The 57,671-nt window shown below is 34.9% G+C and carries 49 protein-coding genes and 2 pseudogenes (1 of these 51 running past the window's edge); 46 read left to right on the top strand and 5 right to left on the bottom strand.

The annotated features are described in order from the left end of the window. The 4 genes from N7603_RS05680 to N7603_RS05665 form a co-directional block, all read left to right on the top strand. Positions 1 to 1,898 carry the 3' portion of an ATP-binding cassette domain-containing protein gene (locus N7603_RS05680; RefSeq protein WP_262096406.1) on the top strand. It extends 448 nt beyond the left edge of the window, so 1,898 of the gene's 2,346 nt are visible here — the last part of the coding sequence; its start codon lies beyond the left edge, outside the window; the stop codon is at positions 1,896 to 1,898. Further along, the gene (locus N7603_RS05675) at positions 1,891 to 4,044 is read left to right on the top strand and encodes an ATP-binding cassette domain-containing protein (RefSeq protein WP_262096405.1); all 2,154 of its coding nucleotides are present in this window, start codon (positions 1,891 to 1,893) and stop codon (positions 4,042 to 4,044) included. Before N7603_RS05680 ends, N7603_RS05675 begins: the two co-directional genes overlap by 8 nt. A 91-nt stretch (positions 4,045 to 4,135) precedes the next feature. Next, positions 4,136 to 5,023, top strand: coding sequence for a hypothetical protein (locus N7603_RS05670; protein ID WP_262096404.1), 888 nt, complete (start codon positions 4,136 to 4,138; stop codon positions 5,021 to 5,023). A 59-nt stretch (positions 5,024 to 5,082) separates the two neighbouring features. Further along, positions 5,083 to 5,973 carry a hypothetical protein gene (locus tag N7603_RS05665; protein ID WP_262096403.1) on the top strand — a complete coding sequence of 297 codons (891 nt, stop codon included), beginning with the start codon at positions 5,083 to 5,085 and terminating at the stop codon, positions 5,971 to 5,973. A gap of 453 nt (positions 5,974 to 6,426) precedes the next feature. Here N7603_RS05665 and N7603_RS05660 read toward each other — a convergent pair whose 3' ends face one another. From N7603_RS05660 to N7603_RS05645, 4 genes are read right to left on the bottom strand one after another with little or no spacing between them, the layout of a single operon-like run. After that, positions 6,427 to 6,987 carry a hypothetical protein gene (locus N7603_RS05660; RefSeq protein WP_262096402.1) on the bottom strand — a complete coding sequence of 187 codons (561 nt, stop codon included), beginning with the start codon at positions 6,985 to 6,987 and terminating at the stop codon, positions 6,427 to 6,429. Then, positions 6,980 to 7,453: a hypothetical protein gene (locus N7603_RS05655; RefSeq protein WP_262096401.1), complete on the bottom strand. Its 474-nt coding sequence runs from the start codon at positions 7,451 to 7,453 to the stop codon at positions 6,980 to 6,982. The genes N7603_RS05660 and N7603_RS05655 overlap by 8 nt, the downstream gene beginning before the upstream one ends. After that, positions 7,446 to 8,135, bottom strand: a complete 690-nt coding sequence (locus N7603_RS05650; protein ID WP_262096400.1) for an ABC transporter ATP-binding protein — start codon at positions 8,133 to 8,135, stop codon at positions 7,446 to 7,448. Before N7603_RS05650 ends, N7603_RS05655 begins: the two co-directional genes overlap by 8 nt. Further along, positions 8,128 to 9,102, bottom strand: a complete 975-nt coding sequence (locus N7603_RS05645; RefSeq protein WP_262096399.1) for a hypothetical protein — start codon at positions 9,100 to 9,102, stop codon at positions 8,128 to 8,130. Before N7603_RS05645 ends, N7603_RS05650 begins: the two co-directional genes overlap by 8 nt. A 52-nt stretch (positions 9,103 to 9,154) precedes the next feature. Between N7603_RS05645 and N7603_RS05640 the strand changes: the two genes are divergently transcribed. The 14 genes and pseudogenes from N7603_RS05640 to N7603_RS05575 all read left to right on the top strand — a co-directional run bounded on the left by N7603_RS05640 (position 9,155) and on the right by N7603_RS05575 (position 24,869). After that, the gene (locus N7603_RS05640; protein WP_262096398.1) at positions 9,155 to 10,066 is read left to right on the top strand and encodes a ribokinase; all 912 of its coding nucleotides are present in this window, start codon (positions 9,155 to 9,157) and stop codon (positions 10,064 to 10,066) included. Next, positions 10,063 to 11,085: a LacI family DNA-binding transcriptional regulator gene (locus tag N7603_RS05635; protein WP_262096397.1), complete on the top strand. Its 1,023-nt coding sequence runs from the start codon at positions 10,063 to 10,065 to the stop codon at positions 11,083 to 11,085. Before N7603_RS05640 ends, N7603_RS05635 begins: the two co-directional genes overlap by 4 nt. 10 nt (positions 11,086 to 11,095) lie before the next feature. Beyond that, complete coding sequence (locus tag N7603_RS05630) at positions 11,096 to 12,079, top strand: ABC transporter permease (RefSeq protein ID WP_262096396.1); 984 nt, start codon at positions 11,096 to 11,098, stop codon at positions 12,077 to 12,079. A 1-nt stretch (position 12,080) separates the two neighbouring features. Continuing rightward, positions 12,081 to 13,217, top strand: coding sequence for a carbohydrate ABC transporter permease (locus N7603_RS05625; protein WP_262096395.1), 1,137 nt, complete (start codon positions 12,081 to 12,083; stop codon positions 13,215 to 13,217). A 14-nt stretch (positions 13,218 to 13,231) separates the two neighbouring features. Then, complete coding sequence (locus N7603_RS05620; RefSeq protein WP_262096394.1) at positions 13,232 to 15,070, top strand: type 2 periplasmic-binding domain-containing protein; 1,839 nt, start codon at positions 13,232 to 13,234, stop codon at positions 15,068 to 15,070. Further along, the gene (locus tag N7603_RS05615) at positions 15,071 to 15,547 is read left to right on the top strand and encodes a nucleoside hydrolase (RefSeq protein ID WP_262096393.1); all 477 of its coding nucleotides are present in this window, start codon (positions 15,071 to 15,073) and stop codon (positions 15,545 to 15,547) included. 13 nt (positions 15,548 to 15,560) lie between these two features. After that, a pseudogene (locus N7603_RS05610) lies at positions 15,561 to 15,965 on the top strand (nucleoside hydrolase); the annotation flags it as partial. 36 nt (positions 15,966 to 16,001) lie between these two features. Beyond that, positions 16,002 to 19,163: a hypothetical protein gene (locus N7603_RS05605; protein WP_262096392.1), complete on the top strand. Its 3,162-nt coding sequence runs from the start codon at positions 16,002 to 16,004 to the stop codon at positions 19,161 to 19,163. A gap of 2 nt (positions 19,164 to 19,165) precedes the next feature. Next, positions 19,166 to 20,488, top strand: a complete 1,323-nt coding sequence (locus N7603_RS05600; protein ID WP_262096391.1) for a glycoside hydrolase family protein — start codon at positions 19,166 to 19,168, stop codon at positions 20,486 to 20,488. Positions 20,489 to 20,543: 55 nt separating this feature from the next. Then, positions 20,544 to 22,043 (top strand): glycoside hydrolase family protein, encoded by a 1,500-nt coding sequence (locus tag N7603_RS05595; protein WP_262096390.1) that lies wholly within the window; start codon positions 20,544 to 20,546, stop codon positions 22,041 to 22,043. A gap of 22 nt (positions 22,044 to 22,065) precedes the next feature. Next, positions 22,066 to 23,496: a glycoside hydrolase family protein gene (locus tag N7603_RS05590; protein ID WP_262096389.1), complete on the top strand. Its 1,431-nt coding sequence runs from the start codon at positions 22,066 to 22,068 to the stop codon at positions 23,494 to 23,496. Between the two features lie 107 nt (positions 23,497 to 23,603). After that, positions 23,604 to 24,026 (top strand): hypothetical protein, encoded by a 423-nt coding sequence (locus N7603_RS05585; protein ID WP_262096388.1) that lies wholly within the window; start codon positions 23,604 to 23,606, stop codon positions 24,024 to 24,026. Positions 24,027 to 24,048: 22 nt separating this feature from the next. After that, positions 24,049 to 24,333 carry a hypothetical protein gene (locus N7603_RS05580; protein ID WP_262096387.1) on the top strand — a complete coding sequence of 95 codons (285 nt, stop codon included), beginning with the start codon at positions 24,049 to 24,051 and terminating at the stop codon, positions 24,331 to 24,333. Between the two features lie 80 nt (positions 24,334 to 24,413). Further along, on the top strand, positions 24,414 to 24,869 hold the full coding sequence (locus N7603_RS05575; protein ID WP_262096386.1) for a hypothetical protein: 456 nt from the start codon (positions 24,414 to 24,416) through the stop codon (positions 24,867 to 24,869). A 141-nt stretch (positions 24,870 to 25,010) separates the two neighbouring features. Here N7603_RS05575 and N7603_RS05570 read toward each other — a convergent pair. After that, a pseudogene (locus tag N7603_RS05570) lies at positions 25,011 to 26,192 on the bottom strand (IS256 family transposase). 192 nt (positions 26,193 to 26,384) lie between these two features. Between N7603_RS05570 and N7603_RS05565 the strand changes: the two are divergent. From N7603_RS05565 to N7603_RS05430, 28 genes are all read left to right on the top strand, one after another. Further along, positions 26,385 to 27,383 carry a macro domain-containing protein gene (locus N7603_RS05565; protein WP_262096385.1) on the top strand — a complete coding sequence of 333 codons (999 nt, stop codon included), beginning with the start codon at positions 26,385 to 26,387 and terminating at the stop codon, positions 27,381 to 27,383. Beyond that, the gene (locus N7603_RS05560) at positions 27,383 to 28,180 is read left to right on the top strand and encodes a DarT ssDNA thymidine ADP-ribosyltransferase family protein (protein ID WP_262096384.1); all 798 of its coding nucleotides are present in this window, start codon (positions 27,383 to 27,385) and stop codon (positions 28,178 to 28,180) included. Before N7603_RS05565 ends, N7603_RS05560 begins: the two co-directional genes overlap by 1 nt. A gap of 131 nt (positions 28,181 to 28,311) precedes the next feature. Next, positions 28,312 to 28,551, top strand: coding sequence for a helix-turn-helix domain-containing protein (locus N7603_RS05555; protein ID WP_262096383.1), 240 nt, complete (start codon positions 28,312 to 28,314; stop codon positions 28,549 to 28,551). A 286-nt stretch (positions 28,552 to 28,837) separates the two neighbouring features. Further along, positions 28,838 to 29,227, top strand: a complete 390-nt coding sequence (locus N7603_RS05550; RefSeq protein WP_262096382.1) for a YkvA family protein — start codon at positions 28,838 to 28,840, stop codon at positions 29,225 to 29,227. Continuing rightward, the gene (locus N7603_RS05545; RefSeq protein ID WP_262096381.1) at positions 29,224 to 29,364 is read left to right on the top strand and encodes a hypothetical protein; all 141 of its coding nucleotides are present in this window, start codon (positions 29,224 to 29,226) and stop codon (positions 29,362 to 29,364) included. Before N7603_RS05550 ends, N7603_RS05545 begins: the two co-directional genes overlap by 4 nt. A 115-nt stretch (positions 29,365 to 29,479) precedes the next feature. Beyond that, positions 29,480 to 30,271 (top strand): hypothetical protein, encoded by a 792-nt coding sequence (locus N7603_RS05540; RefSeq protein WP_262096380.1) that lies wholly within the window; start codon positions 29,480 to 29,482, stop codon positions 30,269 to 30,271. Positions 30,272 to 30,648: 377 nt separating this feature from the next. After that, the gene (locus N7603_RS05535) at positions 30,649 to 31,596 is read left to right on the top strand and encodes a Hachiman antiphage defense system protein HamA (protein ID WP_262096379.1); all 948 of its coding nucleotides are present in this window, start codon (positions 30,649 to 30,651) and stop codon (positions 31,594 to 31,596) included. A 1-nt stretch (position 31,597) separates the two neighbouring features. After that, positions 31,598 to 33,661 (top strand): DEAD/DEAH box helicase, encoded by a 2,064-nt coding sequence (locus N7603_RS05530; protein WP_262096377.1) that lies wholly within the window; start codon positions 31,598 to 31,600, stop codon positions 33,659 to 33,661. Between the two features lie 335 nt (positions 33,662 to 33,996). After that, on the top strand, positions 33,997 to 34,182 hold the full coding sequence (locus N7603_RS05525; protein ID WP_262096375.1) for a helix-turn-helix domain-containing protein: 186 nt from the start codon (positions 33,997 to 33,999) through the stop codon (positions 34,180 to 34,182). 4 nt (positions 34,183 to 34,186) lie between these two features. Then, the gene (locus N7603_RS05520) at positions 34,187 to 36,754 is read left to right on the top strand and encodes a type I restriction-modification system subunit M (RefSeq protein WP_262096374.1); all 2,568 of its coding nucleotides are present in this window, start codon (positions 34,187 to 34,189) and stop codon (positions 36,752 to 36,754) included. A gap of 1 nt (position 36,755) precedes the next feature. Continuing rightward, positions 36,756 to 37,934: a restriction endonuclease subunit S gene (locus N7603_RS05515; protein WP_262096373.1), complete on the top strand. Its 1,179-nt coding sequence runs from the start codon at positions 36,756 to 36,758 to the stop codon at positions 37,932 to 37,934. Positions 37,935 to 37,949: 15 nt separating this feature from the next. Beyond that, entirely contained in the window at positions 37,950 to 41,057 is a 3,108-nt protein-coding gene (locus tag N7603_RS05510) for a type I restriction endonuclease subunit R (protein ID WP_262096372.1), read from the top strand. 683 nt (positions 41,058 to 41,740) lie between these two features. Beyond that, positions 41,741 to 42,115, top strand: coding sequence for a hypothetical protein (locus N7603_RS05505; RefSeq protein WP_262096371.1), 375 nt, complete (start codon positions 41,741 to 41,743; stop codon positions 42,113 to 42,115). Positions 42,116 to 42,298: 183 nt separating this feature from the next. Next, a complete protein-coding gene (locus N7603_RS05500) occupies positions 42,299 to 43,204 on the top strand; it encodes a DUF8370 family protein (protein ID WP_262096370.1) in 906 nt (301 codons plus the stop codon). Positions 43,205 to 43,321: 117 nt separating this feature from the next. Then, positions 43,322 to 44,926 (top strand): hypothetical protein, encoded by a 1,605-nt coding sequence (locus N7603_RS05495; protein ID WP_262096369.1) that lies wholly within the window; start codon positions 43,322 to 43,324, stop codon positions 44,924 to 44,926. Between the two features lie 54 nt (positions 44,927 to 44,980). Then, on the top strand, positions 44,981 to 45,736 hold the full coding sequence (locus tag N7603_RS05490; RefSeq protein ID WP_262096367.1) for a hypothetical protein: 756 nt from the start codon (positions 44,981 to 44,983) through the stop codon (positions 45,734 to 45,736). A gap of 736 nt (positions 45,737 to 46,472) precedes the next feature. After that, on the top strand, positions 46,473 to 49,772 hold the full coding sequence (locus tag N7603_RS05485) for a hypothetical protein (protein WP_262096366.1): 3,300 nt from the start codon (positions 46,473 to 46,475) through the stop codon (positions 49,770 to 49,772). 16 nt (positions 49,773 to 49,788) lie between these two features. Next, on the top strand, positions 49,789 to 50,031 hold the full coding sequence (locus N7603_RS05480) for a hypothetical protein (RefSeq protein WP_262096364.1): 243 nt from the start codon (positions 49,789 to 49,791) through the stop codon (positions 50,029 to 50,031). A gap of 120 nt (positions 50,032 to 50,151) precedes the next feature. Then, positions 50,152 to 50,409 carry a hypothetical protein gene (locus N7603_RS05475; RefSeq protein ID WP_262096363.1) on the top strand — a complete coding sequence of 86 codons (258 nt, stop codon included), beginning with the start codon at positions 50,152 to 50,154 and terminating at the stop codon, positions 50,407 to 50,409. Positions 50,410 to 50,494: 85 nt separating this feature from the next. Next, a complete protein-coding gene (locus N7603_RS05470) occupies positions 50,495 to 50,869 on the top strand; it encodes a hypothetical protein (protein ID WP_262096362.1) in 375 nt (124 codons plus the stop codon). A 470-nt stretch (positions 50,870 to 51,339) separates the two neighbouring features. Next, on the top strand, positions 51,340 to 52,263 hold the full coding sequence (locus N7603_RS05465; protein WP_262096361.1) for a DUF6994 family protein: 924 nt from the start codon (positions 51,340 to 51,342) through the stop codon (positions 52,261 to 52,263). Further along, a complete protein-coding gene (locus N7603_RS05460) occupies positions 52,264 to 52,407 on the top strand; it encodes an ADP-ribosylglycohydrolase family protein (RefSeq protein ID WP_262096360.1) in 144 nt (47 codons plus the stop codon). 33 nt (positions 52,408 to 52,440) lie between these two features. Then, positions 52,441 to 52,809 (top strand): ADP-ribosylglycohydrolase family protein, encoded by a 369-nt coding sequence (locus N7603_RS05455; protein WP_262096432.1) that lies wholly within the window; start codon positions 52,441 to 52,443, stop codon positions 52,807 to 52,809. Then, the gene (locus N7603_RS05450) at positions 52,806 to 53,615 is read left to right on the top strand and encodes a prephenate dehydratase (RefSeq protein WP_262096359.1); all 810 of its coding nucleotides are present in this window, start codon (positions 52,806 to 52,808) and stop codon (positions 53,613 to 53,615) included. The genes N7603_RS05455 and N7603_RS05450 overlap by 4 nt, the downstream gene beginning before the upstream one ends. Positions 53,616 to 53,721: 106 nt before the next feature. Continuing rightward, positions 53,722 to 53,934: a heavy-metal-associated domain-containing protein gene (locus N7603_RS05445; protein ID WP_262096357.1), complete on the top strand. Its 213-nt coding sequence runs from the start codon at positions 53,722 to 53,724 to the stop codon at positions 53,932 to 53,934. Further along, on the top strand, positions 53,934 to 55,817 hold the full coding sequence (locus tag N7603_RS05440) for a heavy metal translocating P-type ATPase (protein ID WP_262096356.1): 1,884 nt from the start codon (positions 53,934 to 53,936) through the stop codon (positions 55,815 to 55,817). The genes N7603_RS05445 and N7603_RS05440 overlap by 1 nt, the downstream gene beginning before the upstream one ends. After that, entirely contained in the window at positions 55,768 to 56,448 is a 681-nt protein-coding gene (locus N7603_RS05435) for a Crp/Fnr family transcriptional regulator (RefSeq protein WP_262096355.1), read from the top strand. Before N7603_RS05440 ends, N7603_RS05435 begins: the two co-directional genes overlap by 50 nt. Before the next feature lie 147 nt (positions 56,449 to 56,595). Further along, positions 56,596 to 57,327, top strand: a complete 732-nt coding sequence (locus N7603_RS05430) for a PD-(D/E)XK nuclease family protein (RefSeq protein WP_262096354.1) — start codon at positions 56,596 to 56,598, stop codon at positions 57,325 to 57,327. Positions 57,328 to 57,671 lie beyond the last annotated feature (344 nt).

The following is a 57,671-nucleotide window of genomic DNA, read 5'->3' as shown; positions in this document are numbered from 1 at the left end:
AACCCACTGCGAACCTCGATCCAAAACATGCGAGAACTGTATTCGACTGTTTGTCCAAATTGAGTAAGAACAAACTCATTCTCGTAGCCAGTCACGAATCAGACTTCGTGAAATCGTATTGTGACACCTATTACGAACTCGAACAAGGGCGAATCGTCAAGTCTGTTTTAATCAACCCAGAAAAACAGGTTTCTAATGAAACTCTCAATATAACGTATGAATCACCCAAACAAAAATCACTGATTACGAAATGGATGTTGAAACGACTCATCCATCAACAATGGATGTTATTGTTTAGTGTTGTCTCCTTTTTCTTTTTACTGTTAACGGTGTTTTCGTTTAGTCTATTGAATCAAGTCGATCCAGATTCAACCTTACAAAATAGCCTCAATCACTTGAACTATGACTATTATCTCGCTACCGATAAAAACTATACAAAGGACACAAATCCAAACACGTATCTAACCGAACATAACGCCTTAAAAACGGTTCATTTGTCACCGATTCGGGATGTAGAGATGAAAGCTTTATTTCAATCCGATCAAACAATAAGCCTATTAGGATTAAACCTCAACGATTATGTAGTGCCAACCGAATATGTAGATACGCTCACCATTAAGTATAGTCCTATCCTAGTGAGTCAAACCCTATTGGATCGGATTGCGGAAACAGGACTCTACTATCAAATCGGGGATGTTTTACCGACTCATTTTTCGTATGAAGGTACGATAGAGTACCGTTTTGTCATTGTGGATGTATTTACCATCGATACAGAGTTTAATGAGACTGGAGATACCTATTTTCCATGTATCATCGATGAAACCTTTTATGAAGACTTTATCAAAACCACGGGTATCCTTAATCAAACGTATCGTGAAGGCATAAAGACGGTACTAGAAACCTACAATGACTACCTCACATTGAACCATCCTACGGTTCCTATTTATAAAGGGATTTATACCATTGGGCAGTTTCAAGTCCGCTTGATTAAGGATACTTTGATAACAGATACCTTCTACGATGAAGAAAACGTCCCTGCATCGGGAGGGTACTATTTAAATGGTCGTCTACCTGAAAAAGCGAGTGAGATTGTGGTACCCTCCCGCTTGATATACGAACTCTTAAGTAATAATCCAAGTAGTGATGTTGTGATTGAGTCGTTTAGACAGTCCTTCAATCCCAGTGTAACCCTATCGGCAGAAAACTATTTTCCATCTTCACTTTTTCCGAGTGCAGTCGAAGTCGTCGGTTATTACGGGTATATAGGGTCTAATCCACCCAAAATAGAAGATCAAATTTTGGTGCATGAAACCTTATTCGATTCCTTACAAGAAGCTATCTTCGAAGATGGGTATTTAACCTATTCTTTAGTAGAACCCATCTATTATCCAAAAGCGTTCATTCAAGAAGCCTTTGATGACATTCAATCGAATACGATTCTGGTCCAAACCGATGAAATTGAGTCGTTAGACTTAGCTTTAGAAAACACCCAAACCCTCAGTAATTTCATTACACTCATTTCAATCGTCCTCGGACTCGTCAGTTTTACGCTTCTTTGGCTCTTCATTCAAAACTATATCCGAGGTATGCAAAAAGAGCGTTTGTTGTTATTACTTATGGGCGTGAAGAAGAAGACCCTTCTTGGGTTATCCATTCTCGTTTTATTAGGTGTTTATAGTAGCGTTTGGTTGGTGTTCATGAGTCTTTCCAGTCCACTTAAACAGTTCGTATTCAATATAGTGACGAATCCGGTGCATTTCCCGGGCGAGCTCATTTCAAACGAAGCTTATGCGTATAGTCTAGTAACCTTAACTTGGCTTTTAACAACCATCCTTTCAACACTCACCATGGTATGGCGTCAACAAAAACAAGTGCTAGAGAGTATCCAATATGAATAGAATCGAATCGATTACCTTAAAACAAGTATCGAAAACCTTTTCGAACCAAAACACCGTTTTAAATGGGTTTACCAACACCTTTCATAAGAATGACCTCATTGTTATCACAGGCGTTTCGGGTGTGGGTAAAACAACGCTCTTACAGTTAATCGGACTATTGGATCATCCAACACAAGGTGAGATTTTATACGATGGCATAGCCTGTCAAAATCAATCTGAGAATATACGACAACGTTTTATTCAAGAACACATCAGTTATCTTTTTCAAGGGACAAACCTCAATGTCGACTTGAGGCTAAGAGATAACCTCTTACTCGTCAGCAGAGATTTACAAGTGATTGAAGATATAACGGTTTCACTTCAAATTCAACACTTACTCGATCAAAAGGTATTAAAGTTATCCAAAGGTGAAAAAGCGCGGGCTGCGTTAGCACGTACCTTACTTGAAGATAAATCCATACTCCTATTGGATGAACCAGCAGCGAACTTAGATGATGTGAAAACAAAGCTCATTTACGACGTAATCAAAGCCTATACTCAAGATAAAATCGTCTTTATGGTTTCTCATAAGAAGACGTTAGAACTACCTTATTCACACCGGTTATTGGACCTAACTAAAGAAGGTTTTGTTGAGAAAAGAGTAGAACATTCTCATGAATACACACCTAAGTTATTAGCTTCCTCAAAAGGTTTAAAAAAACCCTTAATTAAAACCAGTGTTGTTTTATACAAAAAACACCCAATTAAGTTAGGTGTATTTCTCGCATTAGAAACATTATTATTTCTATTAATTATTTTACTTACAGCGAGTCTCTCTTTAAAGGAATCTCAAATCATTAAGAACCGCTTATTGGATACCCACCTTTATTACATACCCTCAAATAATTCTCACGCGAATGATGCTTACTTAAAACAACGGTTAGTGTTTACCTATGAAGGCGATGTCTTAACGGTAGATAGTTATTTTTCAAAGGATAATCACTTCCGTTTTAAAGGAGAAACCTTTCATCTTCTAGAAAATGAAATCATCATCCCTAAGTACATCGGTGAGCAGTATTCGATTGAAACCGGAGACACGATTTCCTTACTCAATCAAACCGTTACAGTTAAATCCATTTACGATGAATCTCTAGAGACATATCTCGATGAACTCAATCCCGCCCTTCAACCGTCTAAGTATGAAACAGTGATTCGAGAAACCATCCCATTGTTTGTAAGTTCAAACGTACTTAAGAACTACATAGAAGTACAAGGTACTACGCTCGATTCCAAGTGGTTTACTCAAGCCTCACAAACTTTAAAACAAGAGACCAGTCTATCTCTCGCCTTTAGAAGGCTCAATCTCAAAACCGCTCCAAGCATATTAGAAGAAGATGAAATCATTTTATCGGTAAGCAGTCTTTTAAAACCAGAGTATGAAACAACTTTGAATGGACTCATTTCGAAAACCTTAACCTTTAATGTAGACAGCCTAGAATCCAAGCTTGGAGTAAAGAATTTCCCAAATACCGTTCGTATTAAAGATGTTATTTATGAAGATGCATCCAATCCATACGAGGTTGGTTTCTACATCCAGGAAACTTATCGTTTAGCTATTCTCGATGGTCTATTTGAAAATGAAGTCATCCCGTATAAAACGTGGATGTTTCCGATTTATGAGGATTTAAAGATTGACGTAAAAAAATTAGATATCGATACTTATGAAATTTACCCTAAAGTCGAATTAGACTTATTGAGTTTGAATGCGACGTATGAACTGGCTATACTCGCTGTAACAGCGCTAGTTGTGCTATTAATCCTATTCACCTACGTGTTGGTATCGAATGGAATCTATAAGGATTATAAGTCGATCAATCAGCTTTACTTCACGATTGGGATATCGTCCTTTAAAAGAGGATTCCTATATACGATTCCGTTATATGGATTCACTCTAATAGCCATTTTTATGAGCCTGTTTATTCTGAAAAGACCACGCTTTATACGAAGTTTAAATGATCTGTTTGGTTTGGAGGAATCCATTTTGATACCTGAACCTTCGGTCTTATTTGTGTATACTATTTTTAGTATAGTGATCATCCAAGGGTTCTTAAGTTATTTCAAGATCAAAGTTAAAACTGATACCTTATATACACGCATAAAAGAATAGAAAATAATCTTCATTTTTCTAGCAAAAAAGTGAAGATTTTTACGTCTATTAGTGTGGAGTACTCGATTACACATAACGATACGGAGGCTATATGAGAAAAATTTTATTATCCTTTTTACTGGTAATGATTTCATCTTCACTAATCGGTTGTAAAAAAGATGAAGTGATTCGCTATGAAACAACCGAAAACATTTTTTACTATGACTATACCATGCATGAAGGTGAAACCAAGCAATTTCTAGTATTACTTTTACCCTATGAAATGACTTCGACAAACGATTTTATTCAGACTATGGAACCTTATGAGGATCAATTAGTATTTGATCGTGCTGAGGGAACTAATCTGGATTTAATCGACTTAGCCGTGGATCTTAATCATAAGAATTCAACCGTTCGATTACTTAAACAAACCGATAAAACCATCACAATTGATAAACTAATCTATAAAATCAAAGGAACCAATGATGAGTGGATTATCCGTGGAACCATGATTATTAACTGTGATTCTAGTTATACGGGTGTGAATCCTAAGTTCCCGCTATCGTATGTACCACTTACAGAAGATGAATTAAACCGTGGGAATCTAATACCCGTAAGATCAAAAGACGCCTATGCTTTCTTGATTACTGCAGATGAGCTGCTTTTGAAGAATGGTTTCAATTTTGATCGAAGCTATTCATTACAAATTCAAAGTCTTCGCATTAAAGAAAATTCGTTTTATACAGTTGAACTCGTAAAATACGCTCTACTCGGTGATCAAGTTGTACATCATTTATATGATTATATCGATAAGCAAGAAGACATTCCGAATGAAAACATTACGATAAACTATACGAATTCAAGATATGGTACGATGTTATTCTTTGACCTAAAACCTAAAGAAGACTATACATATCTCTTTATCGGTCTAGATTTAATCTTTGATGTTATCATCAACGGAGACGAGTATAGTATCTATCGTGAAATCATTTTAAGCTAAATATAATTAATTGGTAGTTCCCTAGTTTTCACTTGTTATGAAAACAAAATGGAGGTTTTATGAAAAAATTATTTGTATCATTTTTACTGGTTTTGATTTCAGTTTCACTGTTTGGTTGTAAAAAGGATGAAGTTATACACTACGAAACCAGTTCAAACACTTTTTACTATGAGTATACGTTGCATGAAGGCGAATCTAAATTCTTTTGGGTCGATATTATCTCTCATGCAATGATACCTAAGGATGAGTTCATTACAGGACTCGTACCTTACGATGATCAATTGGAATTTGATAAAGCCATCGGTGAAAACGTAGACTTAATTGATTTGGATATCCGTACCGATGTCGCAAAATCCAAAATAACGCTCCTTAAGAAAACAGATAAAGTCATCACAATCGATCAATTGGTTTTCAAGATTAAGGAAACCAATGATTTATATATCATCAAGGGTCGAATGGTGATTAAGTGTGATCAAACCTATACAGGTATTAGACCTCAATTTCCAAGCGCCTATATCGAAGGCTTAGAAAACGATGTGAATAACAGGGGTCCATTATTCACTCAAAGACCTAGAGATGCCTATGCCTTTTTGATTACTGCAGAAGCACTCGGGATGAAAGAAGGATTCAATTTCAACAAGAATTATTCATTAGAAATTAAAAATGTACATATGGCAGACAATGAGTTTTATACGATGGAAAACCTGACATATACACAATTAATCGAATTAACCAACCACAGACCTTCTAACTACATCGATACATTTGTGAGTTTTCCAGATTCAGGCATTTTAATTAATTATGAGTCATCACGATATGGCGTTATGATTTCGTTTGATGTAGAATCCAAACAAAGCTATGAACAACTTGTGGTAGGTATCGATCTTGTGTTTACAGTGACATATAATGGGGATGAGTTTGTCATCTATAAGGAAATCATTATTAGATAGGTAATCCATGTATTGAATTCATATCAGGACAAAAAACGGTTTATATAAGGCGGAGCTGTATGGTTTGACTAACAAGTGATGAAATTCATTTGGGTATTGATTTAGGTGATGACACATGGGGAGATTTAGAAATATAATTTGGATATAATTACGTAGATAATACTGCAATAAATTTCTTTTAGTGCGCCATGACTACCATCAAGTAGCATTCTATATCAATCAAGAAGGTCTTAGAAGTTACAAGGTAGCATTTCATCAGCTCAGAACTGTAGGGACTTGGGGTATAGCCTATTGAGTTACGGGTGGCACATCGTTTTGGATAGGTAACCTCCACTTCGATCAAGTGTTGAGGACTTCACTTATCATTTGACATATGCTTGAAACACTTCGTTTAACCATAATTAATAAAAGCCACCTTAATCTACGATGTCGTAGAAATAGGTGGCTTTGTTATTAAGGCTGGATAAGACTCAATAATAATTGATTCAGTAAAGTTTCTGGATGGACTGAGTCCTTGTTTATGACAACATAATAATCTTGTGTTTCGGCCATAAGTGCATTAAATCTAAGATGGTTTGTTGCACCAGATTCATAAACGCGCATGGCGTGTGGTTTATCTAAGGCATCTAGCGTATGTGTAGTCCAAGAAATCGAAGAAATTAATGCGGATTGAATCGGTAAGAATTGTTCATTCAAATCAAACTGATCCAGTAGATTTTTCGGCAAAATGAGCAAATCTGAATCCAACAACCCCCGCGTCATAAACTGTGTTGTAAAATAGGTGTCTGATTGACTGATGACAATGACCTCTACTTTACGAATACCGTTCTCAGTGAACTGTGTTTGAATGGTATCCTCAAGGGTTTTGGTGTCAACATAATTAGCTGTAATAAAAAGGGTGAAGGTTTCATCTTTTTGAATCTTAAACGTATTTTCATAGAACAATGTCCAAAATATACTCACAGATAACAAAATCAATACAATATGATGAACTCGATAATGGATTCTAGGCATGAGTAACCCCCATTAAATAACGGTCAGTGACAAATCCTAAGATGGGTATCCCAATAGGTATATCCTCGATTTGAACTGCAGAAAGCACATAAAATTTGTTGGACTGTCCTGAAATCGATACTTGAATAGGATAAAATTGAAGTTGATTGAAGGTGATAAATCCTTTGCTGATATGTTCAATCGTCATCAACTGGCCTTGTTCAGGCAATGGATGACGAGAAACGAACTTTCGCATCAATCGTAAGGGTTTGAGTTTATTGTAATCGATTAAGTAGATTAAAATTAAAATGACGGTGCTACTCAAAATTGATAACACAGTGACGATCACTTGTCCTAATTTTGGTGCATTTAGAACTAAACCCACAGAGACTAAGATGAGTAGCAAAACAAGTGCCAAGATAAAGGATAGTCCCCTATGGATTTCTTTTAAACAGGCTTGCTTAAAGTTGGTATCTATTTTAAACATCGGTATCACCTATAGACGTTGTTCTTATCATTTCGCCATTATCCATTTCAACCAAAAAATCACCAGAGACAGTCAAATGATCAATGTGATGTGAAACAATCACCAGTGTGGCATGTGTTTGGGCTTGTAGTGTACGAATGATACTCAATAAGTGTAAGGCGTTTGGGGTATCTAAGTTTGCGAAAGGTTCATCCATCAAAATGATGTCTGGGAATTTAATGAGTGCGCGCGCAATCGCCACTTTTTGTTGTTGACCGCCAGATAAGACCTTGGGTTTACGACTTAAGAGTATCTCTAGATTGAACCAGCTCGCGATGTCATTAACACGCTGTTTAATTTCTTCTACAGGGGTCTTTGCTTGTTTTAATGGATAGGCAATGTTATCAAATATGGTCATATGGGGATATAACGTATAGTTTTGGGTAACCAATGCCATCGACCTCAAGTTTGCTGGTTGGTTTGTGATATCGACTTGTCCCAAATAAATCTGACCTTCGTCAGGCGGAAGTAATCCAGCTAAGATCTTTAATAAAGTGGTTTTACCACATCCTGATGGGCCTTGAATCCAAGTGATTTGCTTAGCGGGTATCTGTAAGTGAATATTATCTAAAGCCACAATGCCGGTTTGTGATTTGGGTTCGATGTAGTACTTAGAAAGTCCTTGAATCCTAATGTCACTCATGTGGCCACAATCCTTTCCGATAAATGCTGGGGTGATGATATTGATTAATGGTCTGATCCATGATATCCAGCCCAAACGCAAGCAGAATCAAGAGTTCAACTGGTAAGATGACAATCGTTAATAAACCAATGACGAGCATGAATCCAAAAGGGTAAGGCAGTAGTAGTAACAGCCACGGCAGGAATACCATAAATAAAGCAATGGTTTTAAAGAAGTAACGCATCGCGAACATCAAGCTATTTTTAAATAAGGCTTTGAATGTTAACTGGTACAAACTGTTTTGAACCCAACTGTAGTAACCCAGCAACAGGATGAAGACTAACGCGGTTAGTGCAATCATCAAGGCACTGATGTAAAAGAGGGTATCTTGTTCTAATGAGGGTTGTCGCAAGATCATTTGAAACAAAAGGTTTATAATCCCAAACAGCCCCATCATGAGTAGCGTATATTTGCCTGTCGATTGAACCCCTAATTTGAAATCATGGAAGATGAAGATGGGTTCTTGCCACAACAGTTGACGTAATATCCGTGTAACCCCAGATAATCCAATACCTAAAAGCATGAGCAATGGGATGTTCATTGCGTGACGGAATGTGAAGGCATTGAATAGTTGTGTGCTGGCTTCTGCCTGTGTGACTTGATTGAGGCTATAGGCTAAATTGATTTCATATACGGTGATGTTTGACAACAATAAATGTACCAGCATTGGTAGTCCAAATATACCTAAAATTAACCCCAGACCCAACAAGGTCATGAAACGTGACTTGCAAATGTCTAAAATAGATTCGATTCGATTTTTGGGTAGCTGTGCACTCGTAAAATCTTGACTCGCCACTTTCTTTTTATAAAGCATTTTGACACCGCCTTCATGACTATATTCATTGTAACCATAAAAAACCAATCCGTCAATGCAAGAAAAATAATCATTAAAAGGGCTTTCATTGATGGTTGACAGTGGGGATTTCACATGCTATAATCAAAATGTAAAGCGGTTTACTATTCAGAAAAGAGTGATTTTTATGAGAATTTTCGTGATTGGCAGTATCAATATGGATTTGGTCATTCAATCTCAAAAATATCCCAAATTAGGTGAAACAGTCACTGGATTTGGTTTTATGACGAACCCTGGTGGCAAAGGGGCTAATCAAGCAGTTGCTTGTCAAAAGAGCGGCGCGAGTACTGTGATGGTAGGCGCTGTTGGGGATGCCTTTGGACCTGAACTCATTCAGACATTACAACACTATGGGGTGGACACAACCCATGTCAAATCACACGATTCTGTATCGAGTGGCATCGCTGTCATTACGATCGCTGAACAGGACAATGCAATTGTCATTGACGCAGGGGCGAACGCCTTGGTCGATATACACGCGATTGATGAAGCGTTATTGACAGCGAGTCCTAATGATTATGTATTACTACAAAATGAAATACCAGCTAAAGCGATCCAATACGCACTTAGAAAAGCCAAAGCCTTGGGATTAACGACGGTGATGAATCCAGCACCTGCTAAGCCATTGGATGACGCTGATTTTAAATACATGGATTATCTCATTTTAAATCAATCGGAAACAGAATTTTATACCCATCTCTATCCGATAACAACCAAAGAAATCCTTGAAGCTTCCTCGATACTGAAACGAAAAGGTGTCAAGCACACTTTATTCACTTTAGGGGCGTTAGGATCTGCCTATGTCGATGAATCCGTGCACTGGGTGGATGCGCACACGGTAGCAGTTGTCGATACCACAGCCGCAGGTGATACCTACATTGGTGGGTTCATGGCGAGACGAGCTGAAGGCCAAAGCATTGAAGCTTCGATGCGTTATGCTTCAGCTGCTGCCGCATTAACCATTACAAAGAAAGGGGCTCAACAATCGATTCCGGATCAGGCATCGGTCACCTTGTTCATGAGCCAATCAAAAATATGAAAAAGAAAACAACTACACTAAAAGATGTCGCATTGGCTTGTGGGGTATCCTCTACAGCGGTATCATTAGTACTCAATCATAAACCGAGTAATTTATCGGAAAAAACCAAACAATTGATACACGATCAAGCGCTGGCGTTAGGCTACCGTCCTGACCCTACAGCGCGGTCTTTAGCAACCAAGAAAACCAATACCATTGGGGTCTTAATTCCCGATATCTCAAACGCCTTTTTCTCCGAAGCAGTCAGACACATTCAAATTGAACTGTCCAAATATGGCTATGATATGTTTTTGTGTAACAGTGAAGAGAAATATGCCAACGACTTGAAGTACTTAGAATTACTCATCAGTCGAAATGTAGATGGCTTAATCGTTACCATGTCAGCAGAATCATTAACGGACAATCACCAAGCATCGATCCAATCGATGTTAAGAGATTCGAAAATACCGTATGTCTTATTTGACCGTTTTTATGAAGGCGATGCGTCAAAAGTCTTTGTTGACAATGAAACCAGCGGATATGAATTGACGAAGCATTTGATCGATAATGGCCATCATCATATCGGTGTCATCACAGGACCATTGGTGTTAAACAGCTCGAGAGACCGTTTAAAAGGGGTCATGAAGGCTTTAAACGAAGCAGGATTACACATCAATCCAGAACACATCGTAACGGGATTTTACGATATGGAAACAGGTCGTTTAGGCGGTAAAAAGTTACTGAATCAAGTGTCGGCGATATTCGCTTTCAACGACCTTCAAGCCTTTGGTGTCATTGAAACAGCGAAACAAAAAGGCATTCGAATTCCTGAAGATGTCAGCCTAGTTGGGTTTGACGATATCTTTTATTCAGCCATATTAGAAACCAAACTAACCACCGTGAGACAACCCATTTATGAGATGTCTCAGGCCCTTTCAAATTTACTCATGAAAATGGTGAAAGACATTAACCACCATGAAGTCATCCGTTGCCCGGCTGCCCTCATTGTCCGTGATAGCGTAAAAAATATCAAATCCTAATCGAGGTCTTATGAAATCAAAACCGATCGCCCTCTATAAAATAGATGGCACTAAACTGAATAAAGTCGTCCAAAAGCAGCGAAAAGTATGGAACCAAAATGACTATATCCTCATCGGTATGGCCATGTTGTCGGTCCTATTTTTAGCGGTTTTTGCGTATGCACCCATATATGGCTTAGTCTTAGCCTTCAAGGCTGGGGATGGGTATTTGAATATTTTGAATGCAATCAATCAAGCCCCATGGGTTGGATTAGATAATTTTAAAGACTTTCTGGCAGACCCAGACTTCATCAACATCATGCAAAATACATTGGGTCTCAATATTTTACAGTTGTTGATTAACTTTCCAGCACCCATTATATTTGCGATATTGATGAGTGAATTGATGAGTGACCGGTTTAAAAAGACTGTACAAACGGTCACGTTCTTCCCGCACTTCATCTCTTGGGTCATCTTTGGTGGGATATTCTTATCCTTATTAGATTTTGAAACTGGGATTGTCAACACGTTGTTAGTCGACATCGGTTTGATTGCGAAACCCTTAGATATTTTAGGGGGAGAACAATACTTTTGGGGACTCATCATCATCACGTCAATCATCAAAGGCGTGGGTTGGGGGTCAGTCATCTATGTCGCTGCGATATCAGGGATTCCAAATGAATTATACGAAGCAGCCAAAATTGACGGGGCGAGTCGTTTCCAACGCATCATCCACATCACCATACCTTCGATCGCACCGACCATTGTATTATTCTTCATCTTATCGATTGCAGGGATTCTAAACAATGGTATTGAACACTTATGGGTTTTCCAAAATGCAAATAACATCATGCGGAGTGAAGTCCTCGATACATTCATTTATAAGTTTGGGATTCCACAGTGGCGTTATTCATACGCGACTGCAATTGGGATGTTGAAATCTGTCATTTCACTGGCTTTGTTGATTTCTAGTAACTCTATTCTCAAGAAGTTTACGGGAAAGGGGATCTACTAATATGAAAACCATCCAATCTTGGGTCAACCAATATCAAACCCCTTTGTATAAAACCATTCGATTATTGACAATACTTGTTTTGATGACTGCTTTGTTTTTCATCTATACAGCCAATATCAAAATCGATGAAGGCACACCTGATCTTTACAAAACCTTAGATCAGTTGGCTATCTTCAGTTCTCTAGTATGTTTATTACTACTCATAGCGACTGTCTATTTGGGCATCAAACGATATCAAACCCAAAAAGCCTTAAAACGACACTTACGAAAGTCGAAGTTAAACAAACAAATTACCGCTTTCGATGTGTTCAATACGAGCATCATGACGATATTCATGTTGTTATGTATTTATCCTTTAATCTATGTACTAGCAGGGTCATTCAACCAAGGCGCAGATTACGCAGCAGGTGGAATATACTTTTTACCTCGATTATTCACTTTTGAAAACTATAAAGTCGTCTTGACCAATCAAGGCTTGTGGCAAGGCTACTTAGTGACCATTTCTCGAACGGTCATTGGAACCGCCACAGCCCTCATCTTTACATCGATTGTAGCCTACGCCATGAGTAGACCTAATCTAAAGTTTAAACCCATCTTTTATTGGATCAACATTTTCACGATGTTTTTCGGTGGGGGTTTAATCCCTTACTTCTTGATCATTAGATCAGTGGGTTTGTATAATCATTTCTTAGTCTATATCATTCCGGCACTCTACTCTGTATACAACATGATCATCTTCAGCAGTTTCTTTAGAAGTATCTCAGATGAATTGCATGAAGCCGCTTTGATGGATGGTGCGAATGAGTTTAGAATTTACTGGCAAATCTATTTACCACTTTCTAAACCCGTCCTCGCGACAGTAGCCTTGTGGCTAGCCATCGGACACTGGAACGCCTATTTTGATACGATGATCTATACCCACAGTCCGAATTTACAAACACTCCAATATTTCTTATTGAAGGCGATTCAAACGGCTACGCTCACAGAGGGCATGCCGGCTGAGATGATGTTACGGTTATCGCCAAAGACATTGTCTTTAGCAGCCATCATCATTTCAATGATTCCGGTCTTATTTTTCTTTCCATTTGTACGAAAAAACTTCCAATCAGGCATCATGATTGGATCATTAAAAGGCTAATTTAGGAGGTCTATATGAACAAACCGAAACGCTTATTGACATTGTTTACAGGCATACTCTTACTCATCGTATTGGTGGCTTGTGGCGGTACCACAATACCAATTGATGAAGACAATATGGCCGTCATCAAATATCCCGATTTTCCACTAACAGGGCATGACAAAAATAGTTGGGAATACTTAGATGGCAGTACCAACCTCACTGTGAATTGGTATGTGGATGTTGCGAGCTGGAATCCCCCTACTGGATTGGATGTCATCAGCGGCATCATCAAACAAAAAACCGGCATTACGGTTGTGTTTGATACCCCAGTCACTGACGATGGTCAAAAACTCGCGGCCATGATTGCGGGTGGCGATTTACCCGATGTCATTTCGATTCCAACCAACCGTTCGCAAACGATTACCAGTTTGGCGCAACAAGGCTATGTTTATGACATCAACACTCTAGCTGAAAAATGGGCACCGACTTTATTAACTCACCTACCACAAGACGTTTTGGATTGGTGGAGCTATGGCAATGGTAAAACCTATGGCATCCCTAATCATTATTATTCCTATGAAGATGTCCCAACCGGGCAACTTCAACCGAATGGCGGTATGATGGTTCGCAAAGATATTTTTGATGCGTGGCAAAATCATGTGTCAACGAATCTAAAAGATTCAAATGGCAACGTCACGTATACCACCATCTCAGGCACGCAAAAACAAGTACCGTGGCAAGGTTTCATTACAACCCCTGAAGGCTTTAAACAAGCCGCACTATGGGCTTTACAAAACTATGGTAGTTCATTGACCACCGGTCTTCAGTTATCACAGTTTAGAGCCGATGGTTCAGCCTCACTTAACTGGTTATCACAATTCTTCGCGATTCCATTTGAAGATGCATCAGGCAACTATGTGTATCAGTTCACACAAGAAGCTTATAAAGACATGCTCTTTTATTTGAATGATCTATATTTAGCAGGTGTGATATCCCCAGCAAACTTCACACAAGATTATGATGGTGTGGGTTCTGTCATCGCAAGTGGTAAAGCTTTCGCAACCCTGGTGACCCCACAAGATTATCAAATTCATTTCACCACAGCTCGTGATGGTGGGTACACGTACGAAAGTATGTATATCACCAATTCGAATGGTGACGCCCCAGTCTTATCAGACATTCGTGGTTATGGTTATATGTTTAATATGATCACAACCGATGCGAAGCGTCCTGATATCTTAATTAAACTGTTTGATTTCTTAACTTCTAAGGAAGGACAAAGATTGATTGCGATGGGACCAGAGGGGACGACTTGGAATTGGACCAATGGCTTAGATAGTGAAATCGTGTATACGGAAACGTATTTACAAGAAAAGGCCAATTCACAAACAGCCAAGTACGGATTACTCCAGTTTGATATGTTGTTGAACTGGCAGTATTACGACAATGTCCAACCAAAGACCAATCATGGTAAAACTGCGGCTGAACTCTTTAGAACCAATATGAAACGGCCACTGACTGTTTACGCTTATGACTATAATGCTATGGCCTTTGTGGTTGACGCGACCGATAAACGGTTCCAAACCTACAATAACAATTTAACGCGTATTGAAACGACAATTGGTACGCAATTACCGAAGATCATCCGGGCAAACAGCCGTCAACAAGCAGAAAGTATCTATAACAGTACTGTATCGGCGATTGAAGCTAGAGGTTTATCCCTCATCATCGAGATGAACAGCGAAGCTTATTTGAAAGCCAAACAAAAACTAGGTATCACCATTGCTTGGCCACCGAACCAAGTCGGGTATATCAACCCACTCAATCGTTTACAACCCAATGGGGATACCAGTAAGTATCGAGGTTACTAAATGAAACCGATCAAACTGATTTTAGATACCGACATCGGGGATGACATCGACGATGCGTTCGCCCTTGCTTTCGCACTCAACCATGAAGCTTTAGACTTGGTTGGGGTCACCACAGTATTCAAACATACACAAGCTAGAGCCCATCAAGTATCCAAATACTTCGATACGATGGGCGTCCACCATATACCGGTTTGTGCAGGGATTGGAAAACCGTTTAAACAACCGATTCAATATTTTGAAAAAGATAGGGTTCAAAATGGGGTTGTACTGCCGCCTCAGTACGAACCCGCCTATGAAGCCTATCCGATTTCCAATGAATCGGCCATTGATTTTATCATCCGACAAGCAGAGATATTCAAAGGCGAATTGGTGATTGTCCCGATTGGACCCCTCACCAATATTGCTCAGGCGTTATTAAAAGCCCCACACATCAAACCTTATATTCAAAAGATTGTTTTGATGGGGGGGGTGGTTTAAAAACCCAGAACCGGAATGGAACATTTTATGTGACCCAGAAGCGGCCGATGTGGTGTTCAAGAGTGGCATTCCAATTTACTGCGTGGGACTCGATGTGACTTTACAATGTACACTCGAAAAGAACGATTTAGACTTAGTGCATAACCACCCAAGTGCACAAAGCCAATTGTTGTCCACTTGGTTTAATCGTTGGGTCAATCATTTTCATTTTGAAAAGAGCGTCATGCATGACCCCCTCGCGGTTGCGACATTGGTGAGTGAAGTCTGCCAGTTTGAATTAAAATCTGTAGTGGTCGATTTAGAAAACAAACGCGGCGCGATTTACGAAGATCCTAAAGGAGCTTCAGTGTATGTCGCTACCAAAGTCGACAGAGATGCGTTTTATCAGTTATTCAAAACCGTATTATTCAAGGATTAACTATACCAACTGGTATATAAAACATAGGAGGGTAATATGAATCAATCGAAAATCGTTCGCTTTTTCAAGGTTACCGTGATGATTCTTTTGGTCAGCAGTCTCGCCGTCATCATTCGCGCTGAACAAGGCAACACGTACCCATTTAAGAAGGGCGACAATGCATTAACCAATGGTGTAACCTGGACAGGTCCATCATCCCAAATCACCCATTGGCAGTTCCTCCAAGTTTCATTTGATTCGACGACAGTCAGTTTGTCACAAACTGGCTATCTTTCCATTCAAATGAATATGGAAAAAGGCTCGCCAGGCTTAACGTACGGCCTCATCGAAAATGGCGACCGTTACGGTACAGCAGGTGTTCCAGACGCGACGAAAGAAGTCTTCTTCATGAACGAAGATGGGTCTGTCGAGTCACTGGGCAATATTATGTATGGTGCAGTTTGGGTGCCTGAAGGCAAACAAGGCGCATTGATTTTACCGATGAGTTCCCTTGGATGGCAATGGAACAATAACAATAGTCAGCTGAATGCTGTGCAACACTTCTATATTACGACCAATAGTCAATTCAATTTTAATTGGGAGATTTCAATTGGGGAGATTGGTTATTATGATCAAAATCCGACACAGGGTGGCACATTCAGTAAATTACTCGATTTATCTGTGATGAATAAACCTTCGAAGTATTATGTGGATTCTACAGTGGTAGATTCGCTTAAACCGATTCTGCCAGTTTATCCACACAAGACCACAGATACGGCCTTCAATGGGGGTGTCACTTGGAAATTTCCAGGGACCACAGCCTCTGCCAACGATACTTGGCAAGCCCTATTCTTCAATTTTGAAAGTCCAGTCGATTTATCCAAGGCTAAATATTTAGCGGTTCAATTCCGTGCAGACTTAGGGGCCCCAGGGATGACTTGGGCAATCGAAGCAGGCACTGACCGTTACGCAACCCACATCGATGCGAAACCAATTTATATGATGAATCCTAATGGTCGAATCAATGACTTAACCAACGTCTTATATGGCGCAATCAGTGCGCCACAAGACTCAATTGGCATGATGTTGATTCCAATGGACGCATTCATCCATCAGTTTGGTCCAAATACAACTGGATTATCCGAAGCGAAAAATATCTTATTGACTACAAACTCTAAGTATAACTTCAATTGGGCAGTCACGATTGGTGAAATCGGGTTCTATAATGGTGTCATTGGTGACTTAGGCACCACCTATACCAAACTCAATGTCGTGTCTAGTTACAACGCCATTCCAGCGGATACTACCACTGAATTGGTCAATGTGAATAACTATCCTCTAGCAACCGATGAAAAAGCCTTCAATGGCGGTTACACTTGGACATTTCCTAACCAAGCATCCACAGCTGACAGTTGGGAAACCCTATTTGTAAACTTTAAACAACCCGTTGATTTAACAAACGCAGCGTATTTAGCGGTTCAATACCGTGCCGATTTAGGTATGCCAGGTTTGACATTTGGTGTTGAAAATTCAGGCACTCGTTATAGTGCTCATGTTGATGGCGACTTGATGTTATTCATGAGTGCCTTGAACTATGAAGTATCCAGTTTACCAAACATCTTATATGGTGCCGCGAACATCGCTGAAGGTAAGGTTGGCTTACTCCTCATTCCGATAGATTCATTGAAATATCAATTTGGGGATAATACAAAGACCTTAGCAGCTGTAAATAACTTCCTAGTCACTACAAACTCATTGTATAACTTTAACTTCCAAATCTCGATTGGACAAATCGGCTTTTTCACAGGTCATCCTGAGAATGAAGGCAGTGTGTATTCACCAATCGAAGCCGAATATTTCTATAATGGCAGTAGTAAAGCCACCATGGAACTCATCGATGTTCAAGATTGGGCGATCGCTGAGGAAACCGAATATCGTTTTAGAACCGGTGAACTAGCGTATCAAAATGGCAAGATTTGGGTATCTCCAGGCACCGGAAATACAGTCGATGATTTCCAAACATTCAGAATTCAATTTGATCAAAGTTTCAATATGACCAACGCTACTTATTTGGCAATTCAAATGTCAAATGTCGTGGGTAATCCAGGCTTAACGTACGCACTCAAATCTGGCAATAGCCATTATTCGATTGCAGGGGTTGAAGATGGGTCAAAGATTTACTTCATCAAAGAAGATGGTCAAATCGCGACTGCAGCGAATGTATTATATAGCTCAGTAACGACCTCGATTTCATCGGGTGTTCTATTGATTCCGATGTCCGCGATGAATTTCCTTGAATCTGGGGAAAACACCTTAGAAACTGTAACCGAATTATTGATTACGACGAACCGTCGCTATAACTATAATTTCCAAGTCAAAATTGGTGAAATCGGATTCTACACCGGTGAAATTGGTAGTGAAGACGAAGCATTCGTTAAGGTGTTGGATTTATTAACACCGAAAAACAGTCAATTCAGTGTCTATGGTTCTGTTACCAACGAATCAACGCTCATTGAAACATTCAAAGAACGTACTGAGTATGGCGATACCATCATCAGTTTTACCGCAACCGGTAAAACGCCATCTAACTTTGGCATTTGGACAGGCGGTTCCTACGGCTTTGTTGAAATGACGTTAGATACGTATGGTGATCAAGCTATTAAAGTCAAAGCAACCGGCAGCAACCCAACAGGTGATGCCTATACCGCGATTGACATCGCGCCAACAGGCGGCTTCTCATGGGCAGGCGCGGAAGGCATCACCTTCTGGGCAAGAAATGATTCTAATGGGGAAATATCCTTTAATATTGAAGTCGATAACAAGATTACCGCTTCAGGCATTTCCGACCGTTTCAACATCAAACAAGGCCATCGTTTCTATTTATACGATGTCAATACAGGCAAGACCATGATTTATATGACCAAACCTGTCGCAACCCTCCCAGTCGGTTTCGAAGGTTGGGTCAGAATTCCATTCAGTGCGTTCTTTAGAGCGGATTGGAGTAATAATGGTGTCACTAAAGCACAATTTATGACGGAAGGCACAACGGTGACTTACTTAGCCATCACCATCCATTCCTCAACGTATCTCAATATGCAATTCTCATTGAATAAGTTTGGGGCGTATTACACCAACCCTTCATTCTTATCCGCATTCGTTTTACCAACTAATGATAGACAATCGATCCCTGACTTAATGCAAATCGAAGAGGAGGCCTAACCATGAAAAAACTATTTCTTGTTTTCTCATTGTTATTCACAGGCTTAGTACTGGTCGCATGTAACAACCAAACCAAAATTGATTTCACAACAACGATTCCAACTGAACTAACCGTGGGACAATCTTTTACAGTGGTTGCGAAAGATTCCAAAGATGTTGATATCGCCAGTGCTAAACTGTCGATTACCGTTAAAACAGGCGATTCATTGGTCACTGTAAGTGGGTTAACCATTACAGGTGTAAACCCAGGAACCGTAACCATCACAATCACATTCTCAGATAAAAATACCACCAAGTCCAAAGACTTTTCATTTACTGTTAAAGCAGTCCCTGTAACGTATGGGTTACCAGTTCCGGCGACAGGCTATTACATGAAGGATGCTGACATCATTCAAGAAGGCACGAGCCGCTATTTAGTCTATACGACCAATAGCGCAGCCGGTGAAGAAGACAATGTCATCGCACTTCGTAAAGGCACATTCTCAGCTGGCAATGGCTATAGCTATGGGGCGGAAAATATCGTATTAGCGCCTTCTACAAGTGGTTGGGACCAATATATCAGTTCACCATCCATCGTGAAAGGTAACTTCACGTATAACAGCACAAACTATACTTACTTGATGGCGTATCAAGGTACAGACAGAGCCAACGAAACCAGCTTTAGCATTGGCTTAGCCGTATCGAATAACCCAGAAGGGTCTTGGGTTAAAGTGGGTAGCACACCAGTTGTTGAATACAACCGTACTGTGTATGGCGAATCGTACAATGGGTATTATGCACCATCCTTAGTCAACTTGAATAAACAAAGTCTCATTCGTTTGTTCTTCACTTGGGCTGATGCTTATGGTCACTTCGCATACTTTGTCGATTTTGACGCAGCGAACTTATCCAACATCGAACTCAGTGGCTTCGCAATGGCTCCGAACAACGGTAACCTATCCACCGGTGAAGACGTCACGATGATTCCAAATGCGGATTTCGCGTATGACGCCGTCAATCATATGTTTTATATGGTCAAGGATTATTCTCCAACCCCATCCCGTGAACCACGTGTCGCGACGCGCATTGAACTTGCAAGCATCGCTGAAGCAGAACTCTATTCAGCGGTACCGGGGCTAGGCTGGTCATCCTTAAAATTATTTGATATGTTTGATACCCCAGATACCCAGTATGAACGCCTCTATTCAGCCACTTTAATCAGTGATGAATATGGCCATTTGATTTCAAACACTTTGATTGAAATCGTCTATACCGTGAGTGACTTACAAGCCGATAATGTCGACTATGTGTTCTCACAAAAACTCTTGTCATTCATATACGAATAAAAACGCGTAGGTGCATGCCTAGCTGGCATGCACCTAACCATTCGTTGGAGGTTTTATGTTTAAATCAATCCGAAAAATAACCCTCATCATCCTATTTGTGGTCTTCACAGGGATGTTAGTGGGTTGTCAAAACCATACTGAAGAACCACCGATCCAACAACACCCGTACGCGGGTACTTACCTTTTACAATCCAAAACAATTGAAGGACATGACGTCTCAGGTCAAATCGTGTATGGCATCATTGAACTGTCTACGACTACTCAAGCCATCATGACGGAACTAGACGCCTATGGTCTCAATGAACAAACTGGGACCTATGTTTATACGGACCAAACCGTCACACTGACCATCGGACTTAGACAATACGTGTTTGATTATGATTCAACCGATCAAACCTTATCATATGCAGGTAGACTATCGAGAAAAGAGGTTACCATGAGCTATCAAAAACAAGTTTCATTCATTAAACCCAGTACCAATGGCGGACAACCCTTTACAGAACGTCTATTTGGTGAAAGTTTAGAAGAAAATTTTTATAATTACGCCCCAGCCATTGTCATGGAAGGCAACGATACCATGCATGTATGGTTTTGTGGGAATGGCGAAAGTGGCAATGTCACAGATTACATTGTTTATCGTCAAGGTAAACTTCAAGGGGATGGCACCTGGATTTTCAGTGACCGAAATCTTGTCTTGTCCTCCACAGCAGGAACTTGGGATTCAAGACACGTCTGTGACCCGACTGTCATCAAAGGAAACTTTAAATATAAAGGCACAGATTATGGCTATTTGATGAGTTTTTTAGGTTGTGTCACGAATGACTCCAGCCGTAACGAAGTTGGAATTGCAGTGTCACAATCGATTGAAGGTCCATGGGTCAAAGTCGATGAGATTAATCCGATTGCGAACTATTACACGTCTAACGAATATACCAATGATGTATGGACTTGGGGTTATGGACAACCGTCATTAGTCTCTGTCGACCAATCTGGTAAAGTCTTGTTATTTTACACCAAAGGGGTACTCAGTGGTACTTATCAATATGTTGAACTTTGGGACTTATCAAATTTGGATCATCCTCAAAAACTCAATGAAGCCCAAATCACGAATGCAGGGGTTGTGAACGCAACCGGTGGTGCGGATGTGATCAACAATGCCGATTTTGCGTATGACCCTGTCTTAAAAAGATTGTATGTCATTAAAGAAGATTTCCCTTACGCAACCGGTGGCGGTACAGACTGGCTGACAGGTGCAAATACAGTCATGTATCTCAATTTAGACCCAAATGAAACCCACCCGATGCAAACCCTCTTTAATGGTTCACCCCTTCGCTGGCAAGTCGTTAAATCCATTGGTTCTAACGAAACAGGGTTTGCGAGAGTCCATAATGGTGGGTTAGTACGTAACCCTTATGGTTGGGTGATCAATCCTTATCAAATCCCGGTATTATTCACCCGAAGTGATGTTTCGAATGATTATCCAGACTGGCCACTCAAAGGCCAGTGGCCAGCTTTACATACGTATCGCATATATGGCTATCTCATCGAACTATGACCAGAAAGGATGTATGAAGCATATGAAGAAGTTCACAGGCCTCATAATGTTAGTATTCAGCTTAGTCATCCTGTTTGGTTGTAAAGAAACTGAATTCAAACATGTGCTAGGGACGTATGAGATTGAAAGTGCCACCTCGAACGGTATCGATATTACAAGTGAATACTATGTCTATACGATTGAATTACGTGAAGATAAAACGATGAGGGTTACAATCAATTACTTAAATGTACTAACAAATCGTGAATCCAGTTTTACAGTGAATAAAGATAAAGTGACGGAAAAACATCAAAATAAAACCTATCAGTATACATATGACGCAGAAGCCAAAACCTTGACGACAGAGTCGACTGAGTTTGGCGAAACCCTCGTGGTGGTATTAAAACTAAAAACAGAGTCGAACCTCACCAAAGGCGTCGATTTTGAAGGCATTCTCTTTGGTGAATCGATTGATTTCACCAAGCGATTCAACTACGCACCTTCCGTTTTAATTGAAGAAAAAGACGGACAAACGATCATGCATATTTGGTATTGTTCGAACCGATTGAGTGGTGTGATTGTTGACCACATCGGCTATCGTCGAGGCGTTTTGAATGCTGAAAATAAGTGGGAATTCTCAGAGGAATCCTACGCTTTAGCCCCAACCAGTGGTACCTGGGATTCAAGACACACCTGTGACCCTTCTGTGGTTAAAGGTGAGTTTAACTATGAAAATGAAACCTATCAGTATATGATGGCTTACTTAGGTTGTACGACCGATGACTACTCGAATAATGAAACAGGTATCGCGATTGCGAAAAACCCAGAAGGGCCTTGGATTAAAATGGATCATTTAAATCCAATCGTCCCTTGGGATCGCGATAACCAAAGCGGTTCATGGGGCACTGGCATGCCATCGCTATTATCGGTCGATGGTAAAGGTAAAGTCCTCTTATTCTATAGCAACAGTTCAGTAGGGGTTTCTGTCGATTATTATGACTTTAGCAATATGGCTACCCCTGAATTAATCTATACGAGAAATATAGTAGCTACAGGATTAACCAATCCAAATGGTACATTCTTGAACTATGTTGGTTTGGCAGATTTCGCTTATGATCCAATTCAAAAAAGATTGTATATGTCTAGCTATACCAATACGAAAAATCCACCGGATGTGACTGTGACTAGAGTCAACAGTCACGGTGCCGTCCATTACATCGATGGTTTAGCCGATATGGCAGCGGTTGTGGAAGCGATTCGAACACAGTCTTATACCTGGCAATTATTAGACTTCATTGGACCAGAAGATACGGGATATGATCGAAATCATAACCTAGGCTTAGTGAGAGATGCTTATGGCTATACGTATGACTCTAATAATGTCATGGTCGTGGTTTCTACTGGCAACATCGATTATCCAAATGATAATATTTTCACCTATCGATTGATGGGATATATACTTAAAATAAAATGAGGAACGGCAACGTTCCTTTTTAATTTATTTTATTGAAAAACACTGACTTATGATATTATTTAAGTATCAAGCATTAATTTACAACATGGTCAAGGAGGTCAATTGAAATGAGATGCCTAAAAGTCAGTATTTTGGTTTTATTAGTAACCTTTTTGTTAACAGCCTGTACAAATCCGATGGTGGTCATTAAGCAAAATGTCGAGTGGACATCCGATAACGACTTATTCACCTTTACCATTGAAGGCGAAGAGCAGTACAACGGTGAAGGGACGTTAAAAATTGATGATACGTTGATTCCAGTCAAAATATTCATCGCGATACCAGCTTATGAAATCTATGTCTTTGATGAAACAACCTACCTTCAGTGGCAAGACACCGGCAATACCAGTGTCGCGCTAATCATCTTTGGATTCAAAAGACTCAATACTCAAGGGACGAGTATTGAAATCATTTCAACAGTAAATCAGTCTGCTTATCCTGAATTAGATAACTTGAAGTTTATGATGACGAGAACAGACTTAAAATCATAACAATAAATTACGGAGGTATTCAATGAAACGTTTTGTATTAGCGTTATTATTGATGACAGTTGTTTTGACCTTAGTGGGTTGTTCAACTAAAACAGATATTCCCATTACACTAAATGAGAAATTATATGACACCAAATCGGTCAAAGATGGTCAATTATCTGGTGTGATTAGATATTTGATTTTTACTTCTGAGTCTACTGGCGAACTACATTATTACTCAAAAGTTAGTGGCGCAACAGAATGGCACATCACACACTATAAACAAAAATTTATTTTACCATTATTGATGAAGAATCTGTCTTCCTAACTTTTGATCGAAATGATGTTGAATACTTTGATGATCATACATTAAATGTGATTACACCACCGCTAACGACTTTGTTATTGATGGTTAGTAAAAATCTCGTCTATACGAGTGAAGGGACTCATTACTTGCGATACGACTATCTGAAAGAACATGACTATCTTATCGATGACTCGATTAGTCCAATCATCGTTCAAGACATCAGTATCTTTAAAACTAGTTTAGTTGAATCTGGTCAGATCATCATTAAGAATCAAAATGATTTAGATGCCTATAGAGCCCAAAACTATCCGATCCCTAATTATTACTTAACGGGTCCTTATGGTTACTTTGAAAAACAAGGTGTGTATGTAGTATTCCATATCACGACACCAAGTAATAAAGCGTATGAACTTGATTCATATAGTTATCGGAATCAAAAACTAGAAATCGTTTTGAGAGAAACCATAGATAATACACCAGAACAAACCAGCTTTGTGATTGTGAATTGTTATGTGTTTGATAATTTAGAATCGGTATCGTATACGATTAAACCTTAGTCATTAAACAAAATCAAATGATGATTGATCACAAAGCAGGACTGGGTAGTGTCAAGAAGTATGTGTAAATGAATCTAGTTGAATGTTAGGAAGATACTATCTTATGTATGTTAACCTAGAGGCTAAGGCTGCGAATTTTTTTTAATTTTTTTCGAACATTTCTAATAACTCAGCAGTACATAAATTGAATCCTTTGTGAACCCTGGTTATGAACCGATGATTGAATTGATTCACTTGGTTTGATAAAAATCGATTTAATGAATCTTCATTTGGAAATTGTTCTTTACGTTTTGTATAACGCTTTAGATGCTTATTGTAGTTCTCAATCAAATTAGTCGTGTAAATGGACGATCTAATCGCCTTAGGAAAAGACAAGAACGTGAATAAGGATGAGTTATTCATCAGTTGATCTACCACTTTTGGGTATTTATAGTGAAACAATTCGGAAAACGCATTTAAAGCCTCTAAAGCTTCATTAAGCGTAGCTGATTGATATACACGCTTTAATTCACTTAGAACATCACTGCGGTCTTTTACACGAACACTCATCGCTACGTTTCTCAATAGGTGTACCCAGCAAGTTTGATGTTTGGACTTCGGATATACAGTAGCGATGGTGTCTTTTATACCAGTTAAACCATCTGGAACAAAGAGAAGCCTTTCATCCACACCACGTGCGCTTAAGTCTTTTAATACAACACCCCAATTGTAGGCAGATTCTGTTGGAAATATTTGATAACTGAGGATTTCCTTATACCCTTCTGGTGTAATCCCTAAAGCGAAATAAACAGATTCTTTTAAGACCGTATCTCGACGTATGGATAAATAAGTCGCGTCTAAGTAAATCACAGCATAGCGATTGTTTAAAGGTCGTCGATTGAACGCAGCTGTGTCTTCAATCACAGTTGCAGTAATATTAGAAACTGTCTGTTTTGTATAGTGATGACCATACATCTTTTCAATGATTCGAGATATTTATTCGGTTGTCATTCCATTGAAATACAAATGAATAATCATCGATTCAACGGTATCTGTTTGTCTCTTATAGGGTGTAATCGTTTGATTCTCAAATTCCCCATAACGATCTCTAGGTACCATTAATTTGAGTTCACCATACTCTGTCTTCAGACTTCGCTCATAATAGCCATTTCGACTATTACCAGAATTGAATCCTTTTCGGTCATATTTCTCATAGTTCAAGTATTCTGTCAGTTCTAATTTGAGAATATTGTTAATCGCTTTTTCCATGTGTTGTCTAAAAACTTCAGTAATACTGTTACCTTCTAGTAGCGTTTTAATCAATTCTGATGTAAAATCATTCATAGTGAATCTCTCCTTTGTATGGTGGTTTTGGTCAACTATATTATACATAAGGTGAGATTCCTTTTTTATATTCAATTTTCATTTACACATAATATCTTATACTATGGTATTATTACTGTTTTAACACACTTTTAATCTGTAAAGAGTGGATTATAAATTGCTAAATTAGTAATATCAAAAATTTTAAAGAACATGAGGAATAAAAAAATGTTTATTTTCACGCATGGCGATTTATTAAAATCTAATGCTCCTGCTCTAGTAAATACGGTTAATCTAGAAGGATTTATGGGAAAAGGTATTGCCTTTCAATTTAAAAAAGAGTTTCCACAAAATTACATCAATTATGTTGCTGCATGTGAGTCTATGAACATAAATATTGGAAAACTATTCGTTTTTGAAGAAAAAGGAAAAATAATAATAAATTTTCCAACAAAAAATAAGTGGAGAGAAAAATCTAAACTTGAATATATCGAACAAGGGCTAATTGATTTAAAAAGAGTAGTTAAGCAATATGGCATCAATAAAATAGCTATTCCTCCATTAGGTTCTGGGAATGGTGGGTTAGAATGGTCTAAGGTGAAATCATTGATTATAGAAATTTTATCAGGTATAAACAATTGTGAAATTTATGTTTTCGAGCCTGGAGTAGAAATTGTTACAGGTGTAGCTCCAAAAACATCACTCAATGAACTTCTAATTCTTAACATAATAGGGATTACAAAAGACAAAATAGTAAACTCAAAGGCCTTGTATTATGTTTTGTATTTTATTGATATTATTACGGGTGATAATAATTTTCAGTTTGATTCAGTAAGAAATCTGATGAGCAACAAAAAAGTCACTAACACGCTGAAAAATATTGAAAAATTAGAAAAATACTATAATTCCAATAATTACAATGACATATTTAACAAAGAAACGAATCGCTTATTGAGTAATTCAGTCTCATATGCTTTGTTAAAACAACAAAGATTGTTACCATTCGTTAGTAACTTAATAAACAAATATTCATCTGAGTTAGAATGGAGAATAATTGTTGATATTTTATATTTAGTCTCGAAGGGGCAAGAACCCAATTTAGATTCAGACAATCATAAGGAAATCTTTTATACATTAATTAATAATGGGTTAATCATTCAAGATTTAATAGGTTTTCAATTAAATGAAAGTTTTCATTCTGGTGACAAATAATGAATAATATCGATCAACTAATTCATAACTACTATCAATATCCCAATTTCATAGGATTTGTACATTGTACAGAAATGAGTAACTTTTTGAATATATGCAAAAGTGGTGTTATTTTATCTAGAACTGCCTCAAAAAGAATAATTGACTCTGCTAATCAAAATCAAATCATGGCAACTAGTGCAAGTCATCCTGAAATTATGAATTGTACAAGATTTTACTTAGCACCAAAAACTCCTACATATTATCAAATGAACTTTAGGAATCCTGTAATACTTTTAGTATCTCCCGATATTTTATATAGTCGATTAGGGAGAGTATTTTTCGTTAATAAACAGATAAATTCTTCAAGAGTAATCGTATCTGCAAATATTGATATAGCCTTGGATTTTAACTACGATAAAATTTTTGACAGAACTCCAAAAAGAGGGAAGAGCAGTTTATATCAAGGCATAGTCATCAATGTATACATAAATATAAGAGGTTTACAAGAAATAGAATTTTGTTATGAAGATCAAACATTTTTTACGACTAATTTTACAGATATATCCTTTAATATAGGAGATGAGGTATACTTCATTTTTAATGAGTATAATACACCATACATTGTTAATCATGACGATACTAAGTTTAGAAATGCTGAAGTTGCATTTATGGATCCCATTTCAATTAGCGAAATATCAAGTATTATTTTTCAATGTGATGATGATTTGCAATTTGCACTTGAAAAAATTACAGATGAACATATTAAACATAAATTCATCATTGATCCAAGTGTTTTTTTTGATTATAGATTTTAGAACAATATATTGAATCATATCGATTCATGTATATCGTAATATAAAACTGAGCCAACCATCGTCAAGTAAAAGTGAGCCAGCTAGAAACCTATTCTAAACTATAATAAATAGTAAATGAGGAGGGAAAGAGGATGATCAATATGATAGAGAAGAATGGCATCATCAGCATGCATATCCATGAAGGTAAATCTAAGCGAGAAATTTCAAGGATATTAGGCATATCCAGAAACACAGTTGACAAATATATCACTGAATACGAAAAGAACTTGAAAGCATTAAAAGAAAGCGAACATGACTATGAGAGTCGAGTTCATCAACAAACCCTCTTCGCCAAACCCACCTATAAAAGAACAAAACTTTGTGTCATATAAAAAGTTTCGAATAAAATGAAAGTTTCGTGTTGTTTAGACATGAATCTTTCTTTAATTTTAGAAAACTAGTAAAAAAACAATATATTTCTTAAATAAAAGTGATATAATCAAGCCATAATGTGTCAAATTTATTAAGTTCTTTGTGGGAGAAGGTATTTAATAAAGATGTTTTGACAAATCATTATCTAACCATTGTTCAGGGGAAAGCATATAGGCACATAAACAAACTGACAGATTCAAATCGGTTTTTTATTGTTTCTAATTGTGAAATCATTTTGGAGGACTTATGAAAGACAAGAAGTATGAGGTTGCATTAATAAAATCATCGAATCAAGCTCAAAAGTTGAATGAAAACAAGATAAGGAATACTATTCAAAAAGCTTCACACATGATTACAGGTAATAAATATATTAAAGATGTTGTTGGTGTTTTAGGTCCATTCATTGAAATGTTGAAACATTCAATGATATCGTCATCCTCGTTTAAATTATTGCCAAAGGAAATGTTTACAATCATTGGTGCTTTGGCCTATTTAGTAAGTCCATTGGATTTAATCCCAGACTTCTTGATACCATTTGGATTAATAGATGATATATCCGTAATATTAATTGCTGCTCAACAAGTATTAACAGCTATGAAAAGATTTGAGGTATATAAGAAGGCGAACTTACTATGAAGAACATATCAGGAAAGATACATACAAAAGATCAACTATACAACTATGCTAATCAAAAGATTCCAAATTCAAATGAGTTTAAAGCAAATCAAAATAATCGAGCGAACCAATTAAATACAAATACAAAGAACAAGTAGAGATGTATGTTATTTCTAATTGTATAGAGAAGATAACCAATATTAGGGGAAAAAATCTTTTTACGCATCGGGATATATAATAAATTTAATCGAAAATAAAAAAAGGAGAAATAACATGAACAATAAGGAACTAGAGGATATGAAATTAAAGATAATAAATAGGAATAATCTTTTTAAATGGATAACATTGTTTACTGTAATTGTCTTCATTATATTAGGAACATTCTTTGGCAAAATAGTAATTGATTTATCCGATTTTAGTTTTTCGGATTTAATCTCAATATTGATTTCACTATGGGCTGTATATATTTCTATGCTCTTTTATCATAAAAACAATGAAGCCTCAGCTGGTTTTTATAATAACTTTTACGTATTTATTAAAGATGTGACAGAAAAAATTGGCAAGCTCGATGTCGGTGTAAATGAAAAACTTACTCATCTCAAAGATGGTGTTTTTGGCTCTCCAATTCTAAATAAAGAGATCAAATCAGAAAAAGAGAAGTATCAAAAACAAGAGTTGGAAAAGCAAAAAATTATTGATGATTTAATCAAAAAGTCTGAACTAGACGAAGAAGAAAAAGATAAGTTGAGAAAAAAATTGTTTGAAATGGATAATTATCTTCGAGAATCGAGAGTTAAAATTGAAAACTCAAGAGAAGCGAAATACTACAAGGATTTACAAGACTTTTCACAATTTGTAATATCTAACATTACTATGAAATCCTTAAGACGATTAGCAAATGGTGATAACACAGTTACGCTAGTTGATCGTTATAATAAAATCATTAATCTTGTACCCAGTCATGTACTAGATACATTAAGGAAACTTGACTTTATCAATGATAACAACATAATCAATCAAAGGGGTTATGAGTACTTAGAGGCGTATTCGAATAGTTTAAAATAGTTATTAAGTCACTAAAAGAATTGAATGAGTCATAATCTTTACTAAAAAATGACTTAATTTGAAATATATTCTAAGTTTCTTATCCTGTAAAAATTATTATTATGATATTTATTTTAAATATTAAAAGTTTTTGTCCTATAGAAATCGAGAAAAAAAGTTAACAATCAACGACAAATTGGGTGTATTAAAAAAGTAATACATGAAATTTATAAACTAAAATTGTTCCATAATCTCTATCAAAAACACATCAATTGTTTATTGGTATTATGTTTTAAGTATAGTGTCCTATATATAATAAGAGACTATGTATTTAGCTTGTTATTGAACATATGTAAAAATTCGACTATGAAGTTTGTGATTACAAAGGGGAATTATTGATGAAATCTATTTATTTTAAAGAGTCTTTCGATTGCTTTGATATTCATGAATACAATGACAATAGTTGCTTTATTCATATAAGTATTTCTGATAAAATAGTTTTTTATCAAGGCATATTCGATTATTTTTTTTCAGAGAGTACTTTTTTTCGACACTTTAATTATAGAAATGATTTTCCATTTACTCCAGAAAGAAAAAACTACGTTGAATTATATAAAAATTTAAAAAGGTACCTCGATGAAGATACAGTTGAACTATTGATTGAAAAAATAGAAAAAGAAGATATTGAAATATTCTATAGTGAGGATATGATATCGATAAGAGAGGATAAAATTCATTTAATTAGAAATGACAAAGTAGGAAAAATCGGAGAGTATTTGTTATCTATTATCCTTGAGAAATATTTCAAATTTACGTGTATAATACCTAAAATTATTCTTAACACAAATCCACATATGAGTACTTATGGTATAGATGTATTATACTATGACGAAAAAAATGAACTCCTTGCATTTGGCGAAGCTAAGCTTGTTAAAAATCTTTCATCAGGTATAAAACTAATTAATAAGAGTTTGAAAGGCTATGACGAAATGTTAGAAAATGAATTTATACTGATTAGTAACAAGCAGATAGCAAGCATATCCAATATCCTATCTACTAAGTATGAAAGCGAGCTAGGTCTAGCTCTCAATTTTAAGCAGTTTATTTCAGATGCAAATATAAAAGAAATATTGATACCAATATTCATTTCTAATGGTATAGAATTTGATGCAAAAAACATACTACATGAACTTGATAGAAGTATAAATAAAAAAGATTTTTTCGGCTTAAAGACTACTTATCTAGTAATTTGTTTGCCAATAATTGATAAGAAAGAACTACTTGATTTTTTGACAGTGAAAATAAACGACAAGGTGCATGCATATGAATCAGAAATCACATTATAACTTGAAAGAAGTTAGAGATGCTTTAATAGAGAAAATGGATGCATCGTCAGACTTGACAGAATCAAAAATTCAATATGCTGATCAATTGTATTCTTTAGGATTGACTGTGTATAGTCAGCACTACACAATTGAATCATCAATATATAATTCATTTACACTATCAAAAATTAACACTGATATATCACTACATCCAGAGCAAACCAAAATACTCAAAATGATTGATGAATATGACTCTCTCATTGTTAGTGCACCTACTAGTTTTGGAAAGACTTACTGCATATTTGAGTATATCGCTAGAAAACAGCCTCATACCGTAGTATTGATTGTCCCGACACTAGCATTAACAGATGAATATATGAAAAAGTTTCTTAAAAACTATAAAAAATCATTTTTAGAATACAAGGTATACACTAATATTGAGAAGGAAATGGTGATTGATTCGAGTCACAAGACTTTGTTCATTTTAACACACGACAAAGTTGTAGCTGAAAATGACTATAAAATTTTTGATAATATTGATTTTTTAGTAATTGATGAGGTTTATAAGCTGAAGATTGATGAGTCTGATGACAGGGTCTTAATTCTAAACCTAGCATATTACCATTTATCCAAAATCTCAAAAAAATATGTTCTATTAGCCCCATTTATTAGTAACATTTTAAACTTAAATCTACTTGAAAAAAAACCTAAATTTTTAAAAAGTAACTATTCACCAGTAGTGAATAAAATTGAAAAGATCATAGTGAGTAGAGAGAAAGATAGACATACTGCATGCGACGATTTATTGGAAACTAAAATACCAGTAGACGAAAAAACACTAGTATATTTTCCTACACCAGCGTCAATAAAAAAATACATAACAAAAATTGTTTCAACAAAAAGCAAAGTTGATAATATTCCTAAAGAGATGTATGAATTTATAGATTGGGCAAAGGATGAAATTCATGAAGATTGGTATATCATAAAAGCAATTGAGAGAGGTTACCTTGTGCACAACGGTCAATTACCATTAGGCATTAGAATGATACAATTAGATTATTATGAAGATGAAGAAAGCGATCTTAACAAACTATTGTGTACTTCAACTTTACTAGAAGGTGTAAATACATCAGCAAAGAATATTATAATTACAAGACCATCAAGACTTTCTGATAAAAGAAAGGACTTTTTTACAGCATTTGATTTTTATAATCTTGTCGGAAGGACAGGGAGACTTAATAAGCACCTTATTGGAATTGCTTATTATATAAAAAGCAAAGATGACCCCGAATATCTTCAAGAAGATTCAAATGTTTCAATATTGTTTGAAATTACAGAAAATACAAAAGATGTTAGTATTCAAATCGGTGATGTTTCAAATGATGAGGATATTAATGAATTTTTTGGAAAACTTAGAACAAACCATGAAGAATACAAAGAACGGGTGGGTTCGAGAGTTCGATTTGAGACATGTAAAAAAATGCTAGAATGGTTTGATGTTGCGAAAATGAACATTAAAATAAACATTAAAAAGTTAATGAATGATGATTATTCTGGGTATTCAGGGTTATTATTAGAAACTTATCGAATCAGTGAAACACAAATTAGTTACGATGATAAATTAAGAACAAACTTAATCTCAAACATTATAGATCCACGAAGATTTACGATTAAGCAGATAGTTGAAAGAGTTAAGCCATACTTCCCTTATGTAGAATTAAACGATTTAATTGGGATAATAATCAAACTGAAATCGGGTCAAATAGAACATCAATTTTATAATCATGCCCAGATTATTAAATTTTTCATGGAGAAATCCAATTTTTCAGAAGTAGAGATAGAATGTTATGAAAAACAACTTATTCATAAAATTGAGAATATTTTCTTTGTGAACTCGATTCAAAAAAAGATGATGCAAAATATAGGAATTTACGAAAGAGATATTGATCATATAGTTCGATACATAGGTTCAACTTTTAATGACGTAAAAGAATTGAGAGAATTATTAAATATTTATAAGAATAAATACTTTTCCGGTATATCGTTCTTATCTAGATATGTCATTAATAATCTAACAAAAGCTTAGATTTGATACTGTTTTTTAATCCTTTATAAGCAGTTTCAATGAGTATATTATACTTAGTTGAACTGATTTTGAATAGATACGATAAATTAAACTAATTAGTGGAAAAATGTTATACAAAGTGTAATATTTCTCTAATGTTCACGTATTTAAATGGTAAATATATTGAGTTTAAGACTTATTATCGATTGATAATTGGTCTTTTTTTTGTGAAGTTATGTGTTTAGATAGAAATGGATAAGCTAGAAAATGTGGTAAAGATTAATTAAATCAGCGCTCATAATCTTTATATAAGATGTTATAATAGTGATAACAAGATGTTAAGGGAGTTCGATTATATGACTTACGCTCAAAGAATAAAAAAACTAAGAGAGGTTATGTTAATTACACAAAAAGAATTATCTGTCCTTTTAAGTGTATCTTTTATAACTGTAAATAGGTGGGAAAACGGTAAGTTTGAACCAACTATGAAAGAAAAAAGAAAACTGGCACAATTATTTAAAGAAAACGGCATAGGAGAATGACAAGATGAATAAACAACAATTGGCATCAAAAATTTGGGAAACAGCTAACAAAATGCGTTCCAAGATCGATGCAGGTGATTATAAAGACTATATTTTGGGATTCATGTTTTACAAGTTTTTATCAGACAAAGAGATTAAGTTTCTTAAGGAAAAAGGATATAGTGAGGACGATATCCAACAACTTACAGACGAAGATATTGAATCTGTAAAATTCATTCAAAATAACGTTGGGTATTTTATTTCATATAAGGACCTATTTTCTACTTGGATCGAAAAAGGACAAGATTTTGATGTGAGTGATGTAAGAGATGGGTTAAGTGCATTCAGTCGGTTGATTAATGCATCACACAAAAAGGTATTCGAAAAAGTATTTAACACACTTGAAACTGGTTTGAATAAATTGGGTGGTTCAGCAGCTGAACAAACAAAAGCCATTAGAGATTTAATTCAACTCTTAAATATCATACCTATGAATGGTAAACAAGATTATGACATATTAGGTTTTATCTATGAATATTTGATTAGTAATTTTGCTGTCAATGCAGGTAAAAAAGCTGGTGAATTCTATACACCTCATGAAGTATCCCTGTTAATGTCTGAGATAGTCGCAGATCATCTTAAAGATAAAGAAGAGATTAAAATATATGACCCAACCAGTGGATCGGGATCTTTATTAATCAATATTGGTCATTCTATAGCTAAGCATATGACCAATAAAAACAACATTAAGTATTATGCACAAGAATTAAAAGAAAATACGTACAACCTTACACGTATGAACTTAGTCATGCGTGGTATTTTGCCAGATAATATTGTTACACGAAACGCAGATACTCTAGAAAATGACTGGCCTTATTTTGATGAAACAGATCCCCAAGGTACTTATGACCCACTGTATGTAGATGCAGTCGTATCTAATCCGCCTTATTCACAAAACTGGAATAGAGACCATAAAGAGTCCGATCCTAGATATGCAGAATTTGGTTTAGCACCTAAATCAAAAGCAGATTACGCTTTTTTATTACACGATTTGTTTCATATTAAACCTGATGGTATCATGACCATTGTTTTACCGCACGGCGTATTGTTTAGAGGTGGTGAAGAAGGTGAAATTAGAAAGAACTTAATTGAGAAGAATCATATCGATGCGATAATTGGGTTACCAGCTAATATCTTCTTTGGGACAGGTATTCCTACCATCATCATGGTTTTGAAAAGAACAAGTAAAAAATCCAATGATGTATTGATTATTGATGCTTCTAAAGGCTTCACTAAAGTTGGGAATAAAAACCAATTACGAGCTTCTGACATTAAGAAAATTACAGATGCAGTTATTCATCGAGAATCAATAGATAAGTTCTCACGAGTTGTAAGTATCGAAGAAATTCGTAAGAATGATTATAACTTAAACATTCCAAGATATGTGGATTCCTCAGAACCATCAGAACCATGGGATATCTACTCATTAATGTTTGGTGGCATTCCCGAGTCTGAAATAGACAGCTTAGAAAAGTATTGGAAGGCATTTCCATCACTTAAGAGAGAGCTTTTTGATGACATCAATGAATCATATGTATCAATTAAGGATGCTGACATTAAAAAAATCATTCTAAATAACCAAGAGGTCAAGTCCTTTTTAAAATCATTCAACAGTCATTTTGGGGATTTTAATCTGTTTATGGAGAATAGACTGATCAATAACATGATGTCTCTTAATATACCTATGGAACAACAAGAAATCAGTAAAGAGATTTTTGAGAGAATAGAGCCACTTGATCTACTTGATAAGTATAAAGCATACCAAGCACTTGCAGATGAATGGGTAAAGATATCTATTGATCTAGAAATCATTCAGTCAGAGGGTTTTGACGCTGTTAAAAAAGTAGATCCAAACATGATTATCAAGAAAAAAGACAATAAGGAAATAGAAATTCAAGATGGTTATGTGGGGAGAGTGATTCCTTTTACATTGGTACAGACGAAAATACTTTTCAATGAATTAAGTAGTCTTTCAACGAAGGAAAATAGATTAAACGAAATCGTTTCTGCACAACAAGAAATAATAGAATCATTATCTGAAGAAGAAAAAGAATTATCGTTTGTAGATGATGGAGATTCATTTGATAGCAAAAAAGTGAAAAACTTGATCAAAGAGTTAGATGATAATCCATCCGATGAAGAATCATTTAAAGCAAGACTAATTAAATATGTTGATTTGAATAATAAGGAAAAGACTCTAAAACGAGAAATCAATAATGAAAGAGATGAACTTGATCAAAAAACCAAACTAACGATAGAGTCATTAACCAATAATCAAGCACTTGATTTACTAAAACATAAATGGATAACACCAATTGTTGAATCAATCAGCAAATTGCCCAACGAAATCATTAATTACATATCAACAAAGGTCAAAATGCTTAATGATAAATACTTAACTACATTCTCAGAAATTACTAGTGGAATCAAGCAAAATCAAAACATGTTATTGTCACTAATTGACGATCTTGAAGGTGATGATTTTGATATGAAAGGTTTAAGTGAATTAAGATCACTATTACATGGTGATTGACATGGAGAACACAAATAATAGACCCTTATTAAGATTCAAGGGATTTACTGATACTTGGGAACAGTGTGAATTTGGAGACTTGGTAGATTTTTATACTGGGTTAACATACTCTCCGTTAGATATTACTGATGAACATGGAACTCTTGTTTTAAGATCCTCGAATGTTCAGGAAGGACAAATTACTTTTAATGACAATGTTTATGTTCAACCTAGTGTAGTGAACTCCGACAATGTTAGATTAGGTGATATTATTGTTGTTGTAAGAAATGGTTCTAAAAATCTGATTGGAAAAAACGCTCTAGTAAAGCAACAAATGCCTAATACTGTTATTGGTGCATTTATGACTGGAGTAAGAGCAAGTCAATCAAAATATATCAAATCATTACTTGACACTAGACAATTTCAAAGTGAAATAGATAAAAATCTTGGTGCAACGATAAATCAAATAACAACTGGTAATTTTAAGAAAATGATGTTCAACACTACTATAAACTCTGATGAACAACAAAGAATTGGATCATTTTTTGATAGCATAGACCAACTTATCACTCTTCATCAGCGTAAGTATGATAAGTTGGTCAATACTAAGAAAGCTCTACTTGATAAAATGTTTCCGAAAAATGGTGAATTAGTTCCTAAAATACGTTTTAAAGGATTTACTGACGCTTGGGAACAGCGTAAAGTAATGAGTGTTTGTTCAATTTCAACTGGTAAGAGTAACACACAGGACAGAAGTGATGAAGGAAATTATCCTTTTTATGTGCGTTCACCAATTATTGAAAGAAGTAATAGATATCTATATGATGAGGAAGCTGTACTCACTGTTGGTGATGGGGTAGGTACAGGTAAAGTACATCATTATGTTTCTGGAAAATACGACCTTCATCAGCGTGTTTATAGGATGTTTGATTTTGCTGAAGGAGTTTCAGCAAAGTATTTCTACTATTACTTTTCTAATCATTTTTATCAACGAGTTATGTCGATGACAGCTAAATCTTCTGTGGATTCAGTACGTTTAGAGATGATTACTGACATGAAAATCGAGATGCCTTCTTTTAATGAACAGGTTCTCATTACTAATGTACTAGATAATTTAAACACACTTATCACCCTTCATCAGTGTAAGTATGAAATGCTCCAAAACATAAAAAAAGCACTACTACAAAAGATGTTTGTTTAGAAAGGATGTAGTCATATGACATATGATAATGAATTACACTTTGAGAAAGAACTCATTTCAGTGTTATCTCAATATGGCTGGGAAAAGGAAATTATCAAAAATCCAACTGAGGAAGATTTATTAAAAAATTGGGCTAATATCCTTTTTACAAATAATAGAGAAATAGATCGCCTTAACAATCAACCATTAACAGACTCTGAGATGCAACAAATTCTTGAACAAATCAGGTCTTTGAGAACACCACTAAAGTTGAATGGATTCATCAATGGTAAGACGGTTTCGATCAAAAGAGATAATCCAAACGACAAACTTCATTATGGTAAAGAGATCAGTTTAAAGATTTATGACCGTATGGAGATTGCTGCTGGTTCTAGCAAATATCAAATTGTCAGCCAACCCAAGTTTAAAACATTGGGTTTAATGAATGACAGAAGAGGCGATTTATTACTATTAATTAATGGTATGCCGGTCATTCATATCGAACTTAAAAAATCAGGTATTCCGGTCTCACAAGCGGCTAATCAAATCGAGAAGTATGCCCGCGAAGGAGCATTCAGAGGGATATTTTCATTAATTCAGATATTTGTTGCTATGACACCTGAAGAAACATTGTATTTTTCAAACCCTGGAGAAGACAATAAGTTTAATCCTAACTTCTATTTTCATTGGGCCAACTTTAACAATGACCCAATCAATGATTGGAAAGAAGTAACAGCTAAATTACTCTCCATACCCATGGCTCACCAACTGATTGGTTTCTATACGGTTGCTGATAATACAGATGGCTTGCTTAAAGTGATGAGAAGTTATCAGTATTATGCAGCATATGCGATTTCTGATAAAGTATCTAAAACAGATTGGACAGCGAAGAATAATTTAGGTGGGTACATATGGCATACAACAGGGTCTGGTAAAACCATGACCAGTTTTAAGTCGGCTCAATTGATATCATCATCAAAGGATGCTGATAAAGTGATTTTCCTGGTGGATAGAATTGAGCTTGGCACACAGTCATTAACTGAGTATAAAAACTTTGCCAACGAGAACGAGGATGTTCAAGCCACTGAAAATACCAATGTATTGGTCACCAAACTCAAAAGCAATGATCCTTCAAATACATTAATTGTAACCTCTATTCAAAAAATGAGCCGAATCAACGAAGAAGATGATGGATTAAAGGCTAGAGACATTGAATTGATGAAGTCAAAAAGAATCGTATTTATCGTAGATGAAGCACATCGTTCAGTGTTTGGTGATATGTTATACCAAATTAAAACTACATTTCCTCATGCAATCTTCTTCGGTTTTACAGGAACACCAATTCATGATGAAAACGTCAGAAATGATTCGACTACAGCCGATGTTTTTGGTAACGAATTACATCGCTACAGTATAGCAGATGGTATCAGGGATAAGAATGTTCTTGGGTTTGATCCATATAAAATATTAACATTTAAAGATATCGACTTAAAGAAAATTGTCGCTTTAGAAAAGGCTAAAGCAATTAGTGAAGCTGATGCTCTTGCAGATACAACGAAGCGTGATAAATATTATGAGTTCATTAATGATACACCAATGGCGGGATTTTATGATGAAAATAGAAATTATACTAGAGGCATAGAAGACTATATTCCTAATTCTCAATATGATCATGAGATTCATCATCAGATGGTTGTCCAAGACATCATATCCAATTGGATTACACTGAGTAGAAATGCTAAATTCCATTCAATACTAGCAACCAGTAGCATCAAGGAAGCAATTCAATATTATAGACTTTTCAAGTCTCAAGCTAATTATATAAAAGTTGCTTGTTTGTTTGATCCATCTATCGATAATAATGATGGAACAGCATTTAAAGAAGATGGTTTGGTCGAATTATTGGAAGATTATAATGCTAGATATGGCATGAATTACTCTCTTGGTAATTGGGACTTATACAAGAAAAATGTAGCAGCAAGACTTGCCCATAAAAAACCGTACATAGGTATTGAAAGAACTCCCGAGAAACAAATAGATTTGCTAATAGTAGTTGATCAGATGCTCACTGGATTTGATTCTAAATGGATTAACACACTATACTTGGATAAGGTTCTTAAATATGAGCATGTGATTCAAGCATTTTCCAGAACTAACCGCCTATTCGGACCAGATAAACCATTTGGAACAATTAAGTATTACAGAAAACCACATACAATGGAAAAGAACATTGAAGCAGCGATTAAGCTTTATTCTGGGGACAAACCATTGGGATTGTTCGTACCAAAGATAAAAGATAATCTCGACCGCTTAAACGCAGTCTATAAGGAAATAGAGGGTTTATTCAAGGTGAATGAAACCATTGATTTTGCTAGATTACCTGAAGATATTGCAACTAAAGCAAAGTTTTCAAAACTTTTTAGACAGTTCAATGAATCTCTAGAAGCGGCGAAAATTCAAGGATTTCAATGGAGTAATGTTGAAGAAGTTGATTTTATTATAAAAGAAGACAGTGCTATTTACTTCAATGAAAATGACTATCTCACCTTAGCACTTAGATACAAAGAACTTCCTCTCAGTGAAAAGAATAAATCAGATGATGTTCCATATGAACTACAAGGATACTTAACTGAAATTAACACAGGACTTATTGATACGAATTACATGAATTCTAAATTCGAAAAGTTTAGAAAAGCATTAGATGGTGGAAATCCATTGGAGATTGAAAAAACATTAAATGAGCTACATAGTACATTTTCGACTTTAACTCAGGATGAACAAAAATATGCATCGATATTTCTTAGAGATATTGAACGTGGTGATGTAAAATTATCCCACGGAAAAACATTAAGGGACTACATTACTGAGTATCAAGTGAATGCAAAAAATGATCAGATTTCTAAATGTGCTGCACTCTTAGGTTTAGACGAATCTAAATTGAGGTATCTTTTGAGTATTAAAGTAACTGCAACCTCAATTAATGAATTTGGTAGATTTGACGACTTAAAAAACAGTGTAGATATTGTTAAAGCGAGAGAGTATTTTGAATCGAAAGATGGTAATAAACTATCCATTCCAAAAGTCCATATTAAACTAGATGGATTATTAAGAAGATTCATCTATGAGGGTGGATTTGAGATTTAATTTGGGGAAAAAGTTAATACTATTGTAAAAACATAAGTTCAATTAGGCCTTATGTTTTTTTTATCTATCCAAAAATTTCCATTTTGACGACGTCATAATCAAAATATGTAGTCAATTGGTTGATGTAAACCGTCAAGTGAAAGTGAGTCACTTAGACATCAAATCGTCATTTAATCAAGGAAGGTATTATGTTGGGATTTAATTTATCTATGATACATTTGCCGAGAATGGTTTTTTAATGAACTCAACTCTCATTTTCATCTTCACTATATTTTAATGCTCTCAAAATCATTACGTTTTCAGCGATACATTTGGTTACTGTGTTTCTTGATATGTCTAATAGTCATCTAGTTTATTGCTTACCTTACATTTAGGGATAATCATACATATGATGTCATGCTTATCTATCAAATTAATCATCCTCTATCCCATTTCGTTTAATATTTATCATAGTTTGGAAGAGGCTTATAGGGGATGGTTATATGTTATAACATAAAATTATAATCAGAAATGACATTTTAAGTGCATTATAACATGCAATTGAAACACAATGAAAAAATTATAAATTGATATACTATCTAATAAAAAGCGAAACAGATGAATCGAAATGTGGTGATTAATGATAATATACACTTGTGTAATTATGAAAAAGTAAGTATAATATAGATGAAGGGGTGTTTAATGTGTTCGACAATTTTAAAGTATACAAAGTTACAGTAGGTGTTCCGACAATATCCATTACAGATACAGGGGTTTCTTTTAACAAGCAAGCTATAGTGAAATTAGGATATGCTAATTATATAAGAATACTCATTAACAAAGATCAAAAACAAGTCGCTATAGTTGCAATTAATGAAAATGACGACGACGCAACAATATTTTGTCTAAAGAAAGATAAACCTAATAGCATTAGACTTAATTATAGAGACCTTACTAAAACTCTTTTGGCTTTAAAGAGTACTAATTCAGAGTTTCAGTCATTTAAAGTAGAAGGTGAGTTTCTAGATGAACACAATGCCTTGCTCTTTGATTTTAATCATGTTTTACCTATTAAATGATCTCATTTCATCGCGTCGATGAATATAAATAAAAAACGCGCTTATCAGCGCGCGAATATGGTCCTGGAAAATCATATTCTACATCAAGTTTATCACTTTAGTGATGTGATGTAAAGTCTGTATTAAAATTTAATGATTCCTTTCGATGAAATGAGAAATCTAAAAGAAAGGAGACAAATCTGTATGAAAATCTATGATTACTTAGGTGTAATTGATGCCGATTTTGTTAATATTGAACTAGAAAAAAATATTGATGTAAAGTATTACATCGATCCTTTTAGTTTGATATTAAAGGATAAAAAGCGCACTAATTTTAGTCAAATTGCCCTAAATAAACTTCACACATACTTTCAAAAGATAGCTGATAACTTACATAGTAGGGAATCACTAGCCGAAGTAGTGAATCACATTGGTGAGGTTAAATATACGAAACTAGGGTGGAGTGAAGGCGGGCATGGCAAAGGTTCTTCAGTTGTACTCAGTGATCTTTTAATCAATGAGTTACACAACTCAGATGCACTTATAACAGGATTAGTGTCAGATATAGCAGATATGAGTATTTTCATTAATGGAATTGGTAAAGACCGAATTTCTGACATGATTACAAATATCATTATCGATCTGCTATCTGTATATACTAGAGACCAGTTGGGAAAATTCGAAAAAGTCAAATTTGAAAGTGTATCTTGCTACTTTTGGAATGAAGAGAAATCGGTTTGGGGAAAACGTTCTATTGAAGTTGCTGTCATCGAAGGCATCCAAATCTTATTAGTCCCTAAACGTTATGTTGTAAGTCTTGAATCTAACGATTTTGGCTATTATCAATTTATCTATCGTGGTTTTCTTGAAGCTCTAAAGAAGTTCTATCTAATGTATGTTCCTGAATTAGGTGAGACTTACAAGAGTGGCAAGAAAAAGGGAGAAGTAAAACTTCCGTCAAAGAAGGCAATTAAAGAAAAACTCGAATTAGATAAAGTATCAAAGTTTGAGTATTGTGCGATTCTAGATATAGCTTTAAAATATCCAGGCATATTAGAACAAGCTAAGGATGAATTTAGAGAGTATGTAAAAATTAAACTTAACAAGTAATACAACAGAAGAAATTCCTGATTTGTTTCAGGAATTTTTTATTTAATAATGATAATGAATTATTAAAATATTATGGTATTATAAAAAATATAGTGCTGTCTTGTAGTGAGGTATCTTATGAAATCATATAGATTTATCTTGGATTCTATTCGAAATTCAATTGCAAGTATGGATTTATTTAAATATAAAAGATCTGATTTGCTATATATTTTGAATAGTGAAATAGACAAACTTGCAATTGAAAGCTTTAAAAACACTTTTAATAGTTCTAAGGAAGATAACACAGTAAACTCTTTAATGGTATCACATATACCTTATTCATATAGACAAATCTTGAAGTTTATATATGAGTTTTCTGATGAGGATGGATTAGAGTGTGACTACGAATTAATTGTGAAGGGTTTTCAAGATTTATTTCCAGGTATGTTTATGTATTACAATGAAATTAGAAATAGGATCGATCGACATGAAATTGGAGTGTTGGAATTAAAGTATGATGAAAACTCAAAAACATTAACTGAGATCCAAACAGACTTATCAAGACGCCATTTCAAAAGAGCTCTTGAAATTAACAATGTTGGTAATCATAGTATTGACCATAAAATGGCTTATTCATGGTACTTAAATAAAAATAAAAGCATGATTAAGAACTTTAAATACATGCATTATTTTAGACAACACATAAATAGGGATGATTATGAAGAACTTAACAAAATTATTCTTCTAGATTCTGAAATAAAGTATGATATTGACTTTGGCGACTTTCTATATAAAGATTTAATTAATGTATGTGCAGCATTAACATATATCGCGCTTTTTAAACAACTAAGTAATTTTGCAAACGAACAAATATACAAGAATGATACTAAATGTTGCTATATTGAAAAATATGATATCTTCATAAAGCATATATCCGAAATAACCAGAATTAATGAGGAAACGGTAAGGTTAATAATTGGTTATATGATTTATGATTCATTATATCACCGCACAAAAATAACGTTACTACAACATTTAATTAGAATTGATGACAATATCATTTTTTCACCCTATGTTTTAGTTCCTGCTGAACTACCAAAAAAATTCTATCGCGTAATAAATGACTTTTCTAAAGAGAAGTACGAAAAAGTATTTTCATTTGTAGCACATACAAAAGAGTATTCAATGATTGAAGAAATTAAAACTAATTATCTTAACCATAGCACACTCGTTGTCATGACTAATGTCAAACTGAAAAAACCAAATTCTAAAATCGTTAACGCAGAGTATGACATTATACTATATGATTCATCATTAAAGACTGTTTACTTATGTGAATGCAAATGGTTTTATGTTTCTGATGGAGAATCTGAAAGTAAAAAAGTTACTAGGAAGATACAGGATTCAATTAATTACCGTCTCAAACAAGACACTATTGTAAGAAATAATATAGAGCATTTTAATCTTGAAGTATTTAATGGTAATGTGGAAATCGAAAAAGTAGAGTCATTGATTATTTCCTATACAGATATGGGTGATGATTATATTAACTATAAGATACCTGTTATCGATTTTGTGACATTTAAATTATTGTCGGATAAGTATAATTTTGATATTCACAGTGTTTACGATAGTATTAAAGAACAAAAATTTCTAAATGAGATTGATGTAGAATCAATCACATCAGAGTTCCATTATTGTGGTTTCAATTTTGTATTTCAAAGAATGGCAGTACATCATTAAAAAGCAACAAAATTGATTTTTTAATCATTTTTCAAGCATAAAGGAGGATTAGAAATGCCATCTGTAACACAACGTATTAAAATGATTTCTCAACCTAAGGGAGGGTATCTTCACCCGAAACTTTTTGAAGAAATTCAGCTTGAATCTGCTGATAGTCTTAATGATACAGAAAATATACATGCTAGTTTAATTGGACTTTCGGTTGATTATATGACACGGTTATTACTAGGAGTCAAGCCTGAATTAGCCTTTAGGATTTCATTAAAAGGAGCATTTAACCTTTTAAAATTGGAACAAGCAATTGCTATTCTATCAAAAATCAAAGGATTAGACGATATAAGCATTATACATGCAATCAAAATGGCTGGGTATGATGTAGCATTCAGGTCGAGTCCATTGCATTACAAGCCTGTTTCAGAGATTAATCCAGATGCTAAGACGATAGAAAATGTCAGGATTTTAGTAAATCGAAGTATTCATTTCTTTAATCTTTATGGACCAATATTACTGGATGGTTTCACATTCAAAAATGGATACACTGAACTCATTAACGCGGGCGATGGAGATTTCATTACCTCAGATACATTATGGGATTTGAAGGTGTCTATTTCTACTCCGACAAAAGATCATACCTTACAGCTACTAGTGTATTATTTGATGGGACTAAAATCGGTTCATTCTGATATATTTGAATCAATAAAGTATCTCGGGATATTTAATCCTCGTTTGAACAGGATTTATAGACTTAAAATAGCAGTTATCAACAAAGACATAATTGATGAAGTCAACAAATCTGTAATTGGTTATTAAAGGAAATATTTTTGTTCTATGAAAATAAATTAATAAGTAGTCCTTCTGCTACTAAAATGTATTAATATATCTGTTATTGAGTGTTGGAAATATAAAAAGTCGATGCTAATATCATTCTATTCTGATGACATTACGATGCTTTATGTTCAGAAGCAATTATCGAAAACAAATTGATTATGCTAGGAAATTAGAATACATTATTGAGAATAGTTATTAAAACGCTAGTATTGCGTGGAGGTCTCATAATTATTTGGCCAGTAAGTGTTCCCAATGTAATTCTTTAGTGGGACAATTATTTTATCAGGATTATACAAATGTACTTTGTGACATTCAGTTATATTTGAACAATGTTGATAATAGTATTAGTAAAATCTTAAATCGATATTTATTCGAAAAATCTCATTAGTATGATAAAGAAGGCTTTCATAAAGTTGTTTTTAATGATAAAGTAAATGTTATAAATAAATTAGTTAATGAAATTGTGTGTTGTATAGTCGATTGACAATTCTAGAAATATTAGAGTTACACAAACAGTCATTGAAATTTTAGATTAAATCGTTTCTGTGTTTTCTTTGAAATTATTTAGATTTTCCATATGAACTATAAAGGGTAGTGTGAAGAATCATGTGGAGTATATATAACATCTCGAATACCTGAAGTTTAGAACTTAAGCATAAGGTTTCATTGCTAACTATTGTTTTTTACAAACTTTAACGAGGATATATGGAGGCTAAATATGAAAGATTTGATTCTAGAAAAAATCGACATAATGGATGATTCTGGTTTATTTCTTTTAGAAGCACCAACTGGACTCGGAAAAACTAGAGCGGTTATTGAGTGTATAAAAGAATTGCTTGCATCTAATTTGGATAATCGAATATTCTACATAACTAATTTGAAAAAGAATATACCAGAAGAAAAATTACTCGAAGCACTAGAACTTGAGTATAAAACAAAAGTTCTATTTTTGTTACCTAACGTTGATTTTATCATAAAAAATTTGAAGTCAGTTCCTATTGATAATCTTGAGATTACTAATCATAAGACTTATAAGGATTTATCTATGGATTATGAAAATTACCAAAATTGTGAAAAAAGTAATGAAAAGCAGAAAAAAAATAGTTGCTATGAGAGATTAACCCAAAGTGAAAAGAAGTTTAGAAATTATATCAAAGAAAAACTGTTTTATGGAAAAGACTATACCTCTAGAAAAGCGACACTATTGAATAATCCTTGGTTAAGTAATCTATATCCATTTATTGATCTGGCAAATTATAAAATTATACTCATGAGTACAGATAAGTTTATTAATTTAATCGATCCCTTAATAAGTAGTAGTTATTTTATATATCAAGATAAGATGTTCTCGAACAGTATTGTATTCTTTGATGAATTTGACTCGTCAAAAGAGAGAATACTTAACAAAATAATCAATGATGGTACGAAGAATGATACAAACATTTTGAAAACATTTATGCATATCCATAATGCTCTTAACAATACAAACATTCCAGAAACAATATTCAAAAATAACTCTCTACAAGAAATTGATTGCGGTAATTCTGATACGTATAGAAGAATTATCGAAGAAAATAGAAAACGTTTTGCTGCTCTTTATGAAAAATATAAATTAAAGTACTTGCTGAAAAATGATAAATCAATGGCTGGTTCAACATTCTTATTTGACGATAGAAAGAGTATACAATTAATACGTAAAAACATGAAAAAAAATGTAATCGTTAAAGCTGATGAAAAAGAGAGTATTAACCTTATTGTCAATAGTTCGGATACAAAACCTCTATTAAGGTTTTTAGTTAGCGAAATTTCAAAACAAATTGATTATTTCATTAATTGCATTATATGGTTGGAAAGAAATTATAGAGGTCGGCAAAACGGAAATAACTACTTCACGAAAGAAGAAAGTTTTAGCACCATTTTATCCGTCTTTAATCTCGATAGTGACTCGATAAAATACATTAAATATAGAGTTCAGTTCATAGGAGATTTGGGTGAAATAAATTTAAAAGAAGCTACATTTGAAAATGAAGGTCTTCACTACATAGAGATTGAGGATAGTACTTACCATAATGAACAATCTTCAATAAGAATGTTTAGTTTCCCTTCTACGCCAGAAAAGTTTATAGTTGAATTATGTAATACATCGAAAATGATAGGTTTATCAGCTACAGTGACAATTAATACTACTGTGGGCAATTACAATTATAAATACATTAAAAAGTGTCTACAAGATAGATTCTACGAAATGACTCCTGATGATTCCATTAAGATTCAAACCTTATTGAATGAAAAAGAGAAACTGGGTAATAAAATACTACCGAACGTGAAGATTCAATTACTTGACCAAGCTAAGGCATTTAGTGATCAAGATACATTATTTCTATACTCTAACGAGTTACTACAAAAATATGATTATACTCAGTTATCAAAAGATTACAATATTGACTCATATAGACTAGCTGGTCTTCTTAAACTTTTAAAAGCATATTCACTATTTGAATTATCAAGTTCAAAATCTATGATTTCATTTTTAAATGCAAACATGAGCCAAGAACTTCGAACCATTTTTAAAAATTTAACGAATAAATTAAATTGTGAGTATAAATCTGGCATGGTTAATATTTGTTACCTAACGGGTGACAATTTTGGAGATGAACTTTTATATATTCATAATAAACTTAATAATTTTGAAAAAGTCTTTGTCATTACAACATACGCAACAGTTAGTTATGGTAAGAATATACAATACTCTTTGACTCAGGATATGCAACAAACTATCTTGAATTACAATGAAAATCATGAATTAGAAAAGGATTTTGAATCAATATATTTACAAACACCAACAAACTTGCTGACTAATTTGACCTTTGATTCGTACGATAAACACAAAGATATATCGAAATTTCTCTTTGAACAGGAGTATCAGTACAATAGCGGAGTAATTGCGTACTCAAAAATGAAAGAGAACATAAATAGAGGTTTTCGGAAACTTTTCATGCCTGATTCTGATATCATTCCGATATCGATTCAAGGAGATGAATTATATTTTCTTACAGCGCAAAAGGTTATTCAAGCACTCGGTAGGATAAATCGCTCTCGATACATTAATAAAGATAGTTACATTTATATCGATGAAGAAATATTGTATAGATTGCAAAAAATCAAACGGAACTTAACGTCTAAATTGAGTAATTATAACATGACATGTTTGCTAAATTATGAACATAGTTTTGATTCGGAGCATTTATTACTTCTTAACGAATATAATAATAGAGCAAAGAATAAAATAGACTTATTAGCTCATAGTTTACGAGGTTCATTTGAAAATATCTCAGAGTGGAAGAAGATTAGGTTATTTGTCTTAAAATATCCCACTCTAGAAAAGAAACTTCCTGAAAACGATTGGATAAATAATTTGTATTATCAGTTTTTAGATGAGGTATCCTATTATTCATATGACGGATTCATTAAAATCAATCACTTAATATTAGGTAAGAATTTTGGGCAATATGAGGTTTCTATTCACGACAGTGGGCTATTAATTGCGTGTAGGAATAAAGAAATTAAGGATTATCTAGAGATGAATAATGTTGAAACCAAGTTTAAGCGTAACTGTGTTCACATGCTGCCTGCAACTTACAAGCAAATTTATAAAGGCGCTTTAGGTGAAATCGTTGGTAAATTTATAGTAGAGCATGTTTTAGGCATTGAACTTGAAGAAATCACAAGCATAGATCATTATGAGTTTTTTGATTATAAGTACTACGATATTTATTTTGATTTCAAAAATTGGCATTATATTTCTAAAAATGAGAATAATTTCGTCCCAAGAATGATGAATAAACTCAAAAAACTGAAAGGAAAAAGAGTAATTGTAATCAATGTATTTGAAAAATATGGTGAAATATTGAAAAAGAGTAGAGATGGCTATATCTATCAAGTATCTAGTTTGTTAAATGAAAATGGTGAAATAACCGATAGATCATATCAAGCGTTATATCAAGTCCTGGAGGCTTGACAAATGGAGGAAAACTATGAAAAAAAGTGATTATTCAATGGTGGATTTAGAAAGTACTATGAGTGATTTAAAGGATCTGCTAATTAAGGAACATCAGAAATATTCAAAAAGAAATTCAACTGGATATGAATGGACAGGTGAAGACTTTGCTAACTTGTATTATGTTAATCTAGCGTTATTAGATATTGTCAAAAAACAAGATAAAATGATCAAAAACATATACGATATACTTGATAGACATGAGAACAGGTTAGGATAATCAAACAATTGCATTCTATGGATTAATAAATCATAGAGGACACAAATAACTATACTTGTCTTCATTGACTTGTATTTGGGTTAAAACAAGATTTATATTAAAAAAAATGGAGATATGAAAATGAGTAATTTGGGGAAATGGCAAGAGTTAATTGAATTAGCAGATAAGGTTGGGGGACCAGATATATTGGTTGAGCATATTTTTCAACATGGGAAAAATAGTGGAAGAAAAGAAGTGCTAATTATTGGCGGTATTACAATTGCTATCACTGGTGCAATTGGCGGGATTATCGCATTAGTCCAAAAAAATATGAAAGATAATTCTAAAATCGAAGCAATGAAAACGGAACTCATAGAAACTCTAAAATCAAAAGAATGACCTCATAAAATGTACATGTACAAAATGAAAACATAGTAATTATTTTGGACTTTAAAAAGTGTGATTATTAGGAGGAGGTCCTTTTATGGAACTAAGAATACTTGTAGATAAAATAGATACATTTAAAAAAGCAAAAGGTACTAAGCAAAGTTGGAGAAAAGATAATTCACCTATTTATGAAAATGAATACATCAAACTTGTGAGAATTGATTCGTCAAATAGTCATGGGGGAAACAATGGATCAAAGGGAAGACAATGGGGTTTTTTAATGGAACAAAAAAAGAATTTTCAAACTCTAAAAGGTTGGATTGACTTAAAAAACGAATTTGGATCGACACTTAAAGTTACCCCATTTAGAAGTCCTGATTTCGATTGGGTTGGGATTAGATTTTATGAAATGGCACTTGATCCAACAAATGAAATTGTTGTCAATATTCTCGACTTTATATTTAGTAAGTAACGATTTATCTAGTGACAAACTGTGTTAAATCATGTTAAATTAAATGAAAATATCACAGACCTTAAATGTCTTTATAAGAGTGTATTTTTTTAGGGGGGGCTATATATTCAACAAGGGTGCTAATAATTCGATAGGGAGCTAAATTGTATTAGCACTAATTACAGTAGACAAATAAGAATTATAGGTTTGATACAATGCTAAACAAGCCTTTATACATTTAGAGAGGACAGTTTCCCTATATTCTAAATTCCATGTGCCCTGTTGAGATTCAAATGAAAGGTTTTAAGAGTTTTTAGGTTTTATGTGTTCAACCTTAATTTACCATAAACAAGTACTATAAGATTTGTTTTGGAACCTTAACTGTTAAATGAACAACATTTTAAACAACCATTCCCAAAAATCTAGTCAAAAAGTAACAATTATTCTAAAAAGTACTTGCTACATCAATAGAATACCGAGGTGATTCGCATATGAAAAACTTAATCCAAGCATTAAGCATTAGACTCGAATCACTAGGTATTTCATTACATACACTTCTTAACATCACAAAAGATGAGTTCATATCATATGTACTTGGATCACGAAAACCAAGCCATAAACATCAAAAATTGCTGTTAGAGCTCTCTGTTCAATACGATATTCTAGTTCATGATAACGGGACCGATTTTATCGATACTACGTTTGAAGTTTATAATGATTCTAATAATAAAGATCCCGATTCCTATAGTCCGACTTTGAATCATTATCACTATTTGCTATGGCACAAACCATTATCAGATGGGTCATTGTTTGAATTAAAAAAAGTGTATCGAGATCGATATCTTTTAGAACATCAAGGTACCAACCTAATGAACATTCAGTATTCAAGTGATTCCATCATTCATCCATTTCATTATTGGAAAAGTATGACTTCTATATTAGAACAAGTACCTAAGCATGATATTGAAGCATTTCACCGACTAGGTTCAACAGTTGGAGGGTACATCATTTTTCCCGCCCAAAGAATTAATGGTAAACCAACAATAAATGCCGCTAGAGGTCTACATGGTAAAATCAAAGATCGATTTGATTTAACATTAGAATGTATTCGTCTACACTATTTAAATAAAGATAATCCATTAGCAAATGTATTAAATCGGTATGAGGCATTTTTCAAGCTATTCACCGATTTTAAAGGGTATGTTCAATTTTTTCTACTAGATGATATGGTAGAAGAAGACTACACACAAATTCGATTTTGGCATCCTTTTGATGGTTTTGATACAGTAAAGCCTGTACCTAGAACTGTCAATGAGTATCAAGCGTACATGCAAAATGTAATGCAGTTTATAAAAAGTCGTAACCGACGTATTTTGACTTATGTAGATCAGAATCCAAAAAAGGAGACTAGATAAATGTTAGGTGCCATCATTGGAGACGCAATCGGATCTGTTTATGAATTCGATCCTATCAAAACTAAAAACTTCGAACTATTCGGAACACACAATGAAATAACCGATGACAGCCTGTTAACCTTGGCTGTTTTTGTGGCTTTATAGAAATGTAAAGGCGATTATACTAAACTCAGTCAAATTGTAGCGAAAGAATTCTTACAATGGTATGCGAACTACCCTAATCCAATGGGTGGGTATGGGACAAGATTTGTAGATTGGGCGATTACGTCACTTCAAAACTATAAAGTGATGCCACCCTATAACAGCTATGGCAATGGCGCAGCCATGCGCATCAGCCCAGTAGCGTATTTCGCTACCAGTCTCGAACACTGCATTGAGTTATCACGTAAAGTCACTGAAGTCACCCATAACCATGAAGAAGGCATCAAAGGCGCTGAAGCCACTGCAGTCGCCATTTATATGGCGCTACAGGGTTCTACTAAAAAAGCAATCAAGGATTATATCAGTACATACTACTATCCTTTAATAATTGAGGCATATCTATGAACAAAATCGCCATCTTAGGCCCTAAAAACACGTATTCTGATGTGTGTTTTCAAGTATATCACCATAAAACTCAACATGAACCAACCCCTATTTATCTACGATCCATGAAACAGGTGATTGACCAAGGTGAATCCTTAGGTTACGCGATATTACCCATAGAAAATACCTTAGAAGGCTATGTTCAATCGCATATGGATTTACTCTTTTTTAGTAACCTCCATATCGATTCAGAAATTAAACTTGAGATTCAATTTGATTACATTTATAAACCTAATCCAAAACGCATCTATGTACAGTATGTCACGAAGAACCAGTGCTTAAACTTCTTAGAGAATCACTTAGATGAAACCATCGTATTAACCGAAAGTAATGTCGAATCCTATGAAAAATACTTGAATGACCCAGAAGGGGCTGCGATAGTTCCAAGACATTTGGTTAAACCCATAGATTTAGTCATTAAAGGTGTATCAGATGAAGCTGATAACCACACAAGGTTTCTAATTCTAAACAATCAGCCATTAGGCTTAAAGCTATACAATAAAGATGAACCCTATAAAGTCTCAATTGTCATTACACCCAAAGAAGATAGACCAGGCTTACTCCATGAAATTCTAGAAGGGTTTGGGGATGCGAAAATCAATTTGATTTCAATTATGTCAAGACCAACTAAGAAGAAAATGGGTACTTATCATTTCTTTTTGGAGTTCATGGCCGATGTTTCAACTCAAAGAATCGTCGAGACTGTATTAAATGAATTAAAACATACCTTTGATATACGCGTATTAGGCATGTATCAAATTCTATAATGAGAAAACCCATAGCGGTTTTCTTTTTTTGATAAAAACTTGATTTGCATCAAGGATTTATCTAGAAATATCGCCTATACTAGACTCATCAAAGGAGATGAATCACATGGAAAAAACCATCTTACAATTAGAAACACTCACTTGCCCATCTTGCGTGAGACGCATCGAAGGGAACCTATCGAAAGCTAAGGGTGTAGCATCTGCAGTTGTTAAATTCAACGCTTCAAAAGTAGAAGTTGAACACGAATCTTCCCTATCGAAAGAAACCATCAATGACATGGTCTCTAATCTTGGGTACAAAGTGTTATCTGTTAAATAATGAAACACTTAAAGAAGCACACCTACACCTACGGTATTACCATACTATTTGTAGGGTCCCTCGTATTGAATGAAGTGGCGAAAACCCACTTCATTTCTATCTTCGTGATGACCCTACTCTCCTTATTAGCGGGGTTCAAAATCTTTAAACAAGCTTTCATAGATTTAAAATACCGAATTATCGGGATTGATTTACTTGTTTCTATCGCGGTCATATCTGCTTTTATTATTGGCGATTACTTTGAAGCTGCGGCTGTTACCTATCTATTCACGATGGGTCATATACTAGAGAAACATTCCTTAGAAAAGACCCGTAGTGCCTTAAAGGCTTTAATGGATTTAAAACCACAAACAGCCCGTCGAATCCTAAATAATCAAGAAGCAATCATTCCGCTTGAAGCTTTGAGTATCGATGATCTCCTCCTCGTTAAACCAGGTGAAAAGATCCCTGCCGATGGCAAAATTATCGAAGGTGAAGTTTATATCGATGAACAAATGATGACGGGTGAATCGATGCCAGTACTGAAAACCGTTGGGGATTCTGTATTTGGGTCAACTTTATTAAAGTCAGGCTACATCAAAATGCGTACAACCCACATTGGTGAAGATACGACCCTTTCACGAATCATCCATATGGTTGAAGAAGCTCAAGATAAAAAAGCCAAAACCGAGAAATTCATGGACAATTTCTCGAAGTACTATACCCCATTAGTCGTTTTAATCGCGATTGTGATGTTTGTTCTGACGAAAAACATCCGTCTAGCTGTAACGGTACTAGTGATTGCGTGCCCTGGTGCGTTAGTCATCGCGACGCCTGTATCGTTTGTTGCGGGAATCGGTAATGGCGCGAAAAAGGGGATTTTATTTAAAGGCGGCGATTCGATTGAACGCTTAGCCAAATCAACCGTTGTATTCTTTGATAAAACCGGGACTTTAACAGAAGGTAAACCCTCTGTTACCCAAATGAAAACATTTGGGATAGACCCACAAGAAGCGATCAAAATCGCTGCGATTGGGGAATCCTACAGTGAACACCCATTATCGATCGCAATCCTCGATTTCGCGAAGAAAAATGGGATAAATACAGTGGATGAACCACTCAAACCAACCATGCTCATTGGAAAAGGCATTCAATTTGGGTATAATGAAGTCAAGTACCAGATTGGGAATGAAAAATGGATTAATGTTAAGGAAAAATCTGTTCAAACAGAGCTAGACTCGTTTTTGAATCAAGGCTTAACTACGATTATTCTGGCTGAAGAAGATAAAATCCTCGCTTTATTTGGGATTCAAGATACCTTAAGAGAAAAAGCAGTATCTACTATTGATTCTTTAAAAGCCTTAGGCATTAAAGAAACCATCATGTTAACAGGGGATCATGAACGGGTTGCGAGAGCAGTTAAAGAAACCTTACACTTAGATCACTATCATGCAGGTTTGCTCCCGGAAGATAAATCCAATATCATTAAATCCTATACCCATGAACACACCCTATTTGTTGGCGATGGCATCAACGACGCCTTAGCCTTAACATATGCCGACGCATCGGTCGCGATGGGTGGCTTAGGTAAGGATTTGGCCATGGAAACCGCCGATGTCGTCTTATTATCGGAAGACATCTCTAAGCTCACACAAGCGATTAAAATTAGCCGTAAGGTCAAATCCAATATGATTCAAAACATCACATTCGCTTTACTGGTTGTATTTGCCTTAATGATAGGTGTCTTATTCAATCAAGTCACCATGTCGATTGGAATGCTCGTTCATGAATTATCTGTATTACTCGTTTTAATCAACGCGATGAGATTATTGAAATACGACTTAGGAGGAACCCATGTCGAAGGAAAACGCAAGCAGCTGTATCGAAACAGTACCAATCTTTAAGAATTTAACCAAAGATGAACTGAATCAAGTCATTGAGATTTCCAACCATAAGAGTCTAGAAAAAGGTAAATTCATTTTTACCGCTGGCGACACCCTCGATGGTCTTTATGTCGTCCACCGCGGTAAAATCAAAATTACCCGTTATTCAGAGGACGGTAAAGAACAAATCATTCGCATTCTATCCCATGGTGAATTTTTAGGTGAACTCGCCCTCTTTTCAAATGAAACAGTCAATACCTACGCAGAAGCGATCGAACCCTCAATCGTTTGTATGGTTGAACATCAAGGGTTAAAAGACTTAATGTCTAAGAGTCCGTTATTATCCTTTAAGATGATGAAAGAACTCTCAAAGCGCTTAGAAAAAGCCGAAGCCCTCATTGAACACAGTAATTTGTATAATGCTTTAGCAAAGGTTACACGCCTCTTATTAGATTTAGAAAAAGAGAATATAGTTTTATTTCAAACAACCAAAGTGAACCTATCTTCAAGTATAGGCATTACACCTGAAACCTTTAGCAGGAAATTAGCTGAATTAAGTGATCTAGGCTATATTGATATCATTAATAATAAAACCATTCGAATCCTTGATAAAAAAGGTTTGATTGGTCTCATTCAACCCAATAAACTATAATGAATAAAAAGTGTCTTCTAGAAATCAATCTAGAGACACTTTTATGGTTTAGTTAGAGGTTTATGTATTCAGTATCTCTAGATGGTATAATTAAACTAAAGATTTATAGCTATCTATCAAACAAAATGAACAAAACGAGGGTGAGTAATGAATCTAAAAGAGATCATTTCGGGTCATGTAGTAGAGTATTTTGAAGGTCAACATCGCTATGTTGTGGATGGACAAATCATACCATCAGTTTCTGATTTATGTAAAAAGGCATATCCTAATCGATATAAGGGAATTAATCAAAATATATTAGCCCATTCGATTAAGCGTGGGAATTATTTACATAATCAAATAGAATCCTTTGAAAGACACAATGTGATGGGCTCATCAATTGAGTTCAAAAACTATTTAAAAATCAAAGAAACCCTTGGATTTGATGTAAAACAAACAGAAACCATGGTATTAATCAAATACCAAAATCAAGTAATTGCTTGTGGTCGGTTTGATCTATTGGTTGAAATCAACAACGAACTAGTGCTTATTGACATCAAACGAACACGGGATTACCATGAAAAAAGTTTTACGTTACAGCTAAACTTATATCGATATGGATTTATGCAAAATAATCCAAAGCCGATTACAGCACTTAAAGTGTTGAGATTACGTGATTCTGAGGCCCAAGTATTGGATATTCCTATCGATGAATCTTTGGTCGAAGAAATACTTCAAAAATATGTAAAACCACAATTTGAATTGATCACCGACGAACCAGTTCAAAACACTCAAACCATACTAACTAAGCAGGACAAACAGCCTATACTAATGGTATGGATTGGTCTAGGTATATTGATTGGACTATCTTTGTTATATAACTATCTAGTAAAATTTTGATGAGAAATTTAAATTTTAGCCCTTTTATGGATATAAAAACAAGAAGTCTTGGAAAAATAATCTATGAAGTCTATGTCCTATATAAAATTGACAGATATTTTTTGATTTAAGTGTTTAATTCAACCAAACTAAAAGAAATCTATTAAGGTTTCTTTTTTATCGAGAAAAAAAACCACAAGTGGTTATTACTATTTTAAAATGGGGTGCTTTAACACCTCAATCAAGAAGTCCCCTACCTCTATAGGTGGTGGGATGAATTGATTTATTTTATATTTACAAATCATAATAAATAATGTTATAATAAAGGTGTATTCATACACGTTTCTGCACTCTACTGAAAGCCA

It is taken from the genome of Paracholeplasma vituli (assembly GCF_025446935.1).
GTDB lineage: Bacteria > Bacillota_I > Bacilli_A > Acholeplasmatales > UBA5453 > Paracholeplasma > Paracholeplasma vituli.
The sequence above is the reverse complement of the archived record's forward strand: the minus strand, read 5'-3'. Positions and strand labels throughout refer to the sequence as shown.

What these genes read in the sequence shown, in the direction of transcription:
- N7603_RS05595 (WP_262096390.1), top strand. Translation starts at nt 20,544, where the DNA reads ATGTTTAAATCAATCCGAAAAATAACCCTCATCATCCTATTTGTGGTC.
- N7603_RS05480 (WP_262096364.1), top strand. Translation starts at nt 49,789, where the DNA reads ATGAAAAAAAGTGATTATTCAATGGTGGATTTAGAAAGTACTATGAGT.
- N7603_RS05440 (WP_262096356.1), top strand. Translation starts at nt 53,934, where the DNA reads ATGAAACACTTAAAGAAGCACACCTACACCTACGGTATTACCATACTA.
- N7603_RS05510 (WP_262096372.1), top strand. Translation starts at nt 37,950, where the DNA reads ATGACATATGATAATGAATTACACTTTGAGAAAGAACTCATTTCAGTG.
- N7603_RS05540 (WP_262096380.1), top strand. Translation starts at nt 29,480, where the DNA reads ATGAACAATAAGGAACTAGAGGATATGAAATTAAAGATAATAAATAGG.
- N7603_RS05655 (WP_262096401.1), bottom strand. Translation starts at nt 7,453, where the DNA reads ATGTTTAAAATAGATACCAACTTTAAGCAAGCCTGTTTAAAAGAAATC.
- N7603_RS05640 (WP_262096398.1), top strand. Translation starts at nt 9,155, where the DNA reads ATGAGAATTTTCGTGATTGGCAGTATCAATATGGATTTGGTCATTCAA.
- N7603_RS05450 (WP_262096359.1), top strand. Translation starts at nt 52,806, where the DNA reads ATGAACAAAATCGCCATCTTAGGCCCTAAAAACACGTATTCTGATGTG.
- N7603_RS05500 (WP_262096370.1), top strand. Translation starts at nt 42,299, where the DNA reads ATGAAAATCTATGATTACTTAGGTGTAATTGATGCCGATTTTGTTAAT.
- N7603_RS05565 (WP_262096385.1), top strand. Translation starts at nt 26,385, where the DNA reads ATGAGGAATAAAAAAATGTTTATTTTCACGCATGGCGATTTATTAAAA.
- N7603_RS05575 (WP_262096386.1), top strand. Translation starts at nt 24,414, where the DNA reads ATGGTTAGTAAAAATCTCGTCTATACGAGTGAAGGGACTCATTACTTG.
- N7603_RS05485 (WP_262096366.1), top strand. Translation starts at nt 46,473, where the DNA reads ATGAAAGATTTGATTCTAGAAAAAATCGACATAATGGATGATTCTGGT.
- N7603_RS05535 (WP_262096379.1), top strand. Translation starts at nt 30,649, where the DNA reads ATGAAATCTATTTATTTTAAAGAGTCTTTCGATTGCTTTGATATTCAT.
- N7603_RS05670 (WP_262096404.1), top strand. Translation starts at nt 4,136, where the DNA reads ATGAGAAAAATTTTATTATCCTTTTTACTGGTAATGATTTCATCTTCA.
- N7603_RS05555 (WP_262096383.1), top strand. Translation starts at nt 28,312, where the DNA reads ATGATCAATATGATAGAGAAGAATGGCATCATCAGCATGCATATCCAT.
- N7603_RS05445 (WP_262096357.1), top strand. Translation starts at nt 53,722, where the DNA reads ATGGAAAAAACCATCTTACAATTAGAAACACTCACTTGCCCATCTTGC.
- N7603_RS05660 (WP_262096402.1), bottom strand. Translation starts at nt 6,987, where the DNA reads ATGCCTAGAATCCATTATCGAGTTCATCATATTGTATTGATTTTGTTA.
- N7603_RS05495 (WP_262096369.1), top strand. Translation starts at nt 43,322, where the DNA reads ATGAAATCATATAGATTTATCTTGGATTCTATTCGAAATTCAATTGCA.
- N7603_RS05665 (WP_262096403.1), top strand. Translation starts at nt 5,083, where the DNA reads ATGAAAAAATTATTTGTATCATTTTTACTGGTTTTGATTTCAGTTTCA.
- N7603_RS05470 (WP_262096362.1), top strand. Translation starts at nt 50,495, where the DNA reads ATGGAACTAAGAATACTTGTAGATAAAATAGATACATTTAAAAAAGCA.
- N7603_RS05585 (WP_262096388.1), top strand. Translation starts at nt 23,604, where the DNA reads ATGAGATGCCTAAAAGTCAGTATTTTGGTTTTATTAGTAACCTTTTTG.
- N7603_RS05580 (WP_262096387.1), top strand. Translation starts at nt 24,049, where the DNA reads ATGAAACGTTTTGTATTAGCGTTATTATTGATGACAGTTGTTTTGACC.
- N7603_RS05545 (WP_262096381.1), top strand. Translation starts at nt 29,224, where the DNA reads ATGAAGAACATATCAGGAAAGATACATACAAAAGATCAACTATACAAC.
- N7603_RS05515 (WP_262096373.1), top strand. Translation starts at nt 36,756, where the DNA reads ATGGAGAACACAAATAATAGACCCTTATTAAGATTCAAGGGATTTACT.
- N7603_RS05635 (WP_262096397.1), top strand. Translation starts at nt 10,063, where the DNA reads ATGAAAAAGAAAACAACTACACTAAAAGATGTCGCATTGGCTTGTGGG.
- N7603_RS05590 (WP_262096389.1), top strand. Translation starts at nt 22,066, where the DNA reads ATGAAGAAGTTCACAGGCCTCATAATGTTAGTATTCAGCTTAGTCATC.
- N7603_RS05520 (WP_262096374.1), top strand. Translation starts at nt 34,187, where the DNA reads ATGAATAAACAACAATTGGCATCAAAAATTTGGGAAACAGCTAACAAA.
- N7603_RS05460 (WP_262096360.1), top strand. Translation starts at nt 52,264, where the DNA reads ATGTTAGGTGCCATCATTGGAGACGCAATCGGATCTGTTTATGAATTC.
- N7603_RS05550 (WP_262096382.1), top strand. Translation starts at nt 28,838, where the DNA reads ATGAAAGACAAGAAGTATGAGGTTGCATTAATAAAATCATCGAATCAA.
- N7603_RS05435 (WP_262096355.1), top strand. Translation starts at nt 55,768, where the DNA reads ATGTCGAAGGAAAACGCAAGCAGCTGTATCGAAACAGTACCAATCTTT.
- N7603_RS05675 (WP_262096405.1), top strand. Translation starts at nt 1,891, where the DNA reads ATGAATAGAATCGAATCGATTACCTTAAAACAAGTATCGAAAACCTTT.
- N7603_RS05620 (WP_262096394.1), top strand. Translation starts at nt 13,232, where the DNA reads ATGAACAAACCGAAACGCTTATTGACATTGTTTACAGGCATACTCTTA.
- N7603_RS05430 (WP_262096354.1), top strand. Translation starts at nt 56,596, where the DNA reads ATGAATCTAAAAGAGATCATTTCGGGTCATGTAGTAGAGTATTTTGAA.
- N7603_RS05465 (WP_262096361.1), top strand. Translation starts at nt 51,340, where the DNA reads ATGAAAAACTTAATCCAAGCATTAAGCATTAGACTCGAATCACTAGGT.
- N7603_RS05525 (WP_262096375.1), top strand. Translation starts at nt 33,997, where the DNA reads ATGACTTACGCTCAAAGAATAAAAAAACTAAGAGAGGTTATGTTAATT.
- N7603_RS05490 (WP_262096367.1), top strand. Translation starts at nt 44,981, where the DNA reads ATGCCATCTGTAACACAACGTATTAAAATGATTTCTCAACCTAAGGGA.
- N7603_RS05605 (WP_262096392.1), top strand. Translation starts at nt 16,002, where the DNA reads ATGAATCAATCGAAAATCGTTCGCTTTTTCAAGGTTACCGTGATGATT.
- N7603_RS05615 (WP_262096393.1), top strand. Translation starts at nt 15,071, where the DNA reads ATGAAACCGATCAAACTGATTTTAGATACCGACATCGGGGATGACATC.
- N7603_RS05625 (WP_262096395.1), top strand. Translation starts at nt 12,081, where the DNA reads ATGAAAACCATCCAATCTTGGGTCAACCAATATCAAACCCCTTTGTAT.
- N7603_RS05630 (WP_262096396.1), top strand. Translation starts at nt 11,096, where the DNA reads ATGAAATCAAAACCGATCGCCCTCTATAAAATAGATGGCACTAAACTG.
- N7603_RS05650 (WP_262096400.1), bottom strand. Translation starts at nt 8,135, where the DNA reads ATGAGTGACATTAGGATTCAAGGACTTTCTAAGTACTACATCGAACCC.
- N7603_RS05600 (WP_262096391.1), top strand. Translation starts at nt 19,166, where the DNA reads ATGAAAAAACTATTTCTTGTTTTCTCATTGTTATTCACAGGCTTAGTA.
- N7603_RS05475 (WP_262096363.1), top strand. Translation starts at nt 50,152, where the DNA reads ATGAGTAATTTGGGGAAATGGCAAGAGTTAATTGAATTAGCAGATAAG.
- N7603_RS05560 (WP_262096384.1), top strand. Translation starts at nt 27,383, where the DNA reads ATGAATAATATCGATCAACTAATTCATAACTACTATCAATATCCCAAT.